General features: G+C 46.1%; 53 protein-coding genes (2 of these 53 cut by a window edge). 48 read left to right on the top strand and 5 right to left on the bottom strand.

The genetic code is table 11. The annotated features are described in order from the left end of the window. From KJS52_RS13860 to KJS52_RS13845, 4 genes are all read left to right on the top strand, one after another. Positions 1 to 1,667, top strand: the 3' portion of a protein-coding gene (locus KJS52_RS13860; protein ID WP_213516108.1) for a hypothetical protein. It extends 538 nt beyond the left edge of the window; the window shows 1,667 of its 2,205 coding nt (coding positions 539-2,205); its start codon lies off the left edge, out of view; it ends in the stop codon at positions 1,665 to 1,667. Next, entirely contained in the window at positions 1,627 to 2,595 is a 969-nt protein-coding gene (locus KJS52_RS13855; RefSeq protein WP_213516106.1) for a TadE/TadG family type IV pilus assembly protein, read from the top strand. The genes KJS52_RS13860 and KJS52_RS13855 overlap by 41 nt, the downstream gene beginning before the upstream one ends. Positions 2,596 to 2,665: 70 nt before the next feature. Then, complete coding sequence (locus tag KJS52_RS13850; protein ID WP_213516104.1) at positions 2,666 to 3,178, top strand: A24 family peptidase; 513 nt, start codon at positions 2,666 to 2,668, stop codon at positions 3,176 to 3,178. A 61-nt stretch (positions 3,179 to 3,239) separates the two neighbouring features. Beyond that, the gene (locus KJS52_RS13845; protein ID WP_213516102.1) at positions 3,240 to 4,961 is read left to right on the top strand and encodes a DUF6382 and FHA domain-containing protein; all 1,722 of its coding nucleotides are present in this window, start codon (positions 3,240 to 3,242) and stop codon (positions 4,959 to 4,961) included. A gap of 132 nt (positions 4,962 to 5,093) precedes the next feature. On the opposite strand, the gene KJS52_RS13840 is transcribed toward KJS52_RS13845, so the two are convergent. Beyond that, positions 5,094 to 5,513 carry a hypothetical protein gene (locus tag KJS52_RS13840; RefSeq protein ID WP_213516100.1) on the bottom strand — a complete coding sequence of 140 codons (420 nt, stop codon included), beginning with the start codon at positions 5,511 to 5,513 and terminating at the stop codon, positions 5,094 to 5,096. 440 nt (positions 5,514 to 5,953) lie between these two features. Between KJS52_RS13840 and ehuB the strand changes: the two genes are divergently transcribed. The 8 genes from ehuB to thpD all read left to right on the top strand — a co-directional run bounded on the left by ehuB (position 5,954) and on the right by thpD (position 12,192). Beyond that, positions 5,954 to 6,835, top strand: a complete 882-nt coding sequence (gene ehuB / locus KJS52_RS13835; RefSeq protein WP_213516099.1) for an ectoine/hydroxyectoine ABC transporter substrate-binding protein EhuB — start codon at positions 5,954 to 5,956, stop codon at positions 6,833 to 6,835. After that, positions 6,835 to 7,491 (top strand): ectoine/hydroxyectoine ABC transporter permease subunit EhuC, encoded by a 657-nt coding sequence (gene ehuC, locus KJS52_RS13830; protein ID WP_213516097.1) that lies wholly within the window; start codon positions 6,835 to 6,837, stop codon positions 7,489 to 7,491. The genes ehuB and ehuC overlap by 1 nt, the downstream gene beginning before the upstream one ends. A gap of 4 nt (positions 7,492 to 7,495) precedes the next feature. Beyond that, positions 7,496 to 8,170, top strand: coding sequence for an ectoine/hydroxyectoine ABC transporter permease subunit EhuD (gene ehuD, locus KJS52_RS13825; protein WP_213516095.1), 675 nt, complete (start codon positions 7,496 to 7,498; stop codon positions 8,168 to 8,170). After that, positions 8,167 to 9,009, top strand: a complete 843-nt coding sequence (gene ehuA / locus KJS52_RS13820) for an ectoine/hydroxyectoine ABC transporter ATP-binding protein EhuA (RefSeq protein WP_213516093.1) — start codon at positions 8,167 to 8,169, stop codon at positions 9,007 to 9,009. Before ehuD ends, ehuA begins: the two co-directional genes overlap by 4 nt. Beyond that, the gene (gene ectA / locus KJS52_RS13815) at positions 9,006 to 9,512 is read left to right on the top strand and encodes a diaminobutyrate acetyltransferase (RefSeq protein WP_213516091.1); all 507 of its coding nucleotides are present in this window, start codon (positions 9,006 to 9,008) and stop codon (positions 9,510 to 9,512) included. The genes ehuA and ectA overlap by 4 nt, the downstream gene beginning before the upstream one ends. A 24-nt stretch (positions 9,513 to 9,536) precedes the next feature. After that, positions 9,537 to 10,829, top strand: coding sequence for a diaminobutyrate--2-oxoglutarate transaminase (ectB, locus tag KJS52_RS13810; protein ID WP_213516190.1), 1,293 nt, complete (start codon positions 9,537 to 9,539; stop codon positions 10,827 to 10,829). A 14-nt stretch (positions 10,830 to 10,843) separates the two neighbouring features. After that, positions 10,844 to 11,245 (top strand): ectoine synthase, encoded by a 402-nt coding sequence (locus tag KJS52_RS13805; protein ID WP_213516089.1) that lies wholly within the window; start codon positions 10,844 to 10,846, stop codon positions 11,243 to 11,245. Between the two features lie 71 nt (positions 11,246 to 11,316). Continuing rightward, positions 11,317 to 12,192: an ectoine hydroxylase gene (thpD, locus tag KJS52_RS13800; RefSeq protein ID WP_213516087.1), complete on the top strand. Its 876-nt coding sequence runs from the start codon at positions 11,317 to 11,319 to the stop codon at positions 12,190 to 12,192. 66 nt (positions 12,193 to 12,258) lie between these two features. Here the strand turns inward: thpD and KJS52_RS13795 are convergent, their stop codons facing one another. Next, positions 12,259 to 12,780, bottom strand: a complete 522-nt coding sequence (locus KJS52_RS13795) for a LytA/YqiH family protein (RefSeq protein ID WP_213516084.1) — start codon at positions 12,778 to 12,780, stop codon at positions 12,259 to 12,261. A gap of 56 nt (positions 12,781 to 12,836) precedes the next feature. Further along, positions 12,837 to 13,265: a DUF2621 domain-containing protein gene (locus tag KJS52_RS13790; protein ID WP_213516082.1), complete on the bottom strand. Its 429-nt coding sequence runs from the start codon at positions 13,263 to 13,265 to the stop codon at positions 12,837 to 12,839. Between the two features lie 197 nt (positions 13,266 to 13,462). Between KJS52_RS13790 and KJS52_RS13785 the strand changes: the two genes are divergently transcribed. The 4 genes from KJS52_RS13785 to ppnP all read left to right on the top strand — a co-directional run bounded on the left by KJS52_RS13785 (position 13,463) and on the right by ppnP (position 18,008). Beyond that, positions 13,463 to 14,578 (top strand): deoxyribonuclease IV, encoded by a 1,116-nt coding sequence (locus KJS52_RS13785; protein ID WP_213516080.1) that lies wholly within the window; start codon positions 13,463 to 13,465, stop codon positions 14,576 to 14,578. A gap of 32 nt (positions 14,579 to 14,610) precedes the next feature. Beyond that, positions 14,611 to 15,498, top strand: a complete 888-nt coding sequence (gene purU, locus KJS52_RS13780; protein ID WP_213516074.1) for a formyltetrahydrofolate deformylase — start codon at positions 14,611 to 14,613, stop codon at positions 15,496 to 15,498. Positions 15,499 to 15,585: 87 nt separating this feature from the next. Next, entirely contained in the window at positions 15,586 to 17,598 is a 2,013-nt protein-coding gene (gene tkt / locus KJS52_RS13775; protein WP_213516072.1) for a transketolase, read from the top strand. Between the two features lie 98 nt (positions 17,599 to 17,696). After that, positions 17,697 to 18,008 (top strand): pyrimidine/purine nucleoside phosphorylase, encoded by a 312-nt coding sequence (gene ppnP / locus KJS52_RS13770; protein ID WP_213516070.1) that lies wholly within the window; start codon positions 17,697 to 17,699, stop codon positions 18,006 to 18,008. Between the two features lie 523 nt (positions 18,009 to 18,531). On the opposite strand, the gene KJS52_RS13765 is transcribed toward ppnP, so the two are convergent. Beyond that, positions 18,532 to 19,521, bottom strand: coding sequence for an iron-hydroxamate ABC transporter substrate-binding protein (locus tag KJS52_RS13765; RefSeq protein ID WP_213516058.1), 990 nt, complete (start codon positions 19,519 to 19,521; stop codon positions 18,532 to 18,534). Between the two features lie 475 nt (positions 19,522 to 19,996). Between KJS52_RS13765 and KJS52_RS13760 the strand changes: the two genes are divergently transcribed. The 9 genes from KJS52_RS13760 to KJS52_RS13720 all read left to right on the top strand — a co-directional run bounded on the left by KJS52_RS13760 (position 19,997) and on the right by KJS52_RS13720 (position 29,505). Continuing rightward, complete coding sequence (locus KJS52_RS13760; RefSeq protein WP_213516052.1) at positions 19,997 to 20,842, top strand: MarR family winged helix-turn-helix transcriptional regulator; 846 nt, start codon at positions 19,997 to 19,999, stop codon at positions 20,840 to 20,842. Between the two features lie 27 nt (positions 20,843 to 20,869). After that, on the top strand, positions 20,870 to 22,327 hold the full coding sequence (locus KJS52_RS13755) for an aryl-sulfate sulfotransferase (RefSeq protein WP_213516050.1): 1,458 nt from the start codon (positions 20,870 to 20,872) through the stop codon (positions 22,325 to 22,327). 6 nt (positions 22,328 to 22,333) lie between these two features. After that, the gene (locus KJS52_RS13750) at positions 22,334 to 23,344 is read left to right on the top strand and encodes an ABC transporter substrate-binding protein (RefSeq protein ID WP_213516048.1); all 1,011 of its coding nucleotides are present in this window, start codon (positions 22,334 to 22,336) and stop codon (positions 23,342 to 23,344) included. An 85-nt stretch (positions 23,345 to 23,429) separates the two neighbouring features. Next, on the top strand, positions 23,430 to 24,227 hold the full coding sequence (locus tag KJS52_RS13745) for an ABC transporter ATP-binding protein (RefSeq protein ID WP_213516046.1): 798 nt from the start codon (positions 23,430 to 23,432) through the stop codon (positions 24,225 to 24,227). A gap of 36 nt (positions 24,228 to 24,263) precedes the next feature. After that, positions 24,264 to 25,040 carry an ABC transporter permease gene (locus KJS52_RS13740; RefSeq protein WP_213516044.1) on the top strand — a complete coding sequence of 259 codons (777 nt, stop codon included), beginning with the start codon at positions 24,264 to 24,266 and terminating at the stop codon, positions 25,038 to 25,040. A 301-nt stretch (positions 25,041 to 25,341) separates the two neighbouring features. Beyond that, complete coding sequence (locus KJS52_RS27405; protein ID WP_246563532.1) at positions 25,342 to 26,154, top strand: collagen-like domain-containing protein; 813 nt, start codon at positions 25,342 to 25,344, stop codon at positions 26,152 to 26,154. A gap of 424 nt (positions 26,155 to 26,578) precedes the next feature. After that, entirely contained in the window at positions 26,579 to 27,304 is a 726-nt protein-coding gene (locus KJS52_RS27400) for a collagen-like protein (protein WP_246563530.1), read from the top strand. A 215-nt stretch (positions 27,305 to 27,519) separates the two neighbouring features. Beyond that, the gene (locus KJS52_RS13725; RefSeq protein ID WP_213516042.1) at positions 27,520 to 28,338 is read left to right on the top strand and encodes a helix-turn-helix transcriptional regulator; all 819 of its coding nucleotides are present in this window, start codon (positions 27,520 to 27,522) and stop codon (positions 28,336 to 28,338) included. Positions 28,339 to 28,455: 117 nt separating this feature from the next. Continuing rightward, positions 28,456 to 29,505 carry an ABC transporter substrate-binding protein gene (locus KJS52_RS13720; RefSeq protein WP_246563528.1) on the top strand — a complete coding sequence of 350 codons (1,050 nt, stop codon included), beginning with the start codon at positions 28,456 to 28,458 and terminating at the stop codon, positions 29,503 to 29,505. Positions 29,506 to 29,604: 99 nt separating this feature from the next. Here the strand turns inward: KJS52_RS13720 and KJS52_RS13715 are convergent, their stop codons facing one another. After that, the gene (locus tag KJS52_RS13715; protein ID WP_246563526.1) at positions 29,605 to 29,997 is read right to left on the bottom strand and encodes a VOC family protein; all 393 of its coding nucleotides are present in this window, start codon (positions 29,995 to 29,997) and stop codon (positions 29,605 to 29,607) included. Positions 29,998 to 30,240: 243 nt separating this feature from the next. On the opposite strand from KJS52_RS13715, the gene KJS52_RS13710 reads away from it, so the two are divergent. From KJS52_RS13710 to KJS52_RS13600, 23 genes are all read left to right on the top strand, one after another. After that, entirely contained in the window at positions 30,241 to 31,002 is a 762-nt protein-coding gene (locus tag KJS52_RS13710; RefSeq protein ID WP_213516038.1) for an ABC transporter ATP-binding protein, read from the top strand. Beyond that, on the top strand, positions 30,999 to 32,915 hold the full coding sequence (locus tag KJS52_RS13705; RefSeq protein ID WP_213516037.1) for an FtsX-like permease family protein: 1,917 nt from the start codon (positions 30,999 to 31,001) through the stop codon (positions 32,913 to 32,915). Before KJS52_RS13710 ends, KJS52_RS13705 begins: the two co-directional genes overlap by 4 nt. Next, positions 32,902 to 33,315 carry a hypothetical protein gene (locus KJS52_RS13700; protein ID WP_213516035.1) on the top strand — a complete coding sequence of 138 codons (414 nt, stop codon included), beginning with the start codon at positions 32,902 to 32,904 and terminating at the stop codon, positions 33,313 to 33,315. Before KJS52_RS13705 ends, KJS52_RS13700 begins: the two co-directional genes overlap by 14 nt. Before the next feature lie 122 nt (positions 33,316 to 33,437). Then, complete coding sequence (locus KJS52_RS13695; protein WP_213516033.1) at positions 33,438 to 34,496, top strand: matrixin family metalloprotease; 1,059 nt, start codon at positions 33,438 to 33,440, stop codon at positions 34,494 to 34,496. A 110-nt stretch (positions 34,497 to 34,606) separates the two neighbouring features. Next, positions 34,607 to 35,215 carry a hypothetical protein gene (locus KJS52_RS13690; RefSeq protein WP_213516031.1) on the top strand — a complete coding sequence of 203 codons (609 nt, stop codon included), beginning with the start codon at positions 34,607 to 34,609 and terminating at the stop codon, positions 35,213 to 35,215. Then, positions 35,212 to 35,676: a hypothetical protein gene (locus KJS52_RS13685; protein ID WP_213516029.1), complete on the top strand. Its 465-nt coding sequence runs from the start codon at positions 35,212 to 35,214 to the stop codon at positions 35,674 to 35,676. The genes KJS52_RS13690 and KJS52_RS13685 overlap by 4 nt, the downstream gene beginning before the upstream one ends. Positions 35,677 to 35,797: 121 nt before the next feature. Further along, positions 35,798 to 37,435 (top strand): glycosyl hydrolase 53 family protein, encoded by a 1,638-nt coding sequence (locus tag KJS52_RS13680; protein WP_213516027.1) that lies wholly within the window; start codon positions 35,798 to 35,800, stop codon positions 37,433 to 37,435. A 191-nt stretch (positions 37,436 to 37,626) separates the two neighbouring features. Continuing rightward, complete coding sequence (locus KJS52_RS13675) at positions 37,627 to 38,919, top strand: sugar ABC transporter substrate-binding protein (RefSeq protein ID WP_213516026.1); 1,293 nt, start codon at positions 37,627 to 37,629, stop codon at positions 38,917 to 38,919. Positions 38,920 to 39,004: 85 nt separating this feature from the next. Beyond that, positions 39,005 to 40,309 (top strand): carbohydrate ABC transporter permease, encoded by a 1,305-nt coding sequence (locus KJS52_RS13670; RefSeq protein WP_213516024.1) that lies wholly within the window; start codon positions 39,005 to 39,007, stop codon positions 40,307 to 40,309. Next, on the top strand, positions 40,306 to 41,148 hold the full coding sequence (locus KJS52_RS13665) for a sugar ABC transporter permease (RefSeq protein ID WP_213516022.1): 843 nt from the start codon (positions 40,306 to 40,308) through the stop codon (positions 41,146 to 41,148). The genes KJS52_RS13670 and KJS52_RS13665 overlap by 4 nt, the downstream gene beginning before the upstream one ends. Positions 41,149 to 41,210: 62 nt before the next feature. Then, a complete protein-coding gene (locus KJS52_RS13660) occupies positions 41,211 to 42,263 on the top strand; it encodes a glycoside hydrolase family 53 protein (protein WP_213516020.1) in 1,053 nt (350 codons plus the stop codon). Between the two features lie 62 nt (positions 42,264 to 42,325). Beyond that, complete coding sequence (locus KJS52_RS13655) at positions 42,326 to 43,198, top strand: AraC family transcriptional regulator (RefSeq protein ID WP_246563523.1); 873 nt, start codon at positions 42,326 to 42,328, stop codon at positions 43,196 to 43,198. A gap of 673 nt (positions 43,199 to 43,871) precedes the next feature. Then, positions 43,872 to 44,417 carry a DUF420 domain-containing protein gene (locus tag KJS52_RS13650; RefSeq protein ID WP_213516017.1) on the top strand — a complete coding sequence of 182 codons (546 nt, stop codon included), beginning with the start codon at positions 43,872 to 43,874 and terminating at the stop codon, positions 44,415 to 44,417. Between the two features lie 665 nt (positions 44,418 to 45,082). After that, positions 45,083 to 46,432, top strand: a complete 1,350-nt coding sequence (locus KJS52_RS13645; protein WP_213516015.1) for a glucose-6-phosphate isomerase — start codon at positions 45,083 to 45,085, stop codon at positions 46,430 to 46,432. A gap of 128 nt (positions 46,433 to 46,560) precedes the next feature. After that, complete coding sequence (locus KJS52_RS13640; RefSeq protein ID WP_213516013.1) at positions 46,561 to 47,193, top strand: YigZ family protein; 633 nt, start codon at positions 46,561 to 46,563, stop codon at positions 47,191 to 47,193. Between the two features lie 358 nt (positions 47,194 to 47,551). Beyond that, complete coding sequence (gene modB, locus KJS52_RS13635) at positions 47,552 to 48,355, top strand: molybdate ABC transporter permease subunit (RefSeq protein WP_213516011.1); 804 nt, start codon at positions 47,552 to 47,554, stop codon at positions 48,353 to 48,355. Then, positions 48,355 to 49,152, top strand: a complete 798-nt coding sequence (locus KJS52_RS13630; RefSeq protein WP_213516004.1) for a sulfate ABC transporter permease subunit — start codon at positions 48,355 to 48,357, stop codon at positions 49,150 to 49,152. The genes modB and KJS52_RS13630 overlap by 1 nt, the downstream gene beginning before the upstream one ends. A 3-nt stretch (positions 49,153 to 49,155) precedes the next feature. After that, positions 49,156 to 50,220 carry a sulfate/molybdate ABC transporter ATP-binding protein gene (locus tag KJS52_RS13625; RefSeq protein ID WP_213516002.1) on the top strand — a complete coding sequence of 355 codons (1,065 nt, stop codon included), beginning with the start codon at positions 49,156 to 49,158 and terminating at the stop codon, positions 50,218 to 50,220. A gap of 220 nt (positions 50,221 to 50,440) precedes the next feature. After that, positions 50,441 to 51,499 (top strand): sulfate ABC transporter substrate-binding protein, encoded by a 1,059-nt coding sequence (locus KJS52_RS13620; RefSeq protein ID WP_213516000.1) that lies wholly within the window; start codon positions 50,441 to 50,443, stop codon positions 51,497 to 51,499. A gap of 983 nt (positions 51,500 to 52,482) precedes the next feature. Next, on the top strand, positions 52,483 to 52,956 hold the full coding sequence (gene fur / locus KJS52_RS13615; RefSeq protein ID WP_281425596.1) for a ferric iron uptake transcriptional regulator: 474 nt from the start codon (positions 52,483 to 52,485) through the stop codon (positions 52,954 to 52,956). A gap of 404 nt (positions 52,957 to 53,360) precedes the next feature. Further along, complete coding sequence (locus KJS52_RS13610; RefSeq protein WP_213515992.1) at positions 53,361 to 56,243, top strand: glycoside hydrolase family 10-like protein; 2,883 nt, start codon at positions 53,361 to 53,363, stop codon at positions 56,241 to 56,243. A 165-nt stretch (positions 56,244 to 56,408) separates the two neighbouring features. Beyond that, positions 56,409 to 57,182, top strand: coding sequence for an ABC transporter ATP-binding protein (locus KJS52_RS13605; RefSeq protein ID WP_213515990.1), 774 nt, complete (start codon positions 56,409 to 56,411; stop codon positions 57,180 to 57,182). After that, positions 57,179 to 57,671 carry the beginning of an ABC transporter permease gene (locus KJS52_RS13600; protein ID WP_213515989.1) on the top strand. The gene runs 2,030 nt beyond the window's last position, so 493 of the gene's 2,523 nt are visible here — the first part of the coding sequence; its start codon is at positions 57,179 to 57,181; the stop codon falls past the right edge of the window. The genes KJS52_RS13605 and KJS52_RS13600 overlap by 4 nt, the downstream gene beginning before the upstream one ends.

Genomic DNA, 57,671 nt, shown 5'->3' with positions numbered 1-57,671 from the left:
TGGAGCAAGCACTCAGTTTGCAGCGCCAATTAGGTGAGAAGCTTGGAACGTCGGGCTTCCCGACAGCCGCAACATCGAGTGCTCAAAGCACATTAAACAGCTATACGCAATATGTTTCCTGGCTTAGCTCTGAGTCCAGCTTGTCGCTCGAAATTGCTCAGAAGCTTGATGTTTTGGATGTAGAGCAGCTAATCGAGCTAGAGGAGAGGAGATATAAATACAGCTCCCAGATCAGCTCCTATCTCTATACCGCAGCTAATGTAACCACTGCGCTTAGTACCGAAACTGAACGTCTGCTTGTAGAAAGCGAGCAGTTGGCTGATCAAATCGATAATTTGCTGCAGGAGGCGCGCGCCCTGGATCAAACGATTAATATTCAATACCAGCTCTATTTAAAAGGGCAGTCCGGGTCGCTGACAGACGGTTCATCCGAGCTGAAAAATGAGCTGGACAAGCTGGACTTTGACGACTCTATGATCCGAGGCGAGCAGTATTACAATCAATATCGCAGAGCCGTTCGCGAGCAGCAAGCTTCATTACGGGAAATTTTACAGGATGGAAGCGCCCTTGGCAGCCAAATACGCAGCCTGGTGGATCAGCCGACGATTAATATCGAAGTAAATCAAAGACTAAATGAAGCGAACCTGCTCGTAGTCGATCTTAGCAGTCGTATTCAGCAGTACCGTTCTAATTATGAATCGCCGGCTGTATTGCTTGCAGAATGGGAGCAAAGCATGGGGAGCTCGCGCGAAATAAGCTCTCAGTTGGCTGAATACGAGCAGCAATTCGAGGAAAGTATCGCAGCACTCGATGCTATTAAGGCACTGCTTAGCGCAGAGGAGGGAATGCAAAGCGTACAGGCAAGCTATGATGAGCTGCAGAAGCGCTATCAATCGAATAGTGAACGAAACGCTAGTGAAAGAAGCAGTGAACAAGATTCTCCGGAGCTGACGGGGAGTAGTAAAAAGCAGGCTGCCAGTTCTGTTACACAGCTATCGAGCATTTTGCAGCTAATGGGAAATGCTTCAGCTGCGGTAAGAGATCATGTTTACTTGAACGAGTTTGTAATGGGCAAATATTCGAGTTTTCCTATGGGAAAGCTTACTGACGAAGGCAAGCTGTCGCAGGAACTGCTGGAAGTTTCGCAGCAGGAAATTGAATACATCCTGTATGGCATACATGAGCCGCTTGCCAATGTATTGCTTGCATATGGTGAAATATTTGCAGTACGCTTTGCGATTCGTACAATTGAAGGATTTGTTGCCAATCGTGCGCTAACTCACCCGCTGCTTATATTTGGCGCAGCTGTAGTGCATGGCATTAAGCAGGCAGTAGCAGATATGGGAGAACTGGTGCGCGAAGGAAAAACGGAGTTGTCGCGCTATGCTCCGGTTCAGGTTGACTACAAGCAATATTTGCGTTTGTTTTTGCTGCTGCACAGGGGTGGAAAGGAAGCGAGGCTTTCAAGAATGATTGCGGTTATTGAGCATAATACGGGATTAACGCTGCTTGCAGTGCCAACTTCAATTACGGCACAGGTGGAGCTGTCCATGACGCTTTGGTCGCTGCCAGGGCTATCTAATATTGCGGGGGCAATTAGTCCGATGGATAGTGAGGTGGAGGGCAATGCTTATCAAAGATCCGAGCTCATTTCCGCTTCGTATTAAGCGAAAATCGAGGCAGCTTGCTAATGAGGACGGTTCGATTACATTTGAAGCAGCGCTTGTTATGCCGCTTTTTATTGTGTTCTTGTTTTTCTTCTATGTGCTAATTATGGCGATCTCGGCGCAAATGGCGCTGCAGCAGCTTGCTTCTCAATCCGCGCAAAGACTGGCCAATTACATTCACCCGGTAGCGCTAACCTCGAATTATATCAATAACGAGCTCTTGCCCAATGAGCAGGGCAGCTATCGCAATGCCGATGAAGGAGTTGCGGAGCTAGTCTATGAGCTGGGAGAAATGCTGCCGCACCCGCTTGATACGATCGTGAAGGAAGGGGCTAAAGGCAACTATTGGCCGGCAACTAATTTGGCGACGACAGTAATTGGCCAGGAATTGCTGGAGCAGCTAATTGTTGGCTCAGCTCAGCATCCTGTTTTAGACAAGAAGGGAATCAAGCTTGTATATTTGCAGCTGCCTGATCTGATTCACAACAGCAATCATGATGTAATTGTCGCTCTGCAATACGACCTTCCTTTTTCACTCCCCTTTTTTGGACATACACTAAGCGTAAGAGAACAAGCGATGCAGCGGGTTTGGCTGCCAGATGCGCTTGCAGCCGGCTATGAAATTAATGAATCTGAGGAAGAAGCTTATATTTATATTACTTCTATCGAGCCTAATCCTTTGAAGCCAGGAAGAAAAGCAACAATTAAGGCGATTACATTGCCAAGCTCGAGTATTTCTCTTGATGTATTTTATAAAAGCGGATCAAGTGTTGCCAAAAACTTGGGAGTAACCACCTCCAACGAAAAAGGTGAAGTGGAATGGACCTGGCATGTATCTGGCAATACAACACCAGGGCAGTGGATGCTGGAGCTAACGCTTACTGAGCAGCAGGCCAAGCTCAAGCATCCTTTTGAAGTAAGGAAGTAGAATTTTTAGTTTGCCGTTGCCAGGCTTGCTGCTCTGTATTACCGCAAGTCTGGCGTCAGAGGAGGAAAGAATGAGTATTCATTTATGGCTAGCGCTTGGAATTGCAGTTATCGCGTTGTTTTATGATGTTACCCAATTTCGCATTCCGAACTGGCTGTCGATCATGGCTGTATTGACTGGGTTTATTTATCATATAGCATTTGCTGGTCTGGCTGGAGCTGCTGCTTCACTATTAGGGCTAGCTGCCGGCTTTATTCCGATGCTGCTGCTTTATTGGTGCAAAGGCATTGGAGCGGGGGACGTCAAGCTTTTTGCAGGCTTTGGTGCAATTGTTGGAGCAGGAACGGTTATCCAGCTTATCGCAGCATCTTTTATTTTCGGAGGGTTTATATCACTCGGCTTTCTTGCATATCGGATGCTTTTAAAGCTCGCCAAACGTCATTCTTATTTTTCCAATGCTTTGCTGATCGAAGCTCCTTCGAATGACAAGCTGCTGCTGTTTGGCATTCATAAGCTTCATCAATTTCCGTTTATGCTTGCTGTTGCACCAGCGATGCTGGCGATTTGGGTGATGAGCTTGTAGTACGTGGAAAGCGTAAGTGCGTGCCTTGCAGGTATACATAAAGAAAGGAGGAGCTGTAGAAATGAAAGCTCTAGTTATTGATTTCAACAACTATAAAGGCCATCAAATGATGATCTCCAGTAAAGAGACCTTCGCAAGACGAGAGCTGCATGAGCTTGAATTGCATATGCTTGCTGAAAACTCGATAAGCACGCTGCTGCCGCTAAACTGGCTGGAGGTTGACGGCAGCATTAGCTTCAGCTATCACATTGAAGGCTACCGCATGCTCACCCATTATTTGCGTACGCAGCAGCTAACGATGCAGCGCTATTACAGCCTGCTGCTATCTCTTGCGGATGCGCTGGCGACATGCTACGAATATATGCTGCGCCCTGAATGCTGTCTGATTGATGAGCATGTGCTTTATATAGACGAGCAGCAAGAACGAATTGTGCTAGCTTATTTGCCGCTGCATGAGCCAGTTTATGAGCAGCAGGCTCAGCAGCTGCTCCTGCTTGCCGTTCGTTGGTCGGGGCTTGTCGATGATTTGGATGCCAAGAGCTATCATCGCATTCTGCAGCTTCTGTCTGCCGAGAAGCTGCCGATTGCTCCGCTAAGGCAATTGCTGCTTGATCTCATCCACGAGCAAGCCAAAAGCACTGCAAGGCAATCTTATGAGCATACAGGGGCCAGTCAGCATGCAGGAGCCAGTCAACATGCAGGGCGCAGTCAGCATGCAGGAGCCAGTCAGCATACAAGCAGCAATAGTATGAGGAGTAGCATGATGAGTAGCATGATGAGTAGCATGATGGGAAGTCAGCATGCTTCGATAACAGAGTACAAGGCTTCTGCAGTCAGCGAAACTAATCGAGCTCAAGGAAAGGATAAGCTGCAGCAAGAGGCGGAGAACGCAGCGCATTCCGAGAACGATTTGGCATCTGATCTCCCCGATCTTAATCGCTGGCAGGAGCTGGAGGATGACGACGATCTTTACGAGGAGGAGACAAACGAGCACAAGCTATCATGGAAGCATTATGCTTTAGTGGGCGTTGTTTTGGCGGCGATCGGATTTAGCTGGGTTAAGCTATATGTTCCGCAGCAAACAGTCGAGCAGCTGCTGTTATGCTGTGGCATTACAGCGGGCTTGCTCGCACTGCTTGGCTATATGCTGCTTAAGCCGATACAGGCGCTGTTTGCTTCAGGCAGGCTGGAAGAGCCAATCGCATTTGATTTGGTAACGGAGCATGCAGCTAATGCATCAGCACGCTTGGCTCAAGCTATTCATGCTGGCTCTCCGCCAAAAGCTGCAAAATCGGGAATAGGGGATGCGCTTGTAAGCTTGCCTGAAGCAGGCATGCTGGATAAGACAGCCGCGGGCCAGCAGGACAACATCCAGCAGGACAACATTAGGGATGGCAGAAATAAGCCGCAGCAGAAGCCAAACCAGCTGGCAACCGTCAAGCTGGATGAGCAGCAAGCGACTTCTTTGCTGCAGCAGGCTGAGCCTATGCTTGTGAGAAGTATGAATGGGATAGAGGAACGGATTAGTATTGTAGAAGCGTCTTTTTTAATTGGACGTGCCGATGAAGGCGTTCATTACCGCGAGGCAGCCAAAGGGGTATCTCGCATCCATTTGGAGCTTGAGCTGTCGAATGGTCATTTGCAGGTAAAGGATGTCGGCTCGCGTAATGGAACCTATTTGAACGGACAGCTGATGATCGCTTATAAAACTTATCCACTGCAAAAAGGAGACAGACTGCAGTTGGCAAGCCGTGAAGGTCCTGTCTATGAGCTTGTAAGCTGAATAAAATAGCGACATGCACAGAACAGCTGAAGGGGAACTGCACTGTGCATGTTTATTTATGCACACATTGTTGAGTGGAAAACATCCGACGTGCAAGAGATGATGGGTAACAAACGAAACTGGAGCATAATGCTATTTCATCTCAATGAGGTTGCCTGAGTCCCATAATGCGTGCATCGCATCTACAAGCTCTTCATTTACTAGAATCGTGGTACCGTTGATTGCTTGTGGAGCTAGGCTCAATACTACCTCATTGTTTTCATAGCAGGTAATGGAAAACAGTACACCAGAGGACTCCTCCGGATCAGGCTCCGTTGTAACTTCCAATTTCCCGATTTGCTCAAGCCAAGCAGCAATAGCTGCGCTATTAGTTGAATTTTTCCGGGCTCCGTCAGAACGGAGTATTTCCAGACGGTCAATATTGTCAATCGTACTTGTATAAAAAACTTGAATAGGCTTAACTTCTGCTGCAGCCGTTGCAGCTTTGTTTTGACTGCATCCAGTCAAGAACAATAAACATATAGAAAAAGCGACTAGCATTATATTTTTCATCGTACGCCCCCTTTATCTTCCCGACGAAAGCTGTTTAATATAAGTTTCATTATTACACACGATGTCCAAAACGATCTTCTCTTACAGTACGCCAACCAAGCTGGTCTTGAACAACCGAGACCAGTTTTTATCAACTTTAAATTTGTCGATTTTCGTTGATTATTGACCATTTACGTCCGATTTGAACGGAATTATTAAATAAATAACATTTCTTCTTTTGTTCTCTTATTTTCTCTATATAAGAAGCGATTTTTTTATAAATTATATCCTATAGCATTTGGGAGGATATGGCAGTATTAACCTGAATCGACTAGGTCATCGCCTCTCATACTAGCTTAACAAAGGAGAGCCCAGGATATGGGAATATATCAAGGGTGAGCAGAATTGAACAGTGTGTTATCCTAGTAACCGTATTCAAATTACGGAAGGGAGAACATGCAATGAAATGTACGAAGTACCTGGGATTTTGCTTGATGGTCATGTTGCTGCTGGCTGGATGCAGCAGCAACGGGAATAACACTAATCAAGCAGAGTCCTCCGAGACAACACTGGACAAAGCCAAGCGTCAAGGATTTATTACAGTAGGCTTCGCTAATGAGATGCCCTATGCTTATGCCACACCGGATGGAAAGCTGACAGGCGCGTCTGTAGAGGTTGCACGCAAGGTTTTAACGAATTTGGGGATCGAGCAAATGGACGGCGTGCTTACAGAATTCGGCTCTTTAATTCCAGGTTTGCAGGCACAGCGCTTTGATTTAATTACAGCTGGGATGTTTATAACGAAGGAGCGCGCAGAGCAGGTTGACTTTGCTAATCCAGAATACAGCATCGGTGAAGCGATTGCAGTTAAAAAAGGGAATCCGCTCAATATTCACAGCTATGAAGATATTAAAAATAATCCTGATGTGAAGGTAGCGGTAATGGTGGGCGTGATCGAGGTAAATTATTTGAAAAGTGTCGGGGTGCAAGAAAGCCAAATCGTGACGGTTCCTGATCAGCCATCTGCTATTTCTGCTTTGCAATCAGGTCGTGCAGATGTAATTACGATGACAGGGCCATCTCTGCAGGCGGTGCTGGATTCCGCAAAGGATAGTGAAATTGAGCGTGTCATGGATTTTGAGCAGCCAATCGTTGATGGAAATAGTGTTCGCGGCTATGGTGCAGCTGTATTCAGACAGGAGGATGACGAATTTCGTGAAGCCTTTAATCAAGAGCTGCAGAAGCTGCAAGAGTCTGGAGAGCTGCTTGACATATTGATGTCGTTTGGATTTACTGAACAGGAGCTTCCAGGTGATATGACCACGGAAGAGCTGTTGAACTAATGGATTTATTTTCACTTGAATTATTGCCTCCGCTGCTTAGCGGGCTCAAGGTTACATTACTCATTACTATGTACAGCACACTTGTTGCCTTAGCTCTGTCATTTGTTGCAGGCTTTGCCCGATTGTCGCGCTTTCGCGTTATTAGCGGCACAGCAGCTGTATATGTTGAGCTATTTCGCGGAACCTCCTTGCTTGTGCAGCTGTTCTGGATGTACTTTGCATTGCCAATCCTGCTGGATATTCGGATACCTGCCATGACGGCAGCTGTTATTGCAATTGGACTCAATTACGGCGCATATGGCTCAGAGGTTGTAAGAAGCACGATTGCTGCGGTCCCAAAAGGTCAGGTTGAAGCTTCTATTGCACTCAACTTTACTCCGTTTCAACGTATGAAAAATATTATTCTTCCACAAGCTTGGGCAATGATGCTCCCCAGCTTTGGCAATTTACAGATTGAGCTGCTGAAAGGAACTTCACTTGTCTATCTCATTACTTTGACCGACCTCACCTATCAGGGAATGATGCTTCGTACCTATGATATCTCGCAAACAACCGCCATATTTACATGGATTCTCATTCTTTATTATGCTGCAGCAACACTATTAACCTATGTGATCCGCCTGGCCGAGCGTAAAGCTGCTGTAGGGAGGGGATAGTCAGATGTGGGATTGGAATTACACGTGGGAGATACTCCCGCAACTATTAAAGGTCGTGCCGATTACAATAGCGGCCACGCTATCAGCTTTTATTTTTGCTTGTGCCCTGGGTGCTCCGCTAGCAATGGCCAAGCAATCCAAAAACAAATGGCTATCGCTGCCTGTGTCAGCTATTGCAGACTTTATTCGAAAAACACCACTTATCATTCAATTGTTCGTATTAGTATTTGTTCTTCCGACCAGCATTGGTCTAACCTTATCGCCGTTTGTCGCTGGAATGATTGGGCTTGGTATTCACTATTCAACCTATTTGTCTGAGGTTTATCGATCCGGTATCGAAGCGGTGCCGAAAGGACAATGGGAAGCTTCGACCGCGCTTAACTTCACAAAAACCAATACATGGCTGCGGATTATTCTCCCGCAATCGATACCGCCAACGATTCCTGTTATGGGTAATTACCTCATCACGATGTTCAAGGAAACACCTACATTATCTGCCATTACGCTAGTTGAGCTGCTGATGACAGCCAAAACGCTAGGCTCATCCTCTTTCAAATATGTTGAAGCTCTTACATTGGTAGGGTTAATCTTTTTAGTACTTAGCTACCCATCGGCTTTGCTCGTGCGCGCTTTGGAGAGGAGAATGCAAGCAAGAGAAGGGAGTGCAGCAATTAAATGAGTCAGAATATTAAAAATTTTTCAGCAGAGCCTATTGTACGCTATCGCAACGTAACGAAGGTATTTGATCAACGTGTTGTGTTGAAACGGCTGGATCTTGATATTATGCCTGGCGAGAAAATTGCCCTTATTGGGCCCAGTGGATCTGGAAAGACAACGATTGCTCGATTGCTAATGACATTGGAGCAGCCTACCTCGGGAACAATTGAAGTTAATGGAGAGTTGCTCTGGCATATGCAGCACAAAGGCAAGCTAATCACCGCTAATGAAAAGCATTTGCATCGGATGAGAAGCAGCATTGGCATGGTTTTTCAGCATTTTAATCTATTTCCTCATATGACCATATTGCGCAATGTAATGGAGGCGCTTGTGCATGTGCGAAAAATACCAAAACCTCAAGCACAGCAGCGTGCTCTTGAATTACTACAGCAAGTGGGCTTGCAGGATCATATAAAGAAATATCCAGCGCAGCTGTCGGGAGGGCAAAAGCAGAGGGTAGCGATTGCCAGAGCGCTCGTAATGGAGCCCAAAATTTTGCTATTTGATGAAGTAACCTCGGCACTGGATCCAGAGCTGGTTGGAGAAGTACTGGATGTCATTAAAGGAATTGCTGAAAAGAAGGACACGGCGATGCTGTTGATTACACATGAGATGGACTTTGCTAGAGAGATCGCTGATCGAATTCTGTTTACGGATGGCGGGGTTATTGTAGAGCAAGGAACGCCAGAGCAAATTTTTGAGAATCCGCAAAGTCCAAGACTTCAAGCATTTTTAACGAGGTTTTTGAAAGAGCGTCAATACGGGCTAGCCTCGGAAACCGCTGCAGCAGGTGCAGAATGAGCAAACCAAATTTGATAGATGCGCTGCGATTCCGGGCACCAAGCAAAGCTGATGGCGCAAAGCTGTGGGAGCTGGTAAGAGATAGTGGCAAACTTGATCTGAATTCCCCGTATTTCTACCTGGCGATGAGCCATTGGTTTTCGCAGAGCTGCCTGCTTGTTGAAGATATAGAAACCAATCGTCCTGTCGGCATGATTATTGGTTTTCGCAAGCCTTCCAGCACAAGTACACTTTTTATTTGGCAAATATCTGTTCAGAAACAATATAGAGGCTCCGGGATTGCAATGAAGATGCTTAATCAATTGGTCGAGCAGCCTGATATTCAATATGTAGAAGCGACAATCTCACCATCGAATTATTCCTCACGACGACTGTTTGAAAAGTGGGCAGCTTCCAAACATGTTGACATCGTACAGTCAGCTTGCTTTGCGGAGGCGGATTTTCCAGATCAACGGCATGAACAGGAGGACTTGTGCATCATCGGTCCTCTAAAAAGAGAATAAGGGAGAGAAGCAACCATGAAGAAGATGTTAAATGGAACGAGGGATCTACAGTTATTTGAGGTGTTGGAGTCTGAGGTTAGAAGCTATTGCCGTTCATTTCCAACAAAGTTTCAGAAGGCAACCGGCTATCAATTATGGGATTCAAATGGCAATGGCTACATTGACTTCTTCGCTGGTGCAGGAGCTTTAAACTATGGTCATAATGAGCCGCAAATGAAGCAGAAGCTAATCGATTACATCATGAGAGATGGTGTTGCACATAGTCTGGATATGGCGACTGAAGCGAAGGAGCGGTTTTTGAGCGAATTCAACGAAATCATTTTGAAGCCAAGAAATATGACTTACAAAGTGATGTTTCCTGGTCCAACAGGCACGAATGCAGTGGAAAGCGCATTGAAGCTGGCCCGCAAGGTAACCGGGCGGCAGACGGTTATGAGCTTTACGAATGCCTTTCATGGGATGACGCTTGGCGCTCTTGCTGTAACAGGGAACAAATTCAAGAGAGCTGGTGCGGGAGTTCCTCTCAATCATTCCATCTCTATGCCTTATGACGGCTATATGGGAAAGGAAATCGATACGTTGAAGTTTATCGAAAACTATTTGCAGGATAGCGGCAGCGGGGTATCTCTTCCAGCAGCGATTATTGTCGAGACGGTGCAAGGTGAGGGGGGGATCAACGTTGCAAGCTCGGAATGGCTAAAAGGACTGGAACGACTATGTAAAGCATATGGCATGCTGCTTATTGTCGATGATGTGCAAATGGGCTGCGGTCGAACCGGCACGTTTTTCAGCTTTGAGCGAAGCGGAATCCAGCCCGACATCATCTGTATGTCAAAATCAATCGGCGGCTACGGACTTCCAATGGCAATTACATTAATGAAGCCAGAGCATGACCAATGGTCGCCAGGAGAGCATAATGGCACGTTTCGCGGAAACAATTTAGCGTTTATAACGGCAACGGAAGCGCTTCGCTATTGGAAAACCTCACAATTCGCTGCAGACATAGCAGTCAAGGCCGATAAGGTGAAGCGCTCCCTTCAACGCATCATCAGTAACTATCCCGAGTTAAATGGTGAGCATAGAGGACTTGGTTTAATGCAGGGCATTGCCTTGGAAGAGGGAGTGGCAGAACAGATTTCGCAGCTTGCCTTTGAAAAAGGATTAATTATGGAAACTTCAGGCACCAACAGCGAGGTTATTAAGGTGATGCCGCCATTGACGATTGACATGGAAGGCTTGGAGACAGGACTTCAGCTGCTGGAGCAGTGCATGAATGACATTAAGCTTGAAGCGCGAGCACCTATAGCAAATGTGTAAGGAGGACACCTGGCATGATCGTTAGACATTTACGTGACATTATTGGTACAGATTGTGATGTTGATACGCAAAATTGGAACAGCCGCAGATTGCTGCTTAAAAGGGACAATGTAGGGTTTTCCTTGCATGACACGATTATTAAAGCTGGCACGGAAACAAAGATTTGGTATAAGCACCATGTAGAGGCCGTGTATTGTATTGAGGGCGAAGGCGAGATCGAGCTGATTGAGAGTAATGAAGTATACCGCATTGAAGCCGGGATGATGTATGTGCTGAATGGACATGAAAAGCATCTGCTTAGAGGAACAACAGATATGCGAATGATTTGTGTGTTTAACCCGGCATGTAGTGGGGCAGAGGTGCATGATGAAGAAGGAGCCTATGTCCCAGAGGAAGTTCAAAAAGCTGGACTTTGATGACGATGCATCGCTTCGGAGTGGATTCGACGGCGAATGTTGAAAAAATTTTATTAAAGGGGTTTTGTTTAATGAAGCAATTAGTAGATGATTATCCAACTCGTAAATCAGCTGTTCCATCACTTTTGGAGCGCAAGGACCCGGTTGTATATCAAAAAACATTGAATCAGAGCGAAATCGGGACGTCAGAGCTGGAGTTTTATGAGCAAAATGGATTCTTATTTTTGCAGTCCTTCTTTGATGAGGATGAGGTTGCTCGATTCAAGTCAGAGACGAAGCGTTTGCTGACAGAGGCGCATGGTTCTACGCGTCCGGAGGTAATTCTGGAGCCTGAAAGCGAAGAGGTTAGATCGATCTTTGCTGTTCACCGTGACGATGCGTTTTTTCAGCAGCTGGCAAGCTCTCCTCGATTGCTGGCGGTTGCAAAACAGATTTTAGACGGTGAGGTATATGTGCATCAATCAAGAATTAATTTTAAGCCTGGCTTTACGGGTAAGGAGTTTTATTGGCATTCGGATTTTGAAACGTGGCACGCGGAGGACGGCATGCCGCGCATGCGTGCGCTAAGCTGCTCAATTGCGCTTGAGGATAATACTTATTACAATGGCTCATTAATGGTTATTCCTGGATCTCATCAGTGGTTCGTGAGCTGTGTAGGCGAAACACCCGAGGATCATTATAAGGAATCGCTTCGCCGCCAGCAGTACGGTGTGCCAGACCAAGAAAGCTTAACGAAGCTTGTGAATGAGAGCCGTATTGAAATGCCGATCGGGAAAGCGGGTTCCGTCCTATTCTTCGACTGTAATGTTATGCATGGCTCGAGTGCGAATATCTCGCCTTATCCACGCAGCAATGCATTTTTCGTATACAATAGTGTTGAAAACAAGCTGCAGGAGCCATTTTCAAGCAGCAAGCCGAGACCGCAATATATTGCCGCAAGATCATAACTCAAAACCAAGCAACGCCAGTCTCCTCTCGGTGACTGGCGTTGCTTGGTGTAAGTATTGATTTACTTATTTTTTCTCTATTTTCGTGATCCAATCTTGCGTAATGCCATCAATGTTCTTTTCTACATATTCAATGCTAACGGCTTGGTCGCTGTCAAATTCATCAATAACGTAGGCAAAGCTATCATCAATTTGAAATGTTCTAAAATCATTGCCGATTTTAATTTCAAGCGTGTGATTGTCGGCAGCTCCGACATAGACGCCTTCGGCTTGCTTCGTATCACTTTCTGTATCCCCTGGTACCGGTGTATTAGTTCCTCCAGATGCGTTGTTGTTTCCTCCAGATGTGTTGTTTCCACCAGTAGCGGTGTCATCAGGGTTTAGCGTGCCGGGATCAAGAGCGCCTGTATCCTCAGGCAATGTGTCTGTTGGGATATTGCCTTGCTCGCTTTGCTCAGTATCTGGTGTAGCTGAAGGAGCGATCGGATTATTATTGTTGTTGCTGTCGCTGCAAGCTGCTAGCATTAGCGCTAAAATAATCGCGCTTGTAGTTGTGGCTGTGCGTTTAACTTTATTTTTCCATTTCATGATAAAGCCACCTCCTACATATATATACGCAATCTTCTTGATAAAGGTTGCACTTATTATTTGTTAAACAGATGCTCATAACGTTTATAGTCGATTTGTTTCTTGTTCAAAAATGAAATTAAGCTATTGTAATCGCGCTTGGGCGTTGCACGAATATAGCCTTCTATACAATGCTCCTTCGTTACTTCTTTCGCTCCGCTTTCTATGGCTACTTGGCCGATTCGCGCTGCAATAGAATGAGAGGCAATATCGCGAAATGGCTTGGGAACTGGAGACACCAGCTCGGCCAGGAACGCCTTCGATTCCTCTGTCCACATATGCCGACTTGCTTCTACCCAGTGATTTTGCCAATCCAGCTTTGATTTACCATCACGCATCGGCATGATTTTAAGAAATTTACGAAACATAAAGAAGCCGCCGATCCCCATTGCAGCAAGCATGACAATAGCCCAAAAAATAATAAAGTACATAAACCAATCCTGCATATGTATTCACCTCAAAATGAATTATAGCGTATTCTCCTTCTAAATTATAGCGCGAACCTGTCGCAATTGCTCAGTTTTTCAGTTGGAATATGTTAAATATGGGTAAGATGTAGCAAGATAGCTGTTTTAAGCTTGCAGAATCGCATAGGCTTGCACTACAATAAAGTGTGATTAACCTCAGAAGGAGAGTTAAAAATATGTTGAAAATTGGATCTCACGTATCATTTTCTGATAAAGGACTTATAACGGCCGTCAATGAGGCGTTGTCCTACGATTCAAGCACCTTTATGATTTATACAGGTGCGCCGCAAAATACTCGCCGCAAGCCTATCGACACGATGTTTATAGAAGAAGGCAAGGCCATGATGGAAAAAGCGGGAATTCACGAGATTGTTGTACATGCTCCCTACATTATTAATTTAGGTTCTTATAAGGAAGATACGTATGAATTGGGCGTGAGCTTCCTGCAGGAAGAAATTCGACGTACCGAATATATTGGTGTAAAAAATATTGTGCTACATCCAGGCGCCTATACCGATAAGGATGCAGAATTTGGGGTTAATCGAATTGCCCAAGGACTGAATGAGGTGCTGTCAGGCACATCTGAAACGAATGTCAATATCGCGCTTGAGACGATGGCCGGCAAAGGCACTGAGGTCGGCAGAACGTTTGAAGAGATTGCTTCTATTATAGAAAAGGTTGAACAAAATGAACGTTTAACGGTATGTTTGGATACATGCCACATTCATGATGCTGGCTACGATATTGTAAATGATCTGGACGGAGTGCTGAAGCAATTCGATGAAATCGTAGGGCTTGATCGCATCGCCGTTGTTCATATTAACGACAGCAAAAACGGCATCGCCGCCCACAAGGATAGACATGCGCCAATTGGCTCTGGCTATATTGGCTTTGATACGATTCGCAATGTCGTTCACCACGAGGCGCTGCAAGGCAGACCGTTTATCCTTGAAACGCCATGGATCGGCAAGGATTCCAAGCATGTTGCGCCGATGTACGAAGTAGAAATTGCATTACTGCGCGGAAATGTGCAGGATCATTTTGGCGGAGAATTTATTGAAGACGTAGAGCGCATTCGCCATTTCTTTAAATCGCAGGAGCTTGTGCCGCAAGCATTTGTTGCAGAAACATGGGAACTGCTCAGAACGGATGCAAAAGCGAAAAAAGCGGACAAGCGCGAGCCGCTTGAACGTTTATATGATATGGTAGTAGAAGGGAAAGCGCTGGAGCAGCAACTGTCAGAGGCGGAAATCAATCAACGCCTGATTGCGCTATTATCCGGTGCAGTATAAATATTTTATTAGAGTTGAAAAGGAAGGTTATTATGTCACAAGTAACAAGCCAACATTCCAGCACATATGAAAATCGTGCGAGAATGCTTATATCTTGCCCTGATCGTCCTGGTATTGTGGCGACGGTATCGCAATTTTTACATGATCACGGCGCTAATATTGTGCAATCCGATCAGTATACTATGAACCCTGAAGGCGGCATGTTCTTTATTCGCTTTGAGTTTGATTTGAATGACCTGGAAAAAGAGCTGCCTGTGCTTGTTGAGGATTTCCATCGCGTGGCGGATCGCTTTGAGATGAAATGGAGCACCTTCCGCGCCAGTCGCAAAAAACGTCTTGCGATCTTTGTATCGAAGGAGGATCATTGCTTGAATGAATTGCTATGGCAGTGGAAATCTGGCGACCTGGACGCAGACATTACAATGGTCATCAGCAACCATCCTGATATGAAGGAGCAAGTGGAATCCTTCGGCATTCCTTATTACCATGTGCCTGTTACGGCTGATACGAAGGCCGAAGCAGAACGCAAGCATTTGGAGCTCGTGTCAGGCAAGGCTGATCTCATTGTACTGGCTCGCTATATGCAAATTATACCGCCGAAATTTATCGAGGAGTTTCCGAATCGCATCATCAATATTCATCATTCCTTCCTGCCGGCATTTATCGGCGGCAGCCCTTACGCTCAAGCTTACAAGCGCGGCGTAAAAATTATCGGTGCGACGGCTCATTATGTTACGGAAGAGCTTGATGCTGGTCCGATTATCGAGCAGGATGTTCAGCGTGTGACTCACCGCGACAATATTGATAATTTGAAGCGGATTGGACGCACGATTGAGAAGGTCGTATTGGCTCGTGCGGTGAAATGGCATTTGGAAGACCGAATCCTTGTCCATCAGAATAAGACGGTTGTATTTAATTAAAAAGTGATGGTACAATGTTCAGAGTAATTTGTGATAGTTTGTCTATTAGAGGAAGTATTAAAAGAGAAAACGTAGGAGGAAACTGAAATGACTGTTTCTCAAAAATCTATTGAACAGCTTTCAATTGACACGATTCGTACATTAGCAATCGATGCCATTGAAAAAGCGAAATCAGGACACCCTGGCATGCCAATGGGAGCGGCTCCAATGGGGTATACGCTATTTGCGAAAATGATGAATCACAATCCGGCGAACCCTTCCTGGATTAACCGTGACCGCTTCGTATTGTCCGCTGGTCATGGCTCAATGCTGCTATATAGCTTGCTTCATTTGTCCGGCTATGATTTGCCGCTAGATGAATTGAAGCAATTCCGTCAATGGGGCTCCAAAACTCCAGGTCATCCGGAGTTTGGACATACTGCTGGCGTAGATGCGACTACTGGTCCGCTTGGACAAGGGATTGCGATGTCTGTAGGTATGGCAATGGCTGAAGCACAATTGGGTGCTACATATAACAAAGATAATTTCAACGTTGTGAACCACTATACGTATGCGATTTGCGGCGATGGCGACTTGATGGAAGGCGTATCTCATGAAGCGGCTTCTTTAGCTGGTCACCTTAAGCTTGGCAAATTGATCGTGCTGTATGATTCCAACGATATTACCCTAGATGGCGAGCTTGGTCTTTCCTATTCCGAAACTGTTCAAAGCCGCTTTGAAGGCTATGGCTGGCAAGTATTGCGCGTTTATGATGGCAATGATTTGTCTGCTCTTGATCAGGCGCTTGCAGCTGCGCAAGCAGAAACTGGCAAGCCGACGCTTATCGAAGTGAAAACTGTAATTGGCTACGGCTCTCCAAACAAAGGCGGCAAAGGCGGTCATGGCGGTACGCATGGTTCTCCGCTTGGTGCTGATGAAACGAAGCTTACTAAGCAGTTCTATGGCTGGGATGAAAATCATGAGTTCCATGTGCCGGATGAAGTCCGCGCTCATTTTGCAGATGTAAAAGCACAAGGCGAGAAGAAAAATGCTGAGTGGAATGCAATGTTCGAGGCGTACAAAGCTGCTTATCCTGAGCTGGCACAGCAATTTGAATTGGCAGTTTCCGGCGCGTTGCCGCAAAACTGGGATGCTGATTTGCCTGTATACAGTGCAGGAGATGCAGCAATGTCTACTCGCGTTGCTTCTGGTAAAGCGATTAACGGCTTGGCGAAAAACGTTCCGAACCTCGTGGGCGGCTCCGCTGACCTTGAAAGCTCTACTATGACTCATATTAACGGCGAAGAAAGCTTCACGCCTGACAACTATGCTGGCCGCAACATTTACTTTGGTGTACGCGAGTTCGGTATGGCTGCAGCGATGAACGGTATGCTGCTGCATGCTGGTCTAAAGGTGTATGGCGGTACATTCTTCGTATTTACAGACTATTTGCGTCCTGCGGTACGTTTGTCCGCACTTATGAATGTGCCTGCGATCTACGTGCTTACGCATGACTCGATCGCGGTTGGTGAGGATGGTCCTACGCATGAGCCAATTGAGCAGCTTGCGTCTATTCGCGTCATTCCAAATCTGACTGTAATTCGTCCTGCTGATGCAAATGAAACATCTGCAGCCTGGGCTTATGCAGTAGAAAATACAGGTGCTCCTGTGGCACTTGTATTGACTCGTCAAAACCTGCCAATTCTTGAAGGCAGCGTAAACGGTGCGCGCGAAAATGTGAAGAAGGGTGCATACGTGATCTCTGACGCGGCTAACCCAGTTGCACAAATTATTGCGACTGGCTCTGAGGTTCAGCTTGCGGTTGCAGCTCAAAAAGCACTGGCTGAAGAAGGCATTGCGGTACGTGTAATCAGCATGCCAAGCTGGGAGCTGTTCGACAAGCAATCTCAAGAGTATAAAGATTCTGTTATTTTGCCTGAGGTTAAAGCTCGTCTTGCCATTGAAATGGCTCATCCGATGGGCTGGCATAAATATGTTGGCGACAAAGGCGATGTGCTTGGCATCGAAACATTTGGTGCATCTGCGCCTGGCGACCGTGTCATTAAAGAATATGGCTTTACGGTTGAAAATGTCGTGAGCAAAGTTAAAAATTTGCTGTAATTGCATAGGAAGTAGAGAGCAGCCTGCATGTAGCGGGCTGCTTTCTATCGCTTCTGCAGTAAAAATGATACAGTACAACATGCAAAGGGGAAATGGAAATGTCTCAATTCGACAATGTTTCAGTCATTAAGAAAGCAAATGTATATTTCGACGGGAAAGTAACGAGCCGTGCGGTTATATTTCCAGATGGCACAAAAAAGACGCTAGGCATTATGCTGCCGGGCGAATACGAGTTTGGCACAGATACGACTGAAATTATGGAAATTTTAGCTGGTGATTTGAAGGTACTGCTGCCCGGACAAACGGAGTGGATTCATATTCAAGGCGAAGGCGAGTTCCAAGTTCCTGCAAATGAGAAGTTTAAGTTGGTAGTATCAGAAGTAACGGACTATGTTTGCTCCTACTTGTAAGGTAATTCAAAATGCTCGACTTTGATGACGATGTGATGCTTCGGAGCTTACTCGACGTCGAATATGTCACGCTACCGAAGGCTCCGGTGCTCACGTAGCTTATTGCCTACGCTGCGCTCCTCGCCTTCTAGTATCGTGCCATCTTCTTGGTCCTGAAAGCCGAGCATTTTGAATTTTTATTGGAAGAGGATGGTTCAAAATTGGACTTTGATGACGATGCGGTTGCTCTGTAGCGGAGTCGACGGCGAATATGTCACGCTACCGAAGGCTCCGGTGCTCACGTAGCTTATTGCCTACGCTGCGCTCCTCGCCTTCTAGTATCGTGCCATCTTCTTGGTCCTGAAAGCCCAATTTTGAACCTTTGATTGGAAGAGGTAGTTCAAAATGCCGGACTTTGATGACGATATGAGAAACAGCGCTGCTGCAGTGGATGCAGAGGCGCTGTTTTTTGTTTGGTGGGAGTTGAGTATTTAGGTGAGTGCGGCGAGCATTCGCGCTCAATTGTAGCTTCAGATATTGCCCCTTATTTTTTCTTGCCGAGGAAGCCTTCTTCAAAGATGGTTGTTAGGTAGTCGAGTGTAATTGGATCGCTGTATGATGATGCTCTTGTGTCAATTTCGATAATTTGCTTGTTTTTTACAGCAGGGATGTTGTTCCATACTTCGCTGTTCAAAAACTCGTTATTAGGTGAAAGACCAAGACTTAAAACGATGAAATCTCCAGCATATTCCGGTAAAACCTCCTGCGACAGTGTGTAGTAGCCAGGCCCAAGCGCGTCCTGTTCTACTTTTTCAGGCATTGCCAAGCCCATCGCCTGGTATAAAATTTCTGTGCCGCGAGCCCAGTTATTGCCGAATACATAGAAATTGTTTTGAGCATCGACCTCGAACACAGATACCGATACGTTGTCGCCATAATTCGCTTTGATTTCCTTGCCAATTGCTTCTGTACGCTGTTTGAAGGAGTCTGCCCATGCTTTTGCTTCTTCTTCTTTATTAAGCAGCTTGCCAATTTCGATTTGCTGCTCCAAATAATCCAGCTTGCCCCACGTATATACAACAGTCGGCGCAATTTTCTCAAGCTGCTCCAGATTGGACATATGCGCGCCAGCTATAATTAAATCAGGATTTAGATCCATAATGCTTTCAGGATTAGCCTCGGATACAACAGTCACTCCATCCAGCTTGTCTGTAAATAGCGGATTGCCCATTGTCCATTCATCAACGCCAACGACTGTTCCGCCAAGTGAGATCACATTCGGTGCACTTGCCAGTGCTACGATTCGTGTTGGATTGGCTGGAATTTCGATTGGGCCGTTTTCAGATTGATAGGTAATGGTTGAAGCATTTTCTTCAGCAGGCGGTGAGGTAGTGGCGGACTGATTAGTGTCGTCCGAACTGGTGGCATCTGGCGCAGTATTTGTGGACTGATTCGTAGATGCATTGCCGCATGCACTAACGATCAGCATTAATAGCAATAATACGGTAATAAGATAGTGTTGCTTGTTAAACATGAATGAAATCCCCCTAATAGATAAATATAATATTGATAATGATTATCATTTTCGTGTTGAACATCATTTATTATAGGGATCAGCTCAGAAGTTGTCAAATACATTTTGAAAAAATTAAAGTAGAGGCGTCGAGTTTGTTAGCAGGCTAACATGCAAGCATGGGTTGCTGCTAGCTGCGAATAATTTGAGAGTATAAAAATATTTATAAATCCCACTTGACACATAGGAATTATTGGAGTAATCTAGCTGTAGATCATTCATTGATCATATTTTTACTGTTGAATAGTTTAATGCTAAATCATTTTCTGCTGAAATATTGCAGCTGCCGATTAGATGACTAAAGGCACGAAATAACTTTGCTACCCTTGACCAAAGGATGCGGGTTCATTTCGTGCCTTTTTGCGTACAGGCGGGGAAACGAGCATATGTATTCGCAACAGACAGAGACACAGCTTGAAAAGCTTTAGGAGGGATCATGGAACAGATAAGCAGGGAAAAGCTCCAGGAACTGGACCATTTATTTAGAAAGTCTGTCAGAAAATTTGTCAAGGAGCGGGATAAAATTTCGATAGAAGGAATTAGCCTGCCTGGCCTAATGATTTTGCGAAGGGTCATGAGTTCAGGCGAGCAGCGGCTTTCTGATTTGGCTGAGGAAATGGATTTGACGTCGGGCGCAATAACGGCTCAGTGCGATAAGCTCGAAGAGCAAGGACTGGCAGAGCGAGTACGTTACAAGGAAGACAGAAGAGCGATTTATTTGCGCATAACCGATTTAGGCCAGGCTTTTATCGAGCGCCATCACCATATTGGTCATATTCATGCAGATGTTCTGTTTCACGGCTTTTCTGCTCAGGAGCTGGAGCATCAGCTTCACTTTTACAAGAGGCTGATTGAAAATTTGCAAGGCATGTCTGAAAAAATTTTAGCTGTCGCCAAGCTGGAGAGCTCAGCAGTGATTGATGCTAGGCAAACTGATGAGCAAGTAGAGAGACAAAAAGCGAAGGCAGAGCCAGCACAGCAACAGGCAGAGCAGACGCAGCAACAAGTGGAGCAGACGCATCAACAGGCGGAGCAGACGCATCAACAGGCGGAGCAGACGCAGCAACAAGTGGAGCAGACGCATCAACAGGCGGAGCAGGCGCATCAACAGGCGGAGCAGACGCAGCAACAAGTGGAGCAGACGCAGCAACAGGCAGAGCAAACGCAGCAACAAGTGGAGCAGACGCAGCAACAGGCAGAGCAAACGCATCAACAAGCGGAGCAGACGCAGCTGGCGCAGCAAGCCAAACGACAGCAGGGTGGCTCGCTATTAAGCTATTAAATAAACAAAAATAGAGGAGTGTTGAAGATGGGACATCCAACAATTTATCCAACTGGTACTACGATTTACAATCCACAAAAGGCATGGAGCGGTTACACGATTTACCAGGCCGCAGGGCTAGGAGCGCTGCTGATTGATATGAGCGGCAAGGAGGTTCATTTATGGAAAGGGCTGAGAGGCTTTCCTAACAAAATATTTCCTGGCGGCTATGTGCTAGGCAGTACGAAGCAGCGCGATCCGAAGTACGGCTTTCAGGACGAGGTGGATTTGGTGCAGGTTGATTTTGCAGGAAATATTGTATGGAGCTTCAATAAGCTGGAATATATCGAAGATCCGGACAATGAGCCGCAATGGATGGCACGTCAGCACCATGACTATCAGCGCACTGGCAGTCCAGTCGGCTACTATGCGCCAGGTCAGGAGCCATTAACGAACGAGGGCAATACGATCATTTTGGCACATCGCAACGTTAAGAATTCAGAAATTTCCGACAAAGAGCTGCTGGACGATGTCATTCTGGAAGTGGATTGGCAGGGCAATATTGTCTGGGAGTGGAGCGTGAGTGATCATTTTGCCGAACTGGGCTTTGATGAGGCTGCTAAAAATGTACTGTTCCGTGATCCGAACGGCAGATCCTTCGGCAATGAGACGGCCGGTGACTGGATGCATATTAACTCGGTTTCGCTCGTAGGGCCGAACAAGTTTTATGATGCAGGCGATGAGCGTTTTCATCCGGACAATATCATTTGGGATGCGCGCGAGTCTAACATTATTGCAATTACCGACAAACGAACAGGGAAAATTGTGTGGCAGCTTGGCCCCGACTTCTCCAAGCCTGAGCTGAAGCATTTGGGCTGGATTATCGGACAGCATCATGCTCATATTATCCCGAAGGGCTTGCCTGGGGAAGGGAATTTGCTCGTATTCGATAACGGCGGCTGGGCCGGCTATGGCTTGCCGAATCCCGCTTCACCATATGGCAGCAAAAATGCGTGGCGCGACTATTCGCGGGTACTGGAAATCAATCCGGTTACGCTGGAAATTGAATGGCAGTACACGCCGAGCTCGGCCGGATTTTTGCAGCCGATGGACTCTTACCGCTTCTACAGCCCGTATATTAGCTCGGCACAGCGCCTGCCAAACGGCAATACGCTCATTACAGAGGGGGCGGATGGACGAATTTTCGAGGTGACGGCAGAGTATGAAATCGTCTGGGAATATATTTCGCCGTACAAAACAAACTTTAACGCCAATATGGTTTATCGCGCTTATCGCGTCCCTTATGAGTGGGTGCCGCAATTGGAAAAGCCGCAGGAGACGGCGATTGAGCCGCTTGACATCGCCAGCTTCCGAGTGCCGGGCGCGGCAGCCGCTGGTGCAAGCTCTGTAGTTGAAGTTGTTGGCACGGAGCGGCAGTTTGTCGAGGGAGCGCTATGCGTAGCGAGCGATCTCGAGCGCAATGCAAATGCTAATCAAGAGGAGTAGATCGCGATGAGAAAGAAACACAAATCCATGCTTTACGCATTTATAAGCTTAAGCTTACTCGCTGTGCTGGCAGGCTGCGGCAAGCAGCAGCCATCGGAAGCAGCGGCCGGCAAGCTCTCGTTAACGATTGCCGATACGGTCTCGAATCCTACCTTTCAAGTGGCGCTAACAGAGGGCATTTTCGAAAAATACAATATTGATGCGAAAATTGCTACCTTCGCCACACCGGCGGAAGGGATCAACGCCTTATTCATCAATCAAGTAAATGCTGCCTACGGTGCGGACTTTCCCGTACTCAATGCCGTCAGTAAAGGCGAGTATTCGATTATCGCCTCGACAGGCACGGGCTTGAGCGAGCAGGATGCTGCCAACTGGAAGCTGTTTGTACGAGATGAGGTTCAGAGTGCAGCAGATTTGAAGGGCAGGAAGGTAAGCAATTTCCGTGGCACCTTCGTTTCTTATTTGTGGGATAAATATTTGCAGCAGCATGGCCTGACGAGTGATGATGTTGAGATTATCGGACAGGGCGGATTTGACGAAAGTTATGTCGCTTTGAAAAGCGGTGAAATTGACGCGGTATGGGTGACGGGCGCGACCTTGATTGACAAATTCGCTTCTCTGCCTGGGGTTCATCAATTAACTGATATGTCGCAAACAGAGGTGCGCACGGGCGGAGAAATCATTATACCTAATGCGCTGCTCGAGGAAAATGCAGAAGGTGTGAAAAACTTTTTGCGTGCGATTGAGGAAGCTAGTCAGTTCATTCAAGAGAACCCCGAGCGAGTCGCCGATATTATGTTTGAGAAGGTGAAGCAGCCTCGCGATATGACGCTGGCTGATTTGGAAAATGTCAGATGGTCGCTGCAATTTTCCGAACAGGCCTACGAGACGATGAATAAGCAGAAGGACTATATGGTGGCGGAAGGCATTATTCAGCAGGATTTTGCTGTTAAGGATAAGCTGCGCCTGGAGGCATTGAAGGAAGTGCTGCCAGAACGTGTAACATATGAGCCGTAGCTTGTTGAGCTTCTTGGTAATATCCGCGCTCTTTTCAAATGCGAGAAAGGGAGCGACCGCCGCTAGGATGATAGGAGGAATGATGATGTCACTACCAGCACATGTAATAGAGCAGCAAACGATTACGATCGCCGGCTTGAATAAAAGCTATAGCACTAAGCAAAAGGGAGAGCTGCACTATATTATTCAGGATGTCGATTTAAGCATTAAAGGCGGAGAGTTTTTCGTGCTGCTTGGTCCGAGCGGCTGCGGCAAGTCTACATTGCTAAATATGATCGCTGGCTTTGTCGCGAAAACAAGCGGGCAGCTGCAGGTAGGCGGCGCAGAGGTGCGCAAGCCAGGCCAGGATCGCGCAGTCGTATTTCAGCAGGCGGATGCGTCTCTCTTTCCTTGGCTTAATGTGCGAGAGAACGTGGAGTTCGGCTTGAAAATGCAAAAGTTCGCCAAAGCCAGGCGCAAAGAGATTTCCGATCATTTTATTGAATTGGTTGGCTTGAAGGGGCATGAAACAAAGCTGCCGCGCGAGCTTTCTGGCGGGATGAAGCAACGGGTGCAGCTTGCGAGAGTGTTGGCGAACGATTCCCATATATTATTGATGGATGAACCGTTTGGCGCGCTTGATGCGATGACGAGGCGCAGCATGCAGAAGGAATTGAGTCAAATTTGGCGGCAAACGAAGAAAACCGTTATTTTCGTTACGCATGATATTCAAGAAGCGTTAATTTTAGGGCAGCGGATCGGCATTATGACGCGAGGTCCGTCCAGCAACATTACGCATATTTATGAGGTGCCGTTTGCGTACCCGAGAGACCCATCCTCCGCTCCTTTCCTGGCGTTGGAAAAACAAATCCAAGGGCATTTTGAACATGAATATTCGATTTAAGCTTGAATTTCCGATAGAGAGAAAGGGATGAGGGAGATGAAACTGCTCACACATAAATGGGTCTCGGTTGTATTGCTGTGGTTGTTCGTCATTGCCGTATGGCAAATCGCGGCAGGCATTTATGGGCCTGATATTATTCCAGGTCCTGTTGCGACATGGAACGGTGCAGTTGAACTGCTCGAGGACGGCTCATTGCTGAGCTATATCGGCATCAGCTTTTATCGCGTCTTTGTTGGCTGGGTACTGGGCAGCCTGATTGCGATTCCACTCGGACTAATCATTGGCCGCGTAGCGATTGTGCGTGTATTTGCCGAGCCATTTCTTAATTTTATTCGTTTTATTCCGCCGATTGCTTTCATTACGCTGTTTCTTGTATGGTTTGGCATAGGCGAGCAGTCGAAAATTGCGCTAATTATGTATGCAACTCTGTTTATTGTGATGATGAATACATTGACAGGCGTGTTGGCAGTAGAAGAAGACAAAGTGCGTGCCGCGCGGAGTCTTGGCGCATCCGAGTGGCAAATTTTAATCTATGTCGTAATTCCAGCTACAGTGCCGTATATGTTTACAGGCATTCGTTTGGCAATGGGTACATCGTATATGGCGATCATTGGCGCAGAAATGATTGCTGCCAATGAAGGACTGGGCTACCTGATCTGGAATTCACGGCTGTTTTTCCGCACCGACTGGATTTTTGTCGGCTTAATTTGCCTGGGGCTGATTGGTTTCTTCACAGATCGCCTGGTTGGACTGTTAGGCAAAAAGCTGCTCTACCGCTATGGAGTCGTGAGCTCGGAGCCAATCAGACGCTAACGTTGGACCAAAAATATCGTATGGGTGCTGACCCTCAAAGCTTGGATTGCCGAATCTAATCTTTGAGGGTCAGCACTTTTTATGTTCAATAAAAGAGCTAACAGTCAGTTAGGGTTAAGCATATTTATGCTTCAGTGGTGCTTGCCCCACACTTAATCAGATAGCTTGTCATATGAATAGTGTGTACAAGTCAGATTAACAGAACGCTGTAGCGGAACCTTGCTTTAACTGAACAGAAAGCTAATGTTATCTGCCTGGACGAATAGCAAGTCCCATTTAAAGGCAAAGGAGTTAGGTGGATATGACAACAGAGAATGGAACATTGCAAGCCGAACAGGAGATCGGCCCAACTGGCCCAACTGGGCCTACTGGCCCGAGAGGCCTTAACGGAACAAATGGGTTTAACGGTGCGACGGGCCCAACGGGAGTAACAGGTTCCACTGGTCCGCGAGGAGATACTGGTCCGCGAGGAGATACTGGTCCGCGAGGAGATACTGGTCCGCGAGGAGATACTGGCCCGCAAGGAAATACTGGTCCGCAAGGAGATACTGGTCCGCAAGGAAATACTGGTCCGCAAGGAGATACTGGCCCGCAAGGAGATACTGGTCCGACCGGTCCGCAAGGGAACGCGGGTCCGACCGGCCCAGTCGGGTTTACACCGGGCTTAAGTCAGTTCAAGTCGTTTAGTACGAGCTTAGAACAGTGGTATAGTGGTATTGGTAATTTTACCGGGTTTGAAGTCGATAATGATCTGGGGGTAAATCAGTTGGTAACCCTTGACGAAACAGGGTCCATCTTTACTTTGAGCGCGAATCATATCTTCCTGGTTACTTTTCATGTTCACATAACCGCTGCTGGTAATCAGGGCGGGCGTCCATTTGTAGGGCTTGCTCCAAATGATGATGCACAAAGTAAATTATATTCAGCAACCAATGTCTGTACGGACACTTATTCTGGCCACATACAGCTGCTGAGCGGGACTTCCATCGTGAATGGTGGAATCTCCGTGAGATTAAGACTGACCGATATTGGAGCTGCAACGAGTTTATTTTCTTATACCACCCCGCTTATTTCTATTCCTTCTGCGAGTATATCATTCGTGGCTTTGACTTAGTAGATCCATAGTCAGGGAGAGCATGTTGATGGAGTCGTGAGCTCGGAGCCGATTAGAAGCTAAGGTTGCAGCTCGGTTTGTTGTCAAAATAGGTGTAACATCGTTCGTTACACTATTAAATGAAGATTGGACCAAAAATATCCTATTGGTGCTGACCCTCAAACTTGGATTGCAGAATCTAAGCTTAGAGGGTCAGCACTTTTTATGTCCAATGATAGAGCTAACGGTCAGCTAGGGATAAGCATATTTAAGCTTCAGTGGTGCTTCCCCCACACTTAATCAGGTAGCTTGTCATATGAATAATGTGTACAAGTCAGATTAACAGAACGCTGTAGCGTAACCTTGCTTTAACTGAACAGTCAGCTATTGTGATCTGCCTGGACGAATAGCAAGTCCCATTTAAAGGCAAAGGAGTTAGATGGATATGACAACAGAGAATGAAAAATTGCAAGCCGAACAGGAGAGCGGCCCAACTGGCCCAACTGGCCCAACTGGGCCTACTGGATCGAGAGGACTTAACGGACAAAATGGGTTTAACGGTGCGACGGGCCCAACGGGAGTACCGGGTTCCACTGGTCCGCAAGGAAATACTGGTCCGCAAGGAGATACTGGTCCGCAAGGAGATACTGGTCCGCAAGGAGATACTGGCCCGCAAGGAGATACTGGCCCGCAAGGAGATACTGGTCCGCAAGGAGATACTGGTCCGACCGGTCCGCAAGGTCCAACTGGAATGGCAGCAGGATACGGAAGACTCTATATTTTCTCAAATTTTGATTATAATTTAGGTCTTGATGCTCTTACACAACAAAGCGTATTTAACCAAACATTCGGCGATGATCTTATTGTTGGGCAAAAATATAAAATGGAAATATTCACTAAAATGAGTCTCGATATTATTAGTATTGGTGACTGGGGACCTCAATTTTTCTTTTATGGTACCGATACCTATAGTCATTATTATCCTGTCATTCGAATTAGTAATGCAGTTGGTACACCTCAAGAACAAATCATAAATTTAGTAGATACATTTACCGCTACTCAAGATCATTCCATTTCATTTTCGGTGGCAAACGGATATTTTCCAAATGGACTAATGAATGGAGCCCACCTAAGTGCGATTCAATTATATGTAACTCCAATATTGTCTTGAGCGACCTGACACTAGCGACCAATCACTTGGAGAGATTACTATCAACTAAAAATAATAAATATGCAGGGAGTTGCTAGCACTAACTCAGACAATTCCCCTGTTTTTGTTGCTTTCCCGTTTCTCGCGTTGCTTTGGCGACGATGCAGACCTGCTGACTTAAAGCTTGAAACAAGCTACAATAAAGACATCATGCTGACGGAGAGTGAGGACTGCAAATGGAACGTTACGAGGCGCTGGCACAAGCTTTTTTACAGGCTCCGTTTTACGTTGAGGGCATTTATCGAACCTATCTTGAGCCAAACGGAGTATACCGCGGACATATCGACAAGCCGACCACTCGCTGCGGCGTTGTGATCGGTTTAAAGGGAGAAGCTACCTTCACCTTCAATGGCTCGCGTTCGATTCCGTTATCTGCCGGGGCGTCTTTAATAGGCGGCTACAATATGCATTTGGAAATCGAGGTTGGAAGCGAAGGGTTCGAATATTGCTTGCTGCACTATATGCCAGAAAATTTGGACATGCAGGAAGCACAACTGCTAGCCGATGTAACGCAACTGGGCAAGACATGTGATCCGCTGCTGCATCAGCTTATGGAGCAGCTACTGCATGCGGCGCAAAGGCCTGGGGCAATTGGACAGCTAGAGAAAAAGTCACTGTTTTACCGCATTGTCAGCCTGCTGCTGCAAGCGGAGCGACAGCAGCAAAACGGTCAGCTTTATCCGGTGATGGAGGAAATGCTGCAGTTCATCCAAGCTCATTATATGGAGCCGCTAACCTTAAAGCAGCCTGCAGATCGCTGCCAGCTTAAGCCGAAATATTTTTCGGCGTTGTTTCAAAAATTTGCAGGGATTGCGCCAATTGATTACTTAATACAATATCGGATGGATCAGGCACAGGCAATGCTGATGACAGGCCAATATACAGTTGCGGCTGTAGCGCGGAGTGTAGGCTATCACGATCCTTATTATTTCAGCCGCTTGTATAAGAAACATAAAGGAACACCGCCAAGCCAAGTGATGCAAAGCGCGAAATGAAATCGTCCATCATCGTTGCAGGAAATTCTCTATTCTCATTTAACGGCAGTAATGCTATTGTATTTACTGATAATGAGAATTGTTATCATATAAAGAGACAAGGGTGGATGTTTACAGATGAAGAAATCGATGTACGGAATGCTGCTGCTAATCATCATTATGTTGTTGGCTGGCTGCGGCGGAAATACGCAAAATCAGGCCACTGGCGGCAATAACAGCTCTAACAGCAGCAATCAAGCGCCTGCAAATGATACAGCAAATAACGCAAGCGATAATGAAGCATCACAAACGAATCAAGCTGCACAATTCCCACGCACCTATAATGGGGCAAAAGGTGAGGTCGTAATTGAGCAGGCTCCGCAAAAGGTAGCGGTCGTCCATTGGGGCTATGCAGATTCCATCCTGCTATTTGACCTGCCATCTCTGGCGCTTGTATCGCCATTCGGCCGCGAGCATACGGCTATGGAGAGCGAAGCGTACAAGCCATATGTAGACAAGCTGGACGATTGGACATTTGTCGGTGAAAACACCGAGGTGGATATGGAAGAGCTGCTTGCCTATGATCCGGATTTGATTATCGCGGGAAATCAGACGAACGCGGCGATTATCGAGCAGCTGGACAAAATTGCTACGACCGTGGTGATCGATGAGGAGAAAGTGAACGTATGGTCCGACTGGAAGCCTTTAGTGACGGCGTTTGGCGAAATATTGGGGCAAGAGGATGCTGCAGAGAAATTTATTGCCGACTTTAATGCCAAAGTAGAAGAGACGAAGCAGGCGTTGGCTAATGTTGAAGGAACGGTAGCCTTTTTGCAGGTTCGCAACAATGCCGCATGGCTGCAGGGCAGCAATTACTTGACGCTCTACTACGAAGGCTTGGGCTTGCAGCCGCTTGAAGGTGAATTAGGCACAGAAGGCGCGCAGCTTTCTTTGGAAGGCTTGAGCGAGTTGAATCCTGATCATCTGGTGCTTGGCTACTTCAATATGTTCGATACATCGCTAGCTGCGATAACCGATGAATGGGAAAGCAGCAGCGAGGTATGGAAGCAGTTGAATGCGGTGAAGTCAGAGCATGTATACCGTATTAACGGCGAGCTGGCGCTTGCCTATGGTCCTTTAAGTCATACTTACGGGATCGAGGCGCTTGGAGAGGCCATGGTCAAGTAAACGGGTTGTATCAACAAGAAAAAGTCTAGGGCATGTCTCGTTAGGAGAGACGCGCCCTAGACTTTTTTGTGACGGTATATTTGCGATAAATAGGTTGCATCATTGATCTAAAGGCGATACCTGCTCAAGAAACTCGAGCCGATTGCCAAACGGATCATTAACATAAAAGCGGCTTATCCCTTGCTCCGAGCGAGCATCATCATCCACAATGGCAATTTCATTCTGCTGCAAATGCTGACGCAAAGCCTGCAGGCTGCGAACCGCGAATGCAGGATGAGCTTTAGCAGCGGGGATGAAGTTTTGCTGCACGCCAATATGCACCTCATGCACGCCACATTGAAACCAAACTCCGCCTCGCTGCCTTAACGGCTCCGGCTTGGCGATCTCCTTCCAGCCTAGCAGCTCTCCAAAAAAACGGCGAGCGTCAGTCTCGCAGCCTTGAGGGGCAGCAAGCTGAATATGATCAATACCAGAGAAAGAAAAAGTGGACATTTCTATTTGCCTCCTTACTTCAAGTTTCATTTGATGAAACTTGATTTCACAATGCGAATCTATCTTTAGGCTCAGTATAATACAAATGGAATGTATTTACCATATATAGAAGCAATATATAGCTCAAAAAATTGGAAATAGCTGTTGAAAATTTCAGAATATTCAGCTATATTAGTTACACTTCTTGGAAAAAGCAGTAATTATAGTTCGATAGAAAAGAGAGAGTAGGGAGTGGGGGATTCTATGAGAGAGTTTGTTTTATCGGTTCGCGCACTTTGCAAGTCGTATCAAATGTTAAATCATTCGGTCCAAGCGCTTAAACAGGTTTCATTTGATGTGCAAAAGGGAGAAATGTTGGCGATTATGGGAACTAGCGGCTCAGGCAAAAGCACGCTGCTAAACATTCTAGGTGCGATGGATACGCCAGATAGCGGCAATATTATACTAAATGGTCAAGAGGTTACAGAACTGCTTGATGAGCCCAAGGCTACTCAGTATCGTAGTGAAAATGTAGGCTTTATTTTTCAATCGTACCATTTGCTTAAGGACTTATCGGTAGAGGACAATATTGCGTTGCCGCTCGTGCTGAAAAATATGGACGAGACGATCATTAAGAAGGAAGTCAACGGGATGATTGATGCGCTTGGATTGATAGAATGGAGAAAGCATCGTCCTGTAGAGCTTTCAGGGGGGCAGCAGCAGCGGGTAGCTATAGGCAGAGCGTTGATCTCATCACCCCCACTACTGCTGGCGGATGAGCCAACAGGCAATTTGGACTACAACACTAGCACAGATATCCTTGTGATTATAAAAAATATGAAGCAGAGCAAAGGACAAAGCATGATCGTAGTGACGCATGATGCATATGTTGCATCACAGGCGGATCGAGTGCTCTTTTTTCATGATGGTCAAGCTGTAGACGAGTATGTATGCACGCAGGACGGGCGAGATCTTGATAGAATTCTAGCAAAAACGAAAGCAATGCTGGAGGAAGCGGGTGTATGATCACAACGATAAAAGATGTGGCGTTCAAGCTGTTTAAAAGCAATAAGTATATGGTTCTTTCCTCCATTCTGTGCATTGCATTGGCGGTATCGTTAATTGTTACGATGTTTGGTGTTGCTGCACAGACTGATGAGGCAACCAAGCGCGATTTGCTTGCCCTTAATGGATTTATTATCGTGCTGTCTATTTTAGTCGTAATCGTTGTATCTATGGTTATAATTGCCAACTTTGAAATGTACATCTACAGGAACAACCACCAGTTTGCGGTTATGCGCGCGTTAGGCGCTTCCTCTGAGCAGTTATTTTATATCGTGTGGCGTCAAAGCGCGATATTAAATGTAACAGGCGGAACTGTCGGCTTTATCGTCTCATGGCTTAGCTTTCATTTCTTTCAGCCATACCTAGCGACTTTACTAGGCTCTGATCTTGCAACCAGCAGCTTTCATCATTTGCAAGCGATCGTTATTACATTGCTCTGTATGCTGGCTATTCAACTATTTATGGTTGCTCCAGCCTACCGCTGTTCAAATGTACTCCCGCTTAAATTTATGCAGCACAATGAACGACTAAACTTCAGCTTTGGTAAAGGAAGAAAAATAGCAGGGCGTATCTTAGTGGCTCTAAGTCTTTTACTTGCCTTTATCGGCGGGTACATCAATCCAGCAGCCGGTACTGTATTGGCCGCAGCACTTTTTCTAATAACAGGGCTGTATATGCTGTTTCCAATCTACTTTACGTCGCTGCTGACGCGCCTGCTTCCCAAGCTGAAGCATTTGTTCGGAACTGTGCCTTATTTGAGCGTGAAGCATATGCTGCCACAGGTGAAGCGCAATACGTTCATCATGCTAATTACTAGTACATTGATGATCATAACCGTGTTTGGTACGACGCTGCTGCACTCCGTCAATTTAAACGGGGAGCGTTATATACGCTCGCAGTTTGTTACAGATATTATACTAACTAGCAAGCTAGGCTGGGATACGAAGCTTGATCAAGCAGAGCTGACAGAAAGAATTGATAGCACATTAGGTGAACAAACTGCTGTTGCAGTTAGTACATTATCGCATATGGAAATGATGACAGAAACAGGTAGCTATTCCTTTGATGCTGCTTTTGTTCAGCTAAATCGGCTAGAAAATCTGGACCTGTTGCCTGCTGATACGGCATATTCCAGCGACGGCGTCGTACTAAGTGAACATGCTGCTGAAAGGCTTGGAGTTAGTAGGGGAGAACAGCTGCTGCTTGGCGTTTTTTCAGAGGAGTACCAGCAAACCATACCTGTAATGGAGGTCACAGTGCAAGGGATTGTTGAGCAGATGCCTACTTACGGGGATGCTTATTTAGACTGGAGTATTATGAAAATGACGCAGCCTGATGCGAAATTCTCCAAAGCATTTATTCAGGCTAAGCCTGATGAAGCTGCGCTCTATAAGCTCGAAACGCTTAAAAGCTACTACCCTGAGCTAGTCATTAGCACGCTGCAAGAGGAGCTTGTACGCAACAAAGACATGTTTTTACAGCGCTGGACGATTTTTATCGTTATTTTGGTAGCTATGTTATTGAGCATTATGCTGGCTGTATATCAAACGCTATTTAATAACATTCGTGCGAAACGTAAAGAAATTGCAGTGCTGCGCGCAATTTCATTGAAGAAGCGGGGAGTTGTTGGTTTCATAGTTACGCAAGTGACGACCTATCTGATTTCGGGAATCATTTTTGGCATTATACTCGGAGTACTGCTAACATTTGTTTTAAGCCTGATTGATCCTGAGACTACATTGCATTTTCATTATACGTTTATCTATACCATTCCAGTGCTGCTGTTAGTAGGGGCATATATCATTTTTATTCCGTTTGCAGCTCGTCTAGGCAGCAAAAAGCTTCTGCTTGAGCTGAATCATGATAACAAATAAAGTATGGCTATATAGAACGGGGGATTCTATGCGTAGAAGGATAACGGTTAGTCTATTCGCAGGCTTACTGCTTGCAAGCGTGCTGCTTAATGGTTGCAGTCAAGAACCTAAGAAGCTGGATTCGCTTACTACTAACATTAGCAGTATAGAAGAGAGCCAATTTATTTTTGACTGTCCTGCGGAGGTATATGAGCCTAGACAAAAGAATGAAAACAGCATTGGCTATATGTGCTCCGTATTAATTGAAGACGATACAGAGCTAATTGATGAAGAACGGCAGCGACTGGACATGGACAGCTTTGCTGTCGGGGATACGATTCATATACAGTTCCATAAGCCGCAAAAAATGAGCCGCGAGCATCGCAGCTATATTGCTGCACAAATTATGCTGCTAAAGTAATCTCGTAGCAAGCTGCTGCAACCTATGCAAGCTTCCTTTCGTCTAAGCCAGTAGGGATATTATTCCAGAATTTTGGCTTAACATCATCATGCTGTCCCGCGCTTAACAGAAAGGGTGATTGTATGGTCGGTTTAAAGAACGAAAGGGCAAAGGCAAAGCTGATAGCTAGTGCTGCTGCGGTTTTGCTTGGGATTTCCTTGCTGGTACAAGCATCTGCAACGGCCGCAGTGCCAACCTCCGGCAAATGGGCAAGCAGAGTACAAACGATGTATACTGTAAGCTCCGCTTCGCATACGCACTGGTCGAACGGCGCGGCCAAATGGAGAAATCATTCGAATTTTAAACTTTCTACCGCAACAGGAGCTGCAGGCGCAAATTACAACTACTATTCGTTAGATGTTTCACGGTCTGACGTTGATTGGGATGGATTATGCACCCGTACGCTGGATAACGGCTTTATTGTTAAAGCAGTTCTTAATCTAAACAAGCATTACACTTCGGATTCCAAATATACAAGCAGTATATTAGCGGGGCTGACTGGCCACGAGCTAGGTCATTCCTTAGGCTTGCAGCATGCATCCGTTGCAGAAACCTCGTCTATTATGCATCCTTACACATTTAACAGCAACGGGACGCCAGCGAGGGCGTTATCCCCGTCCTCTTCGGATATTGCAGTAGTAAATAGCCTCTATCCCGTAACGAAAACAGCTGCACCGCTTTCGCATTCGGATGCGGCAGCAGGCAGTAGAGTTGTTCATATCGAGCCATCATGGGCCGTTTATTATGGGGATGAGCAAGCTTTAATGAAGGCAGCCGATCTCGTCGTAAAAGGGAAAGTTAGCAAAGAAATTGGCAGCACCTTTGCGAAAGGAATTTATACGGACTACAATACCGAAATTAAACTGCAAATTGCAGATGTTCTAAAAGGGGAAAAGGCACCAGGCGAGCAAATTACCGTTTCGCAAATGGGAGGCTTTGACGGCGATGTAAAGGTTGTTGCCAAGCACTCCACCCATTTGCAGGAGCAGCAGGAGGCAATTTTATTTTTGCGTCAATCGAGCGATGGCACGTATAGACCGATTAATGAGGATGACGGCATCTATTTGCTGGAGCAAGGGTCATATACAAACCTTGGCTCGGGTAAGACGTTGAATAAAAAGCTGATTGATGCTCATAATTAATGACTTCACTATAGAAAAAGTATTCTCTCAAATTGGAGAGAATACTTTTTTTTGCTATTTTAAAACCTTCCACGCTAGCATTTCGTTAAGATAGATGAGGTGAACAGTGGATGAAATTGAAAATAATGGTATTTACACTACTGCTGCTTAGCGCCTGTTCCTATAGTGGGCCAAATGATTTAAGCACAATATCGACTGGTTTAAGCACAGCATCAACAGATACAAGTTCTATCACCAACTCGAGCATTTTTGCTGGAAACAGCCTATTTCCTTTCACACAAGCAACTGCTGCTGGTAAGCGGTCCACTGAACATCACGATGAGAGTGTCGTCGTTTATTTGTCTCCCGGCTGGTCAGTTTTTTATAAAAATGAGCAGGAACTAATGGAAGCTGCGGACTTAGTCATAAAGGGCACAGTTGTCGAAGAAGTCGGCAGTACCTTTACCAAAGGCAAATATGTTGAATATACAACGGAGGTCAATGTGCAAATTGCGGATGTGCTAAAAGGAGATCTGGCCTCCAACGAGATTATTACCGTTTCGCAAATGGGCGGCTTTGACGGTGAGGTGACGGTGATTTCAGAAAGTACGACACTATTAAAGGAGCAGCAGGAGGTTAAATTGTTCTTGCACAAGTCCAGCGACGGCAAATATAGACCGATTAACGAAGATGATGGGGTTTATATTTTGGAGCAGAGGGGCAAGGTGAACGGGATATGAAAGTAAAGCTAATTGTATTGCTTATTCTTTTGCTTTGCGCTTGTTCTAACCAACAAAATAATTCCTCGCAGGAAGCGCCTGCAGCAAAGAGGGGTGAAGGCTGGCCTTTAATGAACAGCTTGCAGGCCAAGCAGGAGGACAAAACAGCGCAAGAAGAAGACTCCAATCAAGCCAATGATTCTATAACTGAAAAGTATGCTTCGTTTGCTTTTCAATCGGTCAAGTGGAACAATACCATTTATCGTCTAACAGAAGAAACGATTTCCGAAGCTGAAGTCGAGGAGGAAATCGGCGAGGTCGTTACGCAATCCAGTACTGAAACAGAGGAGACGCCAGACAACTCTTCAAATTTTTTAGCTGAAGGGACAAAGCTGTGGGCAATTAAAGGGATCGACACAAGTGAAGCCATCGCCTATGAGCGAGAAAATGGCGTATACCGAAAGCTGATTGCGGATGAATAAACAATTGCTTGTCGTATAATTTTTATATCGATGAAAGATTTTTATTATATATCACCGCATTTGCAACCGCTTTATAATTGATATTGTAACAATATTCCAATTATAAAGGAGTTGCATCGTAATGCGTGTATGGTTAAAAGTAATTGCTTTAGCCTGTGTTTGTGCACTGTTTACACCAATGATTACTCCAGCAAAGGAAGCAAAAGCAGCCGGCAGTTTTATTATGGGTGGAGATGTCTCCATGCTTCAAGAGGTAGAGCAGCGCGGCGGCAAATTTTACGATCAACAGGTTGAAAAGGATGCTTTGGAAATTTTAGGCGATTACGGAATGAATGCTGTTCGCTTGCGTCTGTGGGTTGATCCATACGATAGCTCGGGCAATCCTTACGGCGGTGGAACCAATGATTTGGCTACTACCATTTCACTAGCCCAACGAGCAAAGGCGCTTGGCATGGATGTGCTGGTTGATTTTCACTTCAGCGACTTTTGGGCTGATCCAGGCAAGCAGAACAAGCCTAAAGCGTGGCAAGGCTTAACGTACAGTCAATTGCTGACAACCGTTTATAATTATACGAATAGCGTTATTTCGCAAATGAAAGCAGCAGGTGTGCTTCCAGAAATGGTTCAGGTCGGCAATGAAGCGAGCAGCGGCATTTTATGGGACGATGGCAAGGTTGGCGGTGGCATCGATGATTTCACCAAGCTTGGCGAGCTGATGAGCTCAGCGATTAACGGCATTAACGCTGCACTTTCCAGCAATGAGGATGTTGAAATTGTGCTGCATCTTGATCATGGCGGCGACAATAATTTGTATACATGGTGGTTTGACAAGATTGAAGCGGAAAATGTGGATTATGACATTATCGGCTTAACCTATTATCCGTTCTGGCATGGAACGATGGGCGAACTGGCTTATAATCTTAATGCGATTAGCAGCCGTTACGACAAGGATGTGATGATTGTGGAAACCGCTTACGGCTTTACGCTTGATGATGGCGATGGCCTGGGCAATTCCTTCTATACGGCTGAAGAGAGCATTGGCGGGTATCCGGCAACAGTTGCCGGTCAAACGGCGTATTTGCGTGATTTGAAGGAAATTGTAGCAGATGTGCCGAATAATCGCGGGCGCGGCATTTTCTGGTGGGAGCCGACCTGGCTGCCAGTTGACGGTGCGCATTGGGGCTCGGAGGCAGGCAAGCTGTACAACAATGATACAGGCCTGCTGTCCAATCCTTGGGACAACCAAACACTGTTCGATTTTGACGGCAATGTGCTGTCTACCGTCTCGGTGTTTAGCGAAAGCATGCCGACTAATCTGGTGACCAATCACAGCTTTGAGGCGGATGGCTGGACAACCACTCCAACTGGCTGGAATCGCTGGGCAGCCAATACTGCTTCCTATAATGCCATAAAAGTTGAAGAAAACGGTATTACTGGCAGCTACAAGCTGACTCATTGGAGCGACGCAGCCTATGAAGCATCTACTTATCAAACGCTTTCCGGCTTGAGCAATGGAACGTATACGTTATCGGCATGGGTGCTGAACAGCGGCGGACAGAACACGGTGCAGCTATATGCGAAAAACTACGGAGGCGCAGAGCGCAATGTCGATCTGCCAGTTAGCGCTACAAAATGGGTGAAGGTTAAAATTGACAATATTCAAGTAACGAACGGGCAAATCGAAATTGGCGTGTATTCCAACGCAAATGCTAACAACTGGATCAATCTGGATCAAGTAAAGCTATATAAAACGAACTAGTCCGAAAAACCAACAACAGTCCTGGCAGATCGAAATCATTTCGATTCGCCAGGGCTGTTTTTTTACAATGGCAATAAAATTATTATATTTGCAGCAAACTTTTATTATATATAAACCGCTTTGAAAGCGTTCTATAATTTTAATGAAGCAACAACAAGCATGAATAAGACGAAGATTGAGGGGGAAATGCAATGAAAAAGACATTGATGTGGATGATGACTGTTGTAGTTGCGATAGCATTAACGGCTTGCGCGCCCGATAGAGAAGTGCCAGGCAGCAATAATGCTGGCAGCGGCGAAAATAGCAATGGCACGGCGAACAATGAAGGTCAAAATCAAGGGAAAACGGAAACGGAGAAGCCGGATAAGCTGGTGGTATGGTCCAATGATGATCCAAATCAGCTGGCGGCCGTAGAGCAGCTGGCGCAAGGCTATACCCAAGCAACAGGGATTACAGTAGAGATTGTGCCTGTAAGCGGCTCTGAGCAAGTGCAGAAGCTGGCGTTGGCAGCTCCGGCGGGCAACGGTCCGGATCTGTTCTATCAGCCGCAGGATCGGCTGGGCGATATCGTCGTGCAGGGGCTTGCTGATCCTGTCGCATTAAGTGAACAAGAGCAGGCGCAGTATAGCGAGGCGGCATTGAATGCTGTGCAATATGAAGGAGAAACGTACGGCTTCCCGATTTCTGTAGAAACGTATGCGGTCTATTACAATAAAGCGTTGGTCGATCAGCTTCCCGCTTCCTTGGAGGAGGTAGCGGCTTTGTCCGCTGAGCTGACAGATGCGGCCAATGATAAGTACGCATTTCTGATGGTGCCGGATTTCTACTACTCCATTCCGTTTATTACGAATTACGGCGGCTACATTTTCGGTGAAGCAGATGGCAAATATGATCCGTCCGATCTTGGCTTGAACAATGAAGGAGCGGTGCAAGGGATGACCGCCTATGCGCAATTCGTCAAGGATACAGGCATACCTGCTACGATGACGATTGATGTTATGGATACACTGTTCCTGGAAGGCAAGGTAGGCATCGTCATGAACGGCCTGTGGGCGATGAAAAACTATGCCGACAAGCTTGGCGATCAGCTGGGTACAGCGTCGATTCCAACGGTCAATGGCAAAGCAGCACCGTCCTTTGTTGGTGTGAAATCATGGTTTATTTCCTCCTACTCCGAGCATCCGACTTGGGCCAAGGAGCTGGCTTTATACTTGACAAATGCGGACAGCTCGAATTTGTACTATGCGAAAACAGGCGAAATACCGGCTTCGCCAGATGCGCAGCAAGCGATTGACAATGAGCTGTACAGCGGCTTTGTCGATCAAATCGAAAGTGGGATGCCGATGCCGAATATCCCTGAGATGAGCGCAGTATGGAACATGGATAGTGCAATTGACTTTATTGTACAGGGAGATAACCCGCAAGAGGTACTAGATGAAACGACTCAGCAAATTAAAGATCAAATTGCTGCTTCAGGACAATAGCATGCCTTTTGCCAAGGGGAGTCGAGCATGACTCCCCTTCAACCATCATGCGAGCACGAGCAGCTTGAAGAGGAGGAAGATTGCTATGGAAGAGCAACCGCAGTCTGCGCTGCGCCATCAGACTCATCGTCCGTGGCTGGCAATGCTGCTGTCGATTTTATTTGCGGGCTTGGGACAACTGTACAATCGCAGCTATATAAAAGGGATTGTATTCATTGTTATTGAGCTGGCTTTCATTATTACATTTGCTGATTTTATCGGGCTTGGCTTGTGGGGGATTGCGACACTTGGCACAATTCCGAAGCTGGATCATTCGATTTTTTTGCTGGTATATGGCATTCTGTCGCTCATTATACTGGCGATTGCAGCCTTGATCTATGTGATCAACATTCGCGATGCAAAGCGGCAGGCCGAGCAAATTCGCAACGGCTGGAAGCGGCCGCCGCTTAGAGAAGCAATCAAGCAGGCTTATATGAACAGTTTCCCGTACCTATTGTCAGTGCCGGGCTTTATTCTGTTAATATTTGTCGTCATCTTTCCGCTGCTGTTTGCGATTTCGCTGGCGTTTACCAACTATGATTTATACCATTCGCCGCCGCGCAATTTGGTTGATTGGGTCGGCTTTGACAATTTCGTCAATCTGGTCACAGTGCCGATCTGGAATCAGTCGTTCCTTAAAGTGCTGTCGTGGACGCTCGTATGGACGATTGTCTCGACGACGCTGCAAATTGGCCTGGGGCTGTTTCTTGCTGTGTTAGTGAACGACAAGCGCATCAAATTCAAGCGCTTGATTCGTACGATTTTAATTTTGCCATGGGCGATCCCCAACTTTGTTACGATAATGATATTTTCGGCGTTGTTCAATGACCAGTTTGGCGCCATCAATCGCACGCTGCTGGGCTGGCTCAACATAGATCCGCTGCCGTGGCTGACCGATCCGCTCTATACGAAGCTCGCCTTGATCAGCATTCAGGTTTGGCTTGGCTTTCCGTTTCTATTCGCTCTTTTCACAGGGGTGCTGCAAAGCATTTCGCATGATGCGTATGAGGCTGCCGATGTTGATGGCGGCACAAGATGGCAAAAGTTCCGCTACATTACACTGCCGCATGTGCTGTTTGCAACAGCGCCGCTGTTGATCATTCAATATACGGCAAACTTCAACAACTTCAATATTATTTATTTGTTCAACGGCGGAGGCCCGGCGGTGCGCGGACAAACGGCAGGAGGAACCGACATTCTCATCTCGTGGGTGTACAAACTGACCTTTACGACGAACAACTACAATATGGCGGCTGCCATCTCGCTCATTATTGGCGTCATTGTCATTGTGTTTGCCTTCTTCCAATTCAGACGTACGAAGTCGTTCAAGGAGGAGCGTGATCAATCATGAATCATCGATTGAAATCCAAGCTTGAGGTTGCAGGCATATACGGCATCATTATCGTCATGTCGATCATTATTTTTTATCCGCTTGCCTGGGCGCTTGGTCTTTCCTTCAACACTGGAACGAGTCTTTACTCCTCCAGCATTATACCGAAGGAGCCTACACTGGAGCATTACCGCTGGCTATTTACAAGCCCGGAAAGCAACTATGTCACATGGTACAAAAATACGCTGATCGTCTCTTCGGTCAGCTGCTTGCTGTCGATTATTTTCACTTCAATGACGGCCTATGCGCTGTCGCGCTTCCAATTTGTCGGCAGAAAAAGCGGCATGTATGCCTTTTTGCTGCTGCAAATGTTTCCTGTCATGATGGCGATGGTGGCGCTGTATATTTTCTTGAATTTGATCGGCTTGCTTAATACGCTGCTAGGCTTGATTCTGATCTATGTGGGCGGGCAAATTCCGTTCAACGCCTGGCTGGTCAAAGGCTATCTTGATACGATTTCTCGCGAGCTGGACGACGCGGCTAAAATCGATGGAGCAGGCCCAATCCGTATATTTGTACAAATTCTGCTGCCGTTAATTACACCGATATTGGCAATTGTGGCGCTGACCAACTTTATGCTGCCGATCTTTGATTTTATTTTGCCGTCGATCATCCTGCACGATAAGAGCAAATATACGCTGGCAGTTGGCTTGTACAATTTTGTAACGGAGAAATACTCCAGCAATTTCACCGTGTTTACGGCCGGGGCGATCTTGATCGCTGTGCCGATTGCCGCGATCTACTTGTTCCTGCAAAAGTATTTTATATCCGGGCTTTCTGCAGGCGGCACAAAGGGCTAGGGGCTGCATACACGCCCTGGGGCGTATCTCTCAACATTTACGATAAAAGGAGCTAATGAATTATGACTATTGAATTTATTAAAGGCGCAGATATTTCATTCGTTGACGAAATTGAAGCGGAAGGCGGTGCGTACTATGAAAATGGCGTGCAGCGCGATGTGCTGGACATTTTGCAGGACAGCGGCGTTAATTCCGCACGCTTGCGCATTTGGAACAATCCGGAGTTCGACTACTGCAATCCGCAAAAAACATTGATGATGGCGAAGCGGATCAAGGAAAAAGGGCTGCATTTTCTGCTCGATTTTCATTATTCCGATTATTGGGCTGACCCTTCCAAGCAGTATATGCCGAAAGCGTGGGAGCAGCTTAGCTTCGAGGAGCTGGTTCAGGCGGTCGAGCAGTTTACAGCATCCTTTATCGAACAGCTTATTGCGCAGGGAACGGCGCCTGATATGGTTCAGGTCGGCAACGAAATTACAAACGGCATGATTTGGGGCGAAGGACGCGTCGATGGCGAGCATAATACGCCAGAGCAATGGGAGAAGCTGGGGCAGCTGATCGCCGCTGGCATTCGCGGCGTACAGGCGGCTGCAGCAGCAGGAGATGCAGCAATTCCCGTAATGATTCATATTGATCGCGGCGGAGATAACGAAGGCAGTCGATATTTCTACGACAAGCTGGTTGCGCTGGGCATTGATTACGACATTATCGGCTTATCCTATTATTCATGGTGGCATGGCACATTGGAGGAGTTTTCCGACAATATGGCCGATTTGGCCAAACGCTACCGCAAGCCGATTGTAGTAGTCGAGGTGGCTTATCCATGGACGATGACACCGCCAGACGAACAGCCTCTTATTTTTAACAAGGAAGAATGGATCTATCCGGGCTTCCCGCCTACTGTGGAAGGACAACGCCAATGGCTGCTTGAGCTGACCAAGCGCATCAAGGCGGTGCCGGATGGACTGGGCCTCGGCTTCTATTACTGGGAGCCATGCTGGATTCCTTCCAAGCCAACCTGGTCTGTAGGTCATGAAAATAACTGGTCTAATTTAACCTTATTCGATTATAAAGGCAACAAGCTCGATTCGCTTAACGCATTTCTGGAAAAATAATCGCTAATCATGCATAATGAGAGTTATCAACGCTAAGGTGGTGATAGCTCTTGGAGTGGGGAATGGAAAATATTCGATACGTATTTTCGTCAATGGAACGGTCGCTGCCGCTTTACCTGGAGTCGATCGGCTATAGCGCCTGGGAACGAATTTTTCAGCGTCCGGAAGGCTATCCTTATTATCACTGGCTGCATACGCTGGATGGGGAAGGACGCTTTGAGCTGCACGGGGAGTCTGTTATGCTGTCCAAGGGCAAGGGCGTGCTGCTGACGCCGTTCACTCCGCATAGCTATTATCCGACTTCCGAGCGCTGGTCTACCATTTACATCACATTTGGCGGCGCGGCGGCAACAGCGATCATGAAGGCTTTGGAGATGGACCGCTCTACCTTCTATGAGGAGTCCGATGACCAGCAGTTTGGAATTTTGTTTAATGATCTGTTAGAGCGAATTGCAAGCAGCGATTCGCATTCCAATATGGAGGCTTCGAGCGAGCTGTACAATTTTTTAATGCAGCTTCGCAAATTCGGGATGCTGAACAATCAGCCGTCGCTGTCGCAATATTACCGCAGGCTGCAGCCAATCGTAAGCTGGATGGAGCAGCATATGGCGGACAATATCGGACTGCAGGAAATTTCGGATTATGCTGGCATCGGCATTAACGGGCTGCATGAGCTGTTTCAGCATGCCTTCGATATGAGCCCGTATTCGTATCTGATTCAGCTGCGGCTGCGAGAAGCAAAGCGCATTATATTGCAGCATCCGCAGCGTGCGCTGCGCGAGGTTGCCGAGCAGACGGGCTTTAACGATGTGAGCCATTTCGTGGCAACCTTTCGCAAAAAAGAAGGCATTACGCCAGGCAAATACCGCGAGCTGCATCAGACTGCCGACCATGCTGAGCAGCAGCCGTTAGAGCTGGACGAGCACTATAAGTGAATAAGCTTAAACGATGCTAGCTTCGTTCTGTCAAATGAGCGAGGCTAGCATTTTTGCTAAAGACACTGTTAAATCTCTTGAAAAGTCATTTCAATGAATTGTTGGGTTGCTGCTTGATATAAAGCAAGATTAAACTAACTGCATATGCGAAAATATACAGCACTCCAAAGCTTAAGTACATTGCCGATGGTATTAACCAAACCATTGAAATCAATATTAGTAATCGCTTGGAAAGAAGAGACCCTGCGAAAGCAATCATTATTGGTATTATGAAAAACCAAAGATTAAACATGGTTAGTTTACCTGAACCAAGGGCAAGATTAATTGAAAACGACAGGCATACAAGTGAAGTGACAGATCCTATTATTAAGCTAACAATTTTATTCCATTTCATCGGTTCACCCCTTGTATGTATTAGATTAATGAGAAAAGCCATACATAAAGTTTAACATAGTCTTGCTCCATAAAAACGTCGGTTTTCTGTTACAAAAGCGTCAATATTGTTGTGGTACAGTTCGTTATTATGCGCTAAAGTATGAAAGAGAGCTTGGGCGTGTCTGAAAACCCGCTCAGTGTCCTCGGAGTTCTGAGACACGCCCCAGGCAAAAATGAAGGCGAATGCCCGCTGCTCAAGCAATGGAAGCGGTTGTCCGGCAGCTAACATGCCTACGAAATGTTTAGGAGGTTAATCGAGCTAATGAAAGAGAAAAATTACACGGCGCTCGTTATGACGCTAACGGTCATTATTGTCGCATTGATCACAATTTTGTTTTTCCTTCCGGCATATGATGGAGAAATCGGCTTTGACGTAAAAATATTGCCGATGCTGAATGCGATCTTTAACAGCTTTACGTTTTTGGCGCTGTTAACTGCATTAATTGCGATTAAAAAGAAAAATATTAAAATGCACAAAACCTTTATCGGAGTTGCATTTGTTACAACGACGCTGTTTCTTGTATCGTATGTAACCTACCACTACTTAACAGAGTCCACATCCTATGGCGGCGAAGGCGTGCTGCGCTACATTTATTTCTTCGTGCTGATCACACATATCGTGCTGGCAGCCGCTGTCGTTCCATTTGCATTGTTTTCAGCGATTAGAGGCATGACCAATCAAATCGAAAAACACCGCAAAATTTCCCGCTGGACGATGCCGATCTGGCTATATGTCAGCTTGACAGGCGTAATCGTCTACCTCATGATTTCGCCATATTATTGATGGTTCAGCGCTCCGGAGCAAAGCATCCTCCAGTCGCTTTTTAAATCGTAATGCTTTTATTTTAATTTTAAGTTTGCATTACGATGTTAAAGGCGACCCACTTCGTTTTCCGGATGCTTTGCTCCTCCGCTGTAGCTTTTTTTGAATGCAAGTCCAAGAAGCTTGGATGCTAGTAGAAAACGAGGAGCGCAGCGTAAGCAAAAGCTACGTGAGCACCTCCAATGTTTCCGCAGGAAACATATAACGGAAGCATAAGCTTTCGCTAGCGTTCAAGATTCGCCGTCGAATAAGCTATAACGCACAACCTCGTCATCAAAGTCCGGTTTTAAACCCTCCAATTCCAATGAAAGGTTTAAAATCGGGCTTTCAGGACCAAGAAGATGGGATGATACTAGAAAACAAGGAGCGCAGCGTAGATAAGACCTACGTGAGCACCGGAGTTTTCGCTAGCGTTCAAGATTCGACGTCGAGTAATCCCCAACGCAATCGCATCGTCATCAAAGTCGAGAATTTTGAATTACCGCTATATAGAGGGGGTTTGTGGTAGGTCTAAATAGTTATTATACCTCCCCCACTTGTGTTTACGGTACAAATTCGATATCCTTAATTAAAAGTGTTAAATAGAGAAGAAGCTATCTTCTGAAATGTTGGAGGTCGTAGAAACCATGGGAAATACAGTTCAATTCGATTATAGCAAAGCGCTTGGCTTTGTAGGTCAGCACGAGATTGATTATTTTGCAGAGCAGGTACGTGTTGCGCATGAGCAGCTTCATAATGGTACAGGCGCAGGCTCTGATTATTTAGGCTGGATCAATTTGCCGACAGAATATGACAAGGAAGAGTTTGCACGCATCAAGCAAGCCGCTGCAAAAATTCAAGGCGATTCTGAAGTATTGATCGTGATCGGTATTGGCGGTTCTTATCTTGGCGCAAGAGCAGCAATTGAAATGCTGTCCAATTCCTTCTATAATCTGCAAACGAAAGAGCAGCGTAAAACGCCGCAAGTATTGTTTGCCGGCAATAATATCAGTTCTACATATGTGAAGCATTTGCTGCAACTGATTGAAGGCCGCGACTGGTCGATCAATGTTATTTCCAAATCAGGAACAACAACTGAGCCTGCGATTGCTTTCCGTATTTTCCGTGCTGAGCTTGAGAAAAAGTATGGCAAGGAAGAAGCTCGCAAGCGCATTTATGCCACAACAGATAAAGCAAAAGGTGCATTAAAATCGTTGGCAACAGCTGAAGGCTATGAGTCCTTCATTATCCCTGATGATGTTGGTGGCCGTTATTCTGTGCTTACAGCTGTAGGCTTGCTGCCAATTGCTGTAGCAGGCATCGACATCGACGCGATGATGCAAGGCGCTGCCGACGCTTCTGTAGCATACAGCAAGCCAGAGCTAGCGGAAAACGAAGCATATCAATATGCAGCGATTCGCAACAGCTTGTATCGCAAAGGCAAAGTTACGGAAATTTTGGTTAACTATGAGCCTAACCTTCATTTTGTTTCTGAATGGTGGAAGCAGCTGTTCGGCGAGTCTGAAGGCAAGGATTTCAAAGGAATTTATCCAGCTTCTGTTGACTTCTCAACTGATTTGCATTCAATGGGTCAATTTATTCAGCAAGGGAACCGCAATATTTTTGAAACGGTTATCCAGGTGAATGAAGTGCCTGAGCATATTACGATTGAAGCAGAGGAAGGCGATCTAGATGGCTTGAACTTCCTTGCAGGCAAAACGATGGATTTCGTTAACAAAAAAGCGTTCCAAGGCACACTGCTGGCTCATACGGATGGACAAGTTCCTAACCTGATTGTTAACCTTCAAGATATGTCGCCTTATACATTTGGCTACATGGTTTATTTCTTCGAAAAAGCATGTGCGATAAGCGGATATTTGCTAGGGGTTAATCCGTTCGATCAGCCTGGTGTAGAAGCGTATAAAACAAATATGTTTGCTTTGCTAGGCAAGCCTGGCTATGAGAAGGAAAAAGCTGAGCTGGAAGCTCGTCTCTAATAGATCTGCATCACCTGCATTAGGGGACGGCATCATGCAAGTTTAACTAAGCATATGAAAATATAATCCTGCACAACTCCGGTTTTCGTTGTGCAGGATTGTTTATTTTATAAATGGGAGTGATGGTTTTGCTGCAGCGATATCGAACGGTGCGCAAGGATGGAAGCCGTGAAATTGTAATCAAAAAATCTCGCTTTATCGGCTATGCACGACCAGTAGAAACGGAAGAAGAAGCGATCGCTTTTATCGACGAAATTAAACGGCTGCACCGACAGGCTACGCATAACTGCTCCGCCTATATGGTTGGCGAGCGCGATCAATTTCAAAAGGCTTCAGACGATGGCGAGCCAAGCGGTACGGCTGGCAAGCCGATTTTAGAGGTTATTAAGAACAAAGGGCTGAAAAATGTCGCAGTAGTTGTCACGAGATACTTTGGCGGCATTATGCTAGGCGCTGGCGGGCTGGTTCGTGCCTATACCGATGGAGCGGTAGCGGGAATTGAAGCGGCAGAGGAAATCGTTTATGTGCTGCACCGCGAGGTGTTTATCGAGGTCGACTATACATGGTATGGCAAGCTGGAGAACGAGCTGCATGGGCGGGGGACAAGGCTTGGCAGCATAGATTTTACCGATAAAGTAACCGTATGCTGCTTGCCTGAGGCAGACCAAGCAGAGCAGTTTGTCGACTGGGCCACCGACTTTACACAGGGTAAATCGACCATTACAGTCGGGGAAGAGCGTTATTTTATTGAAGGGGAATAACGTCGACGTGCTAGGGCGTGTATGCAACCTCTGAAGGGAGCAGATTATGCCGAATGTTCGTTCCATTCCTTTTATGTGCGAAGAATATCCAATTGAAATCATATAACCAAGCATCTTAAGTAAACGAAAGTTAAGATGCATAGTTTTGTTGATGACGCAATGGCTTGCAGCAGTCATTCACCTGCCAATTGAGAAGTTTTTGGCATGGTGACTGGACAGTTTGCATAGGGCTGTTGCGTTTTTGTTTTTGTGAAAATATATGAGAAAAATACATTGACTTCCATTAGGTGGGAGTGATACATTGTAAATACCTAGTATTCAAGTGGGAATAATCATTGATTGATGGAGGCAGAGCAGATTGAACTCTCTTTTTCGCAGCAAACCCTGGAGCTATAGCTTTCGAACGATTGTGTTCATCTATTTTATCGGACTGATTATTATTCCAATTGTCGGGATCTATACGCAATCCTTCTCGCAAGGATTAGCAAGTTTCATAGATAGTTTATCCGATCCATTAGCATGGAAGGCTGTGCTGCTAACCGTCAAGCTGGCTGCTATTGCTACGCTGATCAACGTATTGCTGGGCACGATGATTGGCTGGGTACTGACGCGCTATGAATTTGTCGGAAAAAGTATTTTAAATAGTGTCATAGACTTGCCTTTCGCGCTGCCTACTGCCGTCGCAGGCTTTATTCTGTTGCTGCTCGTTGGACCAAGCAGCTTGTTTTATGAATGGTTTGGGCTTGATCTTGTATTTCATGAGCCGGCAATTGTCATTGCGATGATGTTTGTTACCTTTCCTTTTGTAATACGCGGCCTGCAGCCATTGCTGGAGGAGCTCGATCAATCGGAGGAAGAAGCGGCCTATACGCTTGGTTCCTCAAAGACGCGAACCTTTTTTCAAATTATTTTGCCAACGATGCTGCCGGGTATTTTAAGCGGGGCGATGCTCGCTTTCTCCAGGGCGATTGCCGAGTTTGGCGCGGTTGTCTTAATTGCAGGAAATATTCCAGGCAAAACATTGGTAGCCTCGGTTTATATTTTTGGTGAAATTGAAAGTAATAATCCGCACGGCGCGGCTGCCGTATCTGTTTTGCTGCTTTCGATTTCTTTCCTGATTCTTTGGTTCATTCATAAGCTTAATCGTGGGGGTCAGGCATAATGAGAAGGCTCTGGATTACGTTAACCTATATTGTAGTTGCTGTTGTGCTTTTTTTGCCGTTATACAAAATTTTTACTGGAGCTTGGGCAGATGGTTTCTCAGGTTTTGCCGATGCGCTTTTGCGTCCACAATCCCTGCATGCGCTGCAAATGACGGCGACAATCGTGTTGATCGTGACCGTAGTCAATACGCTATTTGGCGTAATGCTTGCGATCTATCTGGTGCGGGCTAGCTGGCTTTCACCTTTTGCCAAGCGGCTCTGTAACAGCATTGTAGATTTGCCGTTTGCCGTTTCGCCAGTTATTGGCGGTTTGATGATTGTATTGCTGCTTGGCCCGAACACGGTGCTCGGCACCATGTTTAATAATTTGGGCGTGCAAATAGTATACGCTCTGCCAGGTATGGTGCTGGCGACCTTGTTTGTTACGTTTCCGATTATGGTGCGCGAGGTGATGCCTGTGCTGCAGGAAATCGGCGATCAGCAGGAGCAGGCGGCAACGACGCTGGGCGCCTACTCGTGGTATACCTTTTGGAAGGTGACATGGCCGAATATTCGCTTTGCTGTGATGTACGGCGTTGTATTGACTGTGGCGCGCTCGCTGGGGGAATTTGGCGCCGTGCTGGTTGTCTCAGGCAATATTATTAACAAGACGCAGACTGCTACTACGCTAGTATATCAGGATGTGGAAAACTTCAATGTCGTTGCAGCGAACGGCATTGCGCTTGTGCTGGCGGCGTTTTCCATTATGCTGCTGCTGTTAATGGAGTGGACGAAGAAGAGAAAGGAAGTGCATTAATTTATGCATATCGAGGTCAAAAACTTAAATAAGGAATTTGGCAGCTTTCATGCTGTACAGGATGTTAGCTTTGAAATTGAAAAAGGCAAGCTGATCGGTTTTCTCGGCCCAAGCGGCGGCGGTAAAACCTCGATTCTTCGTATGCTCGCCGGCTTGGAAACACCAACCTCAGGCGATATTTTCTTCCACGGCAAACGAGTGAATGATCTTCCTCCGCAAGAGCGCGGCATCGGTTTTGTGTTTCAAAACTATGCGCTGTTCAAGCATATGACGGTATTCGACAATATCGCATTCGGTTTAAAGGTGAAGAAGCAAAATAAAGCGGCGATTAAAGAGCGTGTTCAATATTTAGTCGAGCTGACAGGGCTAAAGGGCTTTGAGCATCGCTATCCGCACCAGCTTTCCGGGGGACAGCGCCAGCGTGTTGCGTTTGCCAGAGCGCTGGCTCCTGAACCGCAGCTGCTATTGCTTGATGAGCCATTTGCGGCGATTGATGCGAAAATTCGTACGGAGCTGCGCACCTGGTTGAAGGATATGATAAGCGAGCTAGGCATTACTTCGATTTTCGTAACCCATGACCAGGAGGAAGCGATTGAGGTAGCGGATGAAATTATGATTATTAGCAAAGGCAAGCTCGAGCAAAAAGGAACGCCGTGGGATATTTACAAAAATCCGCAAACGCCGTTCGTTGCCAGCTTTATTGGCGAATCCTCGCTAATCGACAATATCCAATGCTTTAAAGGCTATGAGGATGTGCCGACTAATGAAGGCATTAAAGCTTTAATTCGCCCCGAATATATAGAAGTAGGCAAGTCAGGTGAAATTGTGCTGGCATCTGCTACGATGGATGCAAGTGTGAAGCATTTGCACTTCCGCGGCAGTGAATGGATGGTTGAGCTTGAAATTGAAGGCCAGAAGCTGATTACGTATCGCTCGCTTGAAAAGGATGTGCTGCATCCAGGTGAACAGGTCAAGGTGCTCATACATCGTGCATATCTCTTTAATGAGGAGAAAAGCTGGATTATGGAGAATCCTTTGAAGGTTGATCCATTGCCGGTCTATATTTAATTTGAACCTTTATTGGAAAAGGAAGTTCAAATTGCTCGACTTTGATGACGATGTAACTTCGTTGTAGCATAGTCGACGTCGAATCTTGAACGCTAGCGAAAATTCCTGTGCTCACGTAGCTTTTGCCTACGCTGCGCTCCTCATTTTCTACTAGCGTCCAAGCTTCTTGGTCCTGAAAATCGAGCAATTTGAACCTTTATTGGAAAAGGTGTGGGATGACGTGTTCAAAGCAATCATCAATAAATATTTTATTGCAATATTGGCACTAACACTTGTGGCTGGCACATTGGCTGGCTGCAGCAGCAATTCAGAGGCAGGTGGCGGCGACCAAGCCGCTGCAGGCGAAGCGACCTTGGTGGTTGGCGCTTATTCTGTTGCGAAGGACGCGCTGCAGGAGCTATTGCCGTTATTTGAAAGCAAATGGGCTGCCGAAACGGGGCAATCGCTTCATATTGAGGAGTCGTACGAAGCGTCGGGGACGCAGGCGCGAGCGATTATTGGCGGCTTTGAGGCCGATATTGCGATTTTGGCAATGGAAGGCGATATTGATATGATTGCCGATGCCGGCTTTATTACGCATGATTGGCGACAGCTCGGCAAGCAAGGCATGCTAACGAGGTCGATTGTTGTGCTTGGCACGCGCGAGGGCAATCCGTTGAATATCCAAGGCTGGGATGATTTGACGAAAGAAGGCGTTAAGGTGCTGTATCCGAACCCGAAAACATCAGGCGGAGCACAGTGGGATATTAACGCGATGTATGGCGCTGGGCTCAAGCAAGCGGAGCAGCAGCTTGGTGCTCCAGATGCAGAGTACGCGAAAAACTATTTGAAACAAATTCATGCTAATGTCGAGTCGCTCGATAAAAGCGGTCGTGCCTCAATGGCTGCCTTTGAATATGGCGTAGGCGATGTCATTGTCACCTATGAAAATGAGCTGCTTGCCAGAATTGCCAAAGGCGTGGAGTACGATATTGTCGTGCCGGAGGATACGATTCTAATTGAAAATCCAATCGCGCTAGTTGACAAGCATATTGAGCAGCATGGCAATCGAGAAGTAGTCGAAGCGTTCTATCAGTTTTTACTGTCGGAGGAAGCACAGCGCATTTTCGTAAAGCATGGCTTCCGTCCGGTGGAGGAGACAGTTGCAGAGGAGACAAAGGATCAATTTGTCATTCCAACAGGCTTGTTTGATATTTCCTATCTCGGCGGCTGGGACTATGTGCGCGAGGAGTTGTATTCGAAGAGGGGGATATGGTATCAAGTATTAGCCAACCTCTAAATTAGGAAGTTCAAAAATCCGACTTTGATGACGATGTAACTTCGTTGTAGCATAGTCGACGTCGAATCTTGAACGCTAGCGAAAATTCCGGTGCTCACGTAGCTTTTTGCCTACGCTGCGCTCCTCATTTTCTACTAGCGTCCAAGCTTCTTGGTCCTGAAAGCCGAATTTTTGAACCTTTATTGGAAGGGGAAGTTCAAAAATCCGACTTTGATGACGATGCGTAGCTTCGTAGCGGATTCGACGGCGAAGCTTGAACGCTAGCGAAAACTGCGGTGCTCACGTAGCAACGCTCTACGCTGCGCTCCTCGTTTTCTACTAGCGTGCCATCTTCTTGGTCCTGAAAGCCCAGCATTTTGAACCTTTATTGGAAGGGGAAGTTCAAAAATCCGACTTTGATGACGATGCGTAGCTTCGTAGCGGATTCGACGGCGAATCTTGAACGCTAGCGAAAATTCCGGTGCTCACGTAGCAAGTTCCTATGCTGCGCTCCTCATTTTCTACTAGCGTCCAAGCTTCTTGGACTTGCATTCAAAAAACGCTCCAGCGGAGGAGCAAAGCATCCGAAAAACGAAGAGTGTCGCCTTTAACATCGTAATGCTACCATAAAAATTCCAATAAGAAAGCATTACGATTTAAAAAGCGACTGGAGGATGCTTTGCTCCGGAGCGCTGAAAAACGAAGAGTGTTGCCTTTAACATCGTAATGCAACCTTAAAAAATTCAAATAAAAGCATTACGCTTTAAAAAGCGACTGGAGGATGCATTGCTCCGGAGCGCTGACAGGCTTGCAAGAAGAAACGTCATATTTTGTCTGAAAATGGGATGTAGAGAGCATTTGAGTCGAAAGGATTCAAATATTTTCTGACATCTCTTTTTTTATTGTTGCTTTATTGGGCAAAATAGCATACCATTATTTTAGAATCATTCTAAATTGAGAAATATTTAGATTAGCTTGCCTTGTATGGCTGAGGAGGCGAAACCATGAATATACAGGCTGAGATCGAAAAAATAAAACACAGCTTGATGGAAAGCGGATATAAATTGACGACACAGCGTGAAATCATTGTCCGTGTACTGCTTGAGAATGAAGAAGATCATCTCAGTGCAGAGGATGTATACATGCTTGTTAAAGAGAAATTTCCTGAAATCGGGCTTGCTACGGTTTATCGGACATTGGAGCTGTTAGCGGAATTACAAATCGTTGCAAAAATGAATTTTGGTGATGGCGTTGCTCGCTTTGATTTGCGTGGGCAGGATCATGAGCATATGCATCACCATTTGATTTGTCATACATGTGGAGCGCTTGAGGAAATCAAGGATGATTGGCTGCTAGAGCTGGAGCAGCGCCTTGAAGCGGAATATGGCTTCAAGGTTATTGACCACCGTCTTGATTTTATCGGTAATTTTAGAAGCTGCCCTAATGATAACTGTAAAACGCATAAAGGCTCGGCATAAGTCAAGCGTAACGTATAACGAAGCAAATAGAATGAAGCATGCTGCCCCAAAGGTATGCTTTATTTTGTTGGCTGTAAATGAGTAACAATTGCAGCAATAACTGCTGGTGATGACGAGCTCTGATGCAGGTCATAAATGTGTAAACATGCGCCTTCAACCGTCTTTACAATGTCAATCGGCATTGCAAGACAGGTGAAGGCGTTTTTGCTGCACGCAAAATGTTTAGCTGTGGAAAAATTGTGCAAGAAAACAGTTTACAAATGTTTGCGCTATCCCTTACTATATTGGTGAGTTGAATAAACTTTTACAAATTGATTTTATTTTGAAATAAAATTTCGAAATAAAAATCTAAAAATTGCTTGCAGGGTTATTCAACGAAAAACTACATAAAGGAGAGCGCGAAGATGATGCAAGTGAAACGTATTTGGCTAGTATGGTTAAGTTGCATGTTAGTAGCGGCAGGCCTTTCGTCAGTGGCGGCTGCAGCAGAAGCGGAAGTAAGCTCCAGTACGGCAACAAATGTTGTATTTGAGGATTTCGAGGACATGTCTGATGTATATTTGACCAAAAGTGTGGCTTCGGATTTCGCACAGCTTTCACAGGCGAGCATGCCATCCCCAGTTGTACACGGACTTTCGTCTGCAAAGCTGGATTATGATTTTACAGGATCATCAGGTACGTCAGCGGCATATTTGAGGTTTTATGGCGCTAACAACTCCCCTGGTCGCACCATTGAAGGCTCCCCTTCAAAAATTGGGTTTTGGGTACATGGTGCAGGGTACAGACATTGGATTAGAGCCCAGCTTGAGGACGCCAATGGCAATAAGCCAGTGCTTGACTTTACTGCAACGACGACTGTCATCGATGGATGGCAGTATGTAAGTGCGAATGTTCCAACTAATTTAGCGGCTCCTTTTAAACTGAATTATATTTACTATGTGGAAACAAGCAGCAAGACTGCCGGTACTTTATACTTTGATCAGATTTCGCTTATTTATGGCAACTCTGAGCTGTTGGAGCTGCAGTGGAGCGATATAAGGCCAATGCAGGCGGGTGAGACGATCACACCTATGTTGCTGGCAGCAAAGCATGGCTCGAAGCAGGTGGATGTGATCGCATTGCAGCAGGCAATTGTATCAAGCTCCAATCCAGAGGTTGCAGCGGTAAATAGCGAAGGAAATTTGGAAGCGCTTGCTCCGGGCGAAACAGTGCTTTCTGCCCAATACAATGGGCGAGCTGCCAGCTATGTGCTTACTGTTGTAGATGAACTCGTCGAGCCAGGCGCGATTGCGATAAAGGGGCCGCTCACACTAGTTCCTTCAGAAGAGACTGAACTTGCTGTTTATGCGATATTCAATCAGCATGAACTGGTCGACGTCACAGCAGCAGCATCGATTGTATCAAGCAATGAGGAAATCGTCAGGATTGAAAACGGCAAGCTGCGCGGCATCAGCTACGGCACAGCAACCATTACAGCCAGCTTTACAACAAATAGTGGTGCTGAGCTTGTCACAAGCTATGAACTCGAGGTAAAGCCAGGAGAACTTCGTTCGATTGCGATTAAGGATGTATTCTCGGCAATCGTGGGCGGTGAGCCGATTACAGCGACAGTTTACGGCACATATCGCATTGAAGGGGAGAAGCCGATTACAGAAGGTGTAACATTCTCGATTGACAATCCGCAAATTGCCGCGATTGATCCAATGACAGGAGTGATTACCGCGATTACGCCAGGAGTAACGACGGTGCGTGCTGAAGTTAACGGTCAAACGGTTCAGCAAATTTTAGTCGTGACCAATGCGATTAGCGCACCAAAGCATGAGCTGCGCGGCGCGTGGATTTCAACCGTTGAAAACATTGACTGGCCAGCCAAGGGCGATACCAACCCGGCATCACAGCGCGCAGATTTTGTTGCTTTGCTTGATGAGCTGCAGGCAGCCGGCATTAACGCAGTATTTGCCCAGGTTCGACCTACAGCAGATTCCTTTTTCCCATCGGAATATTTTCCATGGTCGCATTGGCTAACAGGTGAGCAGGGGGTTGCGCCGGACGATCATTATGATCCGCTTGCTTTTATGATTGAGGAAGCTCATAAGCGAAATATGGAGTTCCATGCCTGGATCAACCCGTTCCGTATTTCGATGCACAATCAGCTGGATGCCTTAGTGGAAACACATCCTGCACGCCAGCACCCGGACTGGGTTGTAGAGTATGAAGGCAAATTGTATTTTAATCCAGGCGTAGCGGAAGCGCGCAGCTATATTTTAGAGGCAGTCAATGAAATTGTAGAGAAGTATGATGTAGACGGCATTCATATGGACGATTATTTTTATCCGTATCCTTCTTCTCAAGTGTTCAATGATGCAAGCCAGTACGAGGCTTACGTGGCAGGCGGCGGCACACTTGGCCTAGCCGATTGGCGCCGCAGCAATGTCAATATGGTCGTATCCGGCTTGTACGAAACAATCAAGGCGAGCAAGCCATACGTGAAATTCGGGATTAGTCCGTTTGGCATTTGGAAGAACAAAGCAAGTGACCCGACGGGCTCGGCTACCAATGGCTTAGAAAGCTACTCTGCGATTTATGCTGATACGCGAACATGGATTAAGCTGGGCTGGGTCGATTATATTGCTCCGCAAATTTATTGGCATTTTGGCTATAATGCGGCTGCTTACGATGTGCTGGTAGACTGGTGGCTGAACGAGGTGGAACAGTACGCACAAGTCCATGATGTTCATCTTTATATTGGTCATGCGACCTATAAGGTTGGCACGACATTTTGGGAGCATCCAGATCAACTGCCTGCACAGCTGCGCTACAATCAGGATAAGCAGGTATCAGGCAGCATTTTGTTCAGCTCCAATCATTTTCTAGCGAATCCGCTTGGCATTTTGGATGCGATCAAACAAACCTACGCCAAGCCAGCACTTATTCCAGCAATGCCTTGGCTGGGAGGAGAGGCTCCCAAGCAGCCGATGTTGGCCCAAACGAAAAATGTTAGCAGCGGCGTTCAGTTAAAGTGGAAGGCCGGCAACAAAGGTGAGGAGCCGCGCTACTACGCAATCTATCGTGCACCAGGAAAGCAGGCGCCGAGCACAGCAACAACCGAGCATTTGCTCACGACCGTCGCAGCTACAGCTGAAAATATGCAATTATACATTGATCAAACTGCTGTAGCTGGTGAAACGTACACGTATGCGATCACAGCTGTATCCCGTCTGCATGTCGAAAGTGAAGCAAGCAAAAGCTCAACGATCGCCGTTAAAAAGGTAAAGAATGAACATTAAGAAAGTCTCTTGAAGAAATAAATTAGTTGAAAAGCCTGCTCTAGCGGACGTTGCAGTCCATGCCAGAGCAGGCTTTGCTAATTGATTGGAAGGATCAGGTCGATAACTATTCTAGAATGGATAATTAGGGAAAAATTTCATATTCGGAATAGGAGCTGAAGGGATATGAGCAGCAATACCATCTTAAGGCTTGGAGATGTTGAAAAGGTTTACCAGCAAGGTTCAAATAAGGTAATAGCGTTACAGAAAACGAAGTTTGAAATCGATGCAGGAGAGTTCGTCGTTATTATGGGAACCAGTGGCTCGGGAAAAACTACACTACTGAATATAATTGGCGGGATGATTGAACCATCCTCGGGTACACTTTTTTTACGAGATAAAAAAATCCATTTTGATGCTAAACATGCTCAGCAGCTAGCTCAATATCGTAAAAAAGAAATCGGCGTGGTATTTCAAGATTTCAATTTAATCGATGCGATGACAGTTAATGAAAACATAGCAATCCCACTTATTCTGGATGGAGAAGATGCCAGTAGCATAAAAGAACGAACATCACAAATGCTTAAACGAGTTTCTCTTGAACAACGAGGTGATTTTAGACCCTATGAGCTGTCAGGAGGCCAGCAACAAAGGGTTGCCCTAGCCAGGGCTTTAATTAAGGAGCCAACGATTTTGTTGGCTGATGAACCTACCGGGAACCTTGATTTTGAAACATCTAAAGCTATTTTGGAATTGCTTGTGGAGATTAAGAGAAGCTTTGGACAGACCATTATCATGGTTACTCACGATCCATTGATGGCTGCATACGGTGAGAGGATATTATTTATGCACGACGGAATGATTAAGGAAGAGTTGCAACTATTAGAGGAACTGGATCTCGACCGGAAAAGGGAAGAAATCATAGCTGCATTTTATGACATGAAAGGAAGGCCATCATGATAACGTCAGTGCTCGGTATTGCTTATCGCTTGTCTTCTGCCAATCGTTCAAGAATGGTTGCTTCAATAACAAGTGTAACAGTTGCTATGACCTTAGTACTTTCAATGTCGTTATTGCTTATGAATATGGATCGATCTTATAAGCAGCAGCTTACAGATGTTTTTGGAAATGTAGATATGATCGTTACGCCGCCTAAGGACTCATTTGGACAGCTTACTTATTTTGATCAACTTGCTCAGCAGCATATTTTGAATACCTCGGGCATACATACTGCTTCATTTGTATTAATGAATCCAATTGAAGGAGAGCAGCTGTTTCTTATAGGTCTGCAAAACGACGAGCTTGCCAAAGTAAGATACAATTTTAATGAAGATTTAACGGGTGATGAGGTTGTTATAACAAACACTTTGGCTCAAAGACTTGATGTTAAGCAAGGAGAATTTGTCACCTTGCCTCTCATTCATATTGAGCAAAAGAAATGGCTTGTTA

Origin of the sequence: Paenibacillus montaniterrae (genome assembly GCF_018403185.1) — a bacterium.
In the GTDB taxonomy this organism is placed as follows: domain Bacteria; phylum Bacillota; class Bacilli; order Paenibacillales; family Paenibacillaceae; genus Pristimantibacillus; species Pristimantibacillus montaniterrae.
The sequence above is the reverse complement of the archived record's forward strand: the minus strand, read 5'-3'. Positions and strand labels throughout refer to the sequence as shown.

Coding starts and splice junctions, on each gene's coding strand:
- KJS52_RS13855 (WP_213516106.1), top strand. CDS start 1,627: ATGCTTATCAAAGATCCGAGCTCATTTCCGCTTCGTATTAAGCGAAAA.
- KJS52_RS13850 (WP_213516104.1), top strand. CDS start 2,666: ATGAGTATTCATTTATGGCTAGCGCTTGGAATTGCAGTTATCGCGTTG.
- KJS52_RS13845 (WP_213516102.1), top strand. CDS start 3,240: ATGAAAGCTCTAGTTATTGATTTCAACAACTATAAAGGCCATCAAATG.
- KJS52_RS13840 (WP_213516100.1), bottom strand. CDS start 5,513: ATGAAAAATATAATGCTAGTCGCTTTTTCTATATGTTTATTGTTCTTG.
- ehuB (WP_213516099.1), top strand. CDS start 5,954: ATGAAATGTACGAAGTACCTGGGATTTTGCTTGATGGTCATGTTGCTG.
- ehuC (WP_213516097.1), top strand. CDS start 6,835: ATGGATTTATTTTCACTTGAATTATTGCCTCCGCTGCTTAGCGGGCTC.
- ehuD (WP_213516095.1), top strand. CDS start 7,496: ATGTGGGATTGGAATTACACGTGGGAGATACTCCCGCAACTATTAAAG.
- ehuA (WP_213516093.1), top strand. CDS start 8,167: ATGAGTCAGAATATTAAAAATTTTTCAGCAGAGCCTATTGTACGCTAT.
- ectA (WP_213516091.1), top strand. CDS start 9,006: ATGAGCAAACCAAATTTGATAGATGCGCTGCGATTCCGGGCACCAAGC.
- ectB (WP_213516190.1), top strand. CDS start 9,537: ATGTTAAATGGAACGAGGGATCTACAGTTATTTGAGGTGTTGGAGTCT.
- KJS52_RS13805 (WP_213516089.1), top strand. CDS start 10,844: ATGATCGTTAGACATTTACGTGACATTATTGGTACAGATTGTGATGTT.
- thpD (WP_213516087.1), top strand. CDS start 11,317: ATGAAGCAATTAGTAGATGATTATCCAACTCGTAAATCAGCTGTTCCA.
- KJS52_RS13795 (WP_213516084.1), bottom strand. CDS start 12,780: ATGAAATGGAAAAATAAAGTTAAACGCACAGCCACAACTACAAGCGCG.
- KJS52_RS13790 (WP_213516082.1), bottom strand. CDS start 13,265: ATGCAGGATTGGTTTATGTACTTTATTATTTTTTGGGCTATTGTCATG.
- KJS52_RS13785 (WP_213516080.1), top strand. CDS start 13,463: ATGTTGAAAATTGGATCTCACGTATCATTTTCTGATAAAGGACTTATA.
- purU (WP_213516074.1), top strand. CDS start 14,611: ATGTCACAAGTAACAAGCCAACATTCCAGCACATATGAAAATCGTGCG.
- tkt (WP_213516072.1), top strand. CDS start 15,586: ATGACTGTTTCTCAAAAATCTATTGAACAGCTTTCAATTGACACGATT.
- ppnP (WP_213516070.1), top strand. CDS start 17,697: ATGTCTCAATTCGACAATGTTTCAGTCATTAAGAAAGCAAATGTATAT.
- KJS52_RS13765 (WP_213516058.1), bottom strand. CDS start 19,521: ATGTTTAACAAGCAACACTATCTTATTACCGTATTATTGCTATTAATG.
- KJS52_RS13760 (WP_213516052.1), top strand. CDS start 19,997: ATGGAACAGATAAGCAGGGAAAAGCTCCAGGAACTGGACCATTTATTT.
- KJS52_RS13755 (WP_213516050.1), top strand. CDS start 20,870: ATGGGACATCCAACAATTTATCCAACTGGTACTACGATTTACAATCCA.
- KJS52_RS13750 (WP_213516048.1), top strand. CDS start 22,334: ATGAGAAAGAAACACAAATCCATGCTTTACGCATTTATAAGCTTAAGC.
- KJS52_RS13745 (WP_213516046.1), top strand. CDS start 23,430: ATGTCACTACCAGCACATGTAATAGAGCAGCAAACGATTACGATCGCC.
- KJS52_RS13740 (WP_213516044.1), top strand. CDS start 24,264: ATGAAACTGCTCACACATAAATGGGTCTCGGTTGTATTGCTGTGGTTG.
- KJS52_RS27405 (WP_246563532.1), top strand. CDS start 25,342: ATGACAACAGAGAATGGAACATTGCAAGCCGAACAGGAGATCGGCCCA.
- KJS52_RS27400 (WP_246563530.1), top strand. CDS start 26,579: ATGACAACAGAGAATGAAAAATTGCAAGCCGAACAGGAGAGCGGCCCA.
- KJS52_RS13725 (WP_213516042.1), top strand. CDS start 27,520: ATGGAACGTTACGAGGCGCTGGCACAAGCTTTTTTACAGGCTCCGTTT.
- KJS52_RS13720 (WP_246563528.1), top strand. CDS start 28,456: ATGAAGAAATCGATGTACGGAATGCTGCTGCTAATCATCATTATGTTG.
- KJS52_RS13715 (WP_246563526.1), bottom strand. CDS start 29,997: ATGTCCACTTTTTCTTTCTCTGGTATTGATCATATTCAGCTTGCTGCC.
- KJS52_RS13710 (WP_213516038.1), top strand. CDS start 30,241: ATGAGAGAGTTTGTTTTATCGGTTCGCGCACTTTGCAAGTCGTATCAA.
- KJS52_RS13705 (WP_213516037.1), top strand. CDS start 30,999: ATGATCACAACGATAAAAGATGTGGCGTTCAAGCTGTTTAAAAGCAAT.
- KJS52_RS13700 (WP_213516035.1), top strand. CDS start 32,902: ATGATAACAAATAAAGTATGGCTATATAGAACGGGGGATTCTATGCGT.
- KJS52_RS13695 (WP_213516033.1), top strand. CDS start 33,438: ATGGTCGGTTTAAAGAACGAAAGGGCAAAGGCAAAGCTGATAGCTAGT.
- KJS52_RS13690 (WP_213516031.1), top strand. CDS start 34,607: ATGAAATTGAAAATAATGGTATTTACACTACTGCTGCTTAGCGCCTGT.
- KJS52_RS13685 (WP_213516029.1), top strand. CDS start 35,212: ATGAAAGTAAAGCTAATTGTATTGCTTATTCTTTTGCTTTGCGCTTGT.
- KJS52_RS13680 (WP_213516027.1), top strand. CDS start 35,798: ATGCGTGTATGGTTAAAAGTAATTGCTTTAGCCTGTGTTTGTGCACTG.
- KJS52_RS13675 (WP_213516026.1), top strand. CDS start 37,627: ATGAAAAAGACATTGATGTGGATGATGACTGTTGTAGTTGCGATAGCA.
- KJS52_RS13670 (WP_213516024.1), top strand. CDS start 39,005: ATGGAAGAGCAACCGCAGTCTGCGCTGCGCCATCAGACTCATCGTCCG.
- KJS52_RS13665 (WP_213516022.1), top strand. CDS start 40,306: ATGAATCATCGATTGAAATCCAAGCTTGAGGTTGCAGGCATATACGGC.
- KJS52_RS13660 (WP_213516020.1), top strand. CDS start 41,211: ATGACTATTGAATTTATTAAAGGCGCAGATATTTCATTCGTTGACGAA.
- KJS52_RS13655 (WP_246563523.1), top strand. CDS start 42,326: ATGGAAAATATTCGATACGTATTTTCGTCAATGGAACGGTCGCTGCCG.
- KJS52_RS13650 (WP_213516017.1), top strand. CDS start 43,872: ATGTTTAGGAGGTTAATCGAGCTAATGAAAGAGAAAAATTACACGGCG.
- KJS52_RS13645 (WP_213516015.1), top strand. CDS start 45,083: ATGGGAAATACAGTTCAATTCGATTATAGCAAAGCGCTTGGCTTTGTA.
- KJS52_RS13630 (WP_213516004.1), top strand. CDS start 48,355: ATGAGAAGGCTCTGGATTACGTTAACCTATATTGTAGTTGCTGTTGTG.
- KJS52_RS13625 (WP_213516002.1), top strand. CDS start 49,156: ATGCATATCGAGGTCAAAAACTTAAATAAGGAATTTGGCAGCTTTCAT.
- fur (WP_281425596.1), top strand. CDS start 52,483: ATGAATATACAGGCTGAGATCGAAAAAATAAAACACAGCTTGATGGAA.
- KJS52_RS13610 (WP_213515992.1), top strand. CDS start 53,361: ATGATGCAAGTGAAACGTATTTGGCTAGTATGGTTAAGTTGCATGTTA.
- KJS52_RS13605 (WP_213515990.1), top strand. CDS start 56,409: ATGAGCAGCAATACCATCTTAAGGCTTGGAGATGTTGAAAAGGTTTAC.